Source organism: Tardiphaga sp. vice154 (assembly GCF_007018645.1).
In the GTDB taxonomy this organism is placed as follows: domain Bacteria; phylum Pseudomonadota; class Alphaproteobacteria; order Rhizobiales; family Xanthobacteraceae; genus Tardiphaga.
In genome coordinates this window covers 986,120-1,043,790 of sequence record NZ_CP041399.1, presented here as the reverse complement: position 1 = coordinate 1,043,790, position 57,671 = coordinate 986,120, and the positions used below count along the sequence as shown (strand labels likewise).

General features: G+C 60.2%; 32 protein-coding genes and 10 pseudogenes (2 of these 42 running past the window's edge). 14 read left to right on the top strand and 28 right to left on the bottom strand.

All coding sequences use genetic code 11. The annotated features are described in order from the left end of the window. A protein-coding gene (locus FIU28_RS04870; RefSeq protein WP_143571916.1) for a phospholipase D-like domain-containing protein crosses the window boundary here: on the bottom strand, nt 1–1,400 show its 5' portion. 37 nt of this gene lie to the left of the window's left edge; the window shows 1,400 of its 1,437 coding nt (coding positions 1–1,400); its start codon is at nt 1,398–1,400; its stop codon lies beyond the left edge, outside the window. A gap of 861 nt (nt 1,401–2,261) precedes the next feature. On the opposite strand from FIU28_RS04870, the gene FIU28_RS04865 reads away from it, so the two are divergent. After that, nucleotides 2,262–3,344, top strand: a complete 1,083-nt coding sequence (locus FIU28_RS04865; protein ID WP_143571915.1) for an IS5 family transposase — start codon at nt 2,262–2,264, stop codon at nt 3,342–3,344. A 508-nt stretch (nt 3,345–3,852) separates the two neighbouring features. Here FIU28_RS04865 and FIU28_RS04860 read toward each other — a convergent pair. Both FIU28_RS04860 and FIU28_RS26790 read right to left on the bottom strand, forming a co-directional pair. Then, nucleotides 3,853–5,385 carry a CYTH and CHAD domain-containing protein gene (locus FIU28_RS04860; protein WP_143571914.1) on the bottom strand — a complete coding sequence of 511 codons (1,533 nt, stop codon included), beginning with the start codon at nt 5,383–5,385 and terminating at the stop codon, nt 3,853–3,855. Nucleotides 5,386–5,463: 78 nt separating this feature from the next. Then, nucleotides 5,464–5,568, bottom strand: a pseudogene (locus FIU28_RS26790) (protease); the annotation flags it as partial. 209 nt (nt 5,569–5,777) lie between these two features. Here FIU28_RS26790 and FIU28_RS26785 point away from each other — a divergent pair. The 4 genes and pseudogenes from FIU28_RS26785 to FIU28_RS04835 form a co-directional block, all read left to right on the top strand. Next, nucleotides 5,778–6,054: pseudogene (locus FIU28_RS26785) on the top strand (IS6 family transposase); the annotation flags it as partial. A gap of 82 nt (nt 6,055–6,136) precedes the next feature. Further along, nucleotides 6,137–6,311: pseudogene (locus FIU28_RS27425) on the top strand (IS1380-like element ISCARN79 family transposase); the annotation flags it as partial. 210 nt (nt 6,312–6,521) lie between these two features. Further along, nucleotides 6,522–6,815, top strand: a complete 294-nt coding sequence (locus FIU28_RS27300) for an antibiotic biosynthesis monooxygenase family protein (protein ID WP_368039349.1) — start codon at nt 6,522–6,524, stop codon at nt 6,813–6,815. Between the two features lie 137 nt (nt 6,816–6,952). Further along, entirely contained in the window at nt 6,953–7,384 is a 432-nt protein-coding gene (locus tag FIU28_RS04835; protein WP_143571911.1) for an NAD(P)H-binding protein, read from the top strand. A 216-nt stretch (nt 7,385–7,600) separates the two neighbouring features. Here FIU28_RS04835 and FIU28_RS04825 read toward each other — a convergent pair whose 3' ends face one another. The 3 genes from FIU28_RS04825 to FIU28_RS04815 form a co-directional block, all read right to left on the bottom strand. Next, entirely contained in the window at nt 7,601–8,818 is a 1,218-nt protein-coding gene (locus FIU28_RS04825; protein ID WP_143571910.1) for an MFS transporter, read from the bottom strand. A 404-nt stretch (nt 8,819–9,222) separates the two neighbouring features. Continuing rightward, nucleotides 9,223–9,423 carry a CsbD family protein gene (locus tag FIU28_RS04820; RefSeq protein ID WP_143576035.1) on the bottom strand — a complete coding sequence of 67 codons (201 nt, stop codon included), beginning with the start codon at nt 9,421–9,423 and terminating at the stop codon, nt 9,223–9,225. 88 nt (nt 9,424–9,511) lie between these two features. After that, on the bottom strand, nt 9,512–10,042 hold the full coding sequence (locus tag FIU28_RS04815; protein WP_143571909.1) for a PRC-barrel domain-containing protein: 531 nt from the start codon (nt 10,040–10,042) through the stop codon (nt 9,512–9,514). Between the two features lie 247 nt (nt 10,043–10,289). Between FIU28_RS04815 and FIU28_RS04810 the strand changes: the two are divergent. Continuing rightward, nucleotides 10,290–11,158 (top strand): annotated as a pseudogene (locus FIU28_RS04810) (IS256 family transposase); the annotation flags it as partial. Between the two features lie 382 nt (nt 11,159–11,540). Here the strand turns inward: FIU28_RS04810 and FIU28_RS04800 are convergent. The 3 genes and pseudogenes from FIU28_RS04800 to FIU28_RS27295 all read right to left on the bottom strand — a co-directional run. Continuing rightward, nucleotides 11,541–12,578, bottom strand: a complete 1,038-nt coding sequence (locus FIU28_RS04800; protein ID WP_143576034.1) for a zinc-dependent alcohol dehydrogenase family protein — start codon at nt 12,576–12,578, stop codon at nt 11,541–11,543. A 919-nt stretch (nt 12,579–13,497) separates the two neighbouring features. Continuing rightward, nucleotides 13,498–15,786, bottom strand: coding sequence for a PAS domain S-box protein (locus FIU28_RS04795; RefSeq protein WP_246660969.1), 2,289 nt, complete (start codon nt 15,784–15,786; stop codon nt 13,498–13,500). Between the two features lie 208 nt (nt 15,787–15,994). Then, a pseudogene (locus FIU28_RS27295) lies at nt 15,995–16,138 on the bottom strand (hypothetical protein); the annotation flags it as partial. An 845-nt stretch (nt 16,139–16,983) separates the two neighbouring features. On the opposite strand from FIU28_RS27295, the pseudogene FIU28_RS04780 reads away from it, so the two are divergent. Next, nucleotides 16,984–17,744, top strand: a pseudogene (locus tag FIU28_RS04780) (IS110 family transposase); the annotation flags it as partial. 563 nt (nt 17,745–18,307) lie between these two features. On the opposite strand, the gene FIU28_RS04775 reads toward FIU28_RS04780, so the two are convergent. The 6 genes from FIU28_RS04775 to tnpB (FIU28_RS04750) all read right to left on the bottom strand — a co-directional run bounded on the left by FIU28_RS04775 (nt 18,308) and on the right by tnpB (FIU28_RS04750) (nt 32,839). After that, nucleotides 18,308–26,824, bottom strand: coding sequence for a GH36-type glycosyl hydrolase domain-containing protein (locus FIU28_RS04775; protein ID WP_143571906.1), 8,517 nt, complete (start codon nt 26,822–26,824; stop codon nt 18,308–18,310). Nucleotides 26,825–27,171: 347 nt separating this feature from the next. After that, a complete protein-coding gene (gene tnpC / locus FIU28_RS04770) occupies nt 27,172–28,710 on the bottom strand; it encodes an IS66 family transposase (protein WP_210245512.1) in 1,539 nt (512 codons plus the stop codon). A 121-nt stretch (nt 28,711–28,831) separates the two neighbouring features. Continuing rightward, nucleotides 28,832–29,194 carry an IS66 family insertion sequence element accessory protein TnpB gene (gene tnpB / locus FIU28_RS27290; RefSeq protein ID WP_143571904.1) on the bottom strand — a complete coding sequence of 121 codons (363 nt, stop codon included), beginning with the start codon at nt 29,192–29,194 and terminating at the stop codon, nt 28,832–28,834. Next, nucleotides 29,142–30,698 (bottom strand): ISL3 family transposase, encoded by a 1,557-nt coding sequence (locus FIU28_RS04760; RefSeq protein WP_143571903.1) that lies wholly within the window; start codon nt 30,696–30,698, stop codon nt 29,142–29,144. The genes tnpB (FIU28_RS27290) and FIU28_RS04760 overlap by 53 nt, the downstream gene beginning before the upstream one ends. 151 nt (nt 30,699–30,849) lie before the next feature. Further along, nucleotides 30,850–32,490 (bottom strand): IS66 family transposase, encoded by a 1,641-nt coding sequence (tnpC, locus tag FIU28_RS04755; protein WP_143571902.1) that lies wholly within the window; start codon nt 32,488–32,490, stop codon nt 30,850–30,852. Between the two features lie 67 nt (nt 32,491–32,557). Further along, complete coding sequence (tnpB, locus tag FIU28_RS04750) at nt 32,558–32,839, bottom strand: IS66 family insertion sequence element accessory protein TnpB (RefSeq protein ID WP_143571901.1); 282 nt, start codon at nt 32,837–32,839, stop codon at nt 32,558–32,560. On the opposite strand from tnpB (FIU28_RS04750), the gene tnpB (FIU28_RS04745) reads away from it, so the two are divergent. Next, nucleotides 32,838–33,170, top strand: coding sequence for an IS66 family insertion sequence element accessory protein TnpB (tnpB, locus tag FIU28_RS04745; protein ID WP_143571900.1), 333 nt, complete (start codon nt 32,838–32,840; stop codon nt 33,168–33,170). The genes tnpB (FIU28_RS04750) and tnpB (FIU28_RS04745) overlap by 2 nt on opposite strands. Nucleotides 33,171–33,239: 69 nt before the next feature. Then, nucleotides 33,240–34,773 (top strand): annotated as a pseudogene (tnpC, locus tag FIU28_RS04740) (IS66 family transposase). A 177-nt stretch (nt 34,774–34,950) separates the two neighbouring features. Here tnpC (FIU28_RS04740) and FIU28_RS04735 read toward each other — a convergent pair. From FIU28_RS04735 to FIU28_RS04720, 4 genes are all read right to left on the bottom strand, one after another. Continuing rightward, entirely contained in the window at nt 34,951–35,817 is an 867-nt protein-coding gene (locus FIU28_RS04735) for a thiamine pyrophosphate-dependent enzyme (protein ID WP_143571899.1), read from the bottom strand. Nucleotides 35,818–35,827: 10 nt separating this feature from the next. Then, complete coding sequence (locus tag FIU28_RS04730; protein WP_168204638.1) at nt 35,828–37,540, bottom strand: 2-oxoacid:acceptor oxidoreductase subunit alpha; 1,713 nt, start codon at nt 37,538–37,540, stop codon at nt 35,828–35,830. Continuing rightward, entirely contained in the window at nt 37,533–39,347 is a 1,815-nt protein-coding gene (locus FIU28_RS04725; protein ID WP_143571897.1) for an FAD-dependent oxidoreductase, read from the bottom strand. Before FIU28_RS04725 ends, FIU28_RS04730 begins: the two co-directional genes overlap by 8 nt. A gap of 69 nt (nt 39,348–39,416) precedes the next feature. Beyond that, nucleotides 39,417–40,925 carry a DASS family sodium-coupled anion symporter gene (locus FIU28_RS04720; protein ID WP_143571896.1) on the bottom strand — a complete coding sequence of 503 codons (1,509 nt, stop codon included), beginning with the start codon at nt 40,923–40,925 and terminating at the stop codon, nt 39,417–39,419. Between the two features lie 236 nt (nt 40,926–41,161). On the opposite strand from FIU28_RS04720, the pseudogene FIU28_RS04715 reads away from it, so the two are divergent. After that, nucleotides 41,162–43,014 (top strand): annotated as a pseudogene (locus FIU28_RS04715) (heavy metal translocating P-type ATPase). Between the two features lie 55 nt (nt 43,015–43,069). Here FIU28_RS04715 and FIU28_RS27420 read toward each other — a convergent pair. Both FIU28_RS27420 and FIU28_RS04705 read right to left on the bottom strand, forming a co-directional pair. Then, complete coding sequence (locus tag FIU28_RS27420; protein WP_210247750.1) at nt 43,070–43,390, bottom strand: hypothetical protein; 321 nt, start codon at nt 43,388–43,390, stop codon at nt 43,070–43,072. Nucleotides 43,391–44,017: 627 nt separating this feature from the next. Then, a complete protein-coding gene (locus FIU28_RS04705; RefSeq protein ID WP_143571895.1) occupies nt 44,018–46,636 on the bottom strand; it encodes a cation-translocating P-type ATPase in 2,619 nt (872 codons plus the stop codon). A gap of 636 nt (nt 46,637–47,272) precedes the next feature. Between FIU28_RS04705 and FIU28_RS04700 the strand changes: the two genes are divergently transcribed. Continuing rightward, a complete protein-coding gene (locus FIU28_RS04700; RefSeq protein ID WP_143571894.1) occupies nt 47,273–47,542 on the top strand; it encodes a hypothetical protein in 270 nt (89 codons plus the stop codon). A 192-nt stretch (nt 47,543–47,734) separates the two neighbouring features. Here FIU28_RS04700 and FIU28_RS04695 read toward each other — a convergent pair whose 3' ends face one another. The 3 genes and pseudogenes from FIU28_RS04695 to FIU28_RS04685 form a co-directional block, all read right to left on the bottom strand. Further along, nucleotides 47,735–48,454: an endonuclease/exonuclease/phosphatase family protein gene (locus FIU28_RS04695; protein WP_143576033.1), complete on the bottom strand. Its 720-nt coding sequence runs from the start codon at nt 48,452–48,454 to the stop codon at nt 47,735–47,737. Further along, nucleotides 48,454–50,487, bottom strand: coding sequence for a VTT domain-containing protein (locus tag FIU28_RS04690; protein WP_246660866.1), 2,034 nt, complete (start codon nt 50,485–50,487; stop codon nt 48,454–48,456). The genes FIU28_RS04695 and FIU28_RS04690 overlap by 1 nt, the downstream gene beginning before the upstream one ends. Nucleotides 50,488–51,078: 591 nt before the next feature. Next, nucleotides 51,079–52,165, bottom strand: a pseudogene (locus FIU28_RS04685) (IS3 family transposase). A 256-nt stretch (nt 52,166–52,421) separates the two neighbouring features. On the opposite strand from FIU28_RS04685, the gene FIU28_RS04680 reads away from it, so the two are divergent. Continuing rightward, nucleotides 52,422–52,667 carry a hypothetical protein gene (locus FIU28_RS04680; RefSeq protein WP_143571893.1) on the top strand — a complete coding sequence of 82 codons (246 nt, stop codon included), beginning with the start codon at nt 52,422–52,424 and terminating at the stop codon, nt 52,665–52,667. 657 nt (nt 52,668–53,324) lie between these two features. Here the strand turns inward: FIU28_RS04680 and tnpC (FIU28_RS04670) are convergent. From tnpC (FIU28_RS04670) to tnpA, 3 genes are all read right to left on the bottom strand, one after another. After that, on the bottom strand, nt 53,325–54,848 hold the full coding sequence (gene tnpC / locus FIU28_RS04670) for an IS66 family transposase (protein WP_143576031.1): 1,524 nt from the start codon (nt 54,846–54,848) through the stop codon (nt 53,325–53,327). Nucleotides 54,849–54,925: 77 nt separating this feature from the next. Further along, nucleotides 54,926–55,282: an IS66 family insertion sequence element accessory protein TnpB gene (gene tnpB, locus FIU28_RS04665; protein ID WP_143571891.1), complete on the bottom strand. Its 357-nt coding sequence runs from the start codon at nt 55,280–55,282 to the stop codon at nt 54,926–54,928. Next, on the bottom strand, nt 55,279–55,719 hold the full coding sequence (tnpA, locus tag FIU28_RS04660) for an IS66-like element accessory protein TnpA (protein WP_143571890.1): 441 nt from the start codon (nt 55,717–55,719) through the stop codon (nt 55,279–55,281). Before tnpA ends, tnpB (FIU28_RS04665) begins: the two co-directional genes overlap by 4 nt. A 709-nt stretch (nt 55,720–56,428) precedes the next feature. Here tnpA and FIU28_RS04655 point away from each other — a divergent pair. Next, nucleotides 56,429–56,635 carry a hypothetical protein gene (locus FIU28_RS04655; RefSeq protein WP_143571889.1) on the top strand — a complete coding sequence of 69 codons (207 nt, stop codon included), beginning with the start codon at nt 56,429–56,431 and terminating at the stop codon, nt 56,633–56,635. A gap of 6 nt (nt 56,636–56,641) precedes the next feature. Next, nucleotides 56,642–56,750, top strand: a pseudogene (locus FIU28_RS04650) (rubrerythrin family protein); the annotation flags it as partial. A gap of 116 nt (nt 56,751–56,866) precedes the next feature. Here the strand turns inward: FIU28_RS04650 and FIU28_RS04645 are convergent. Then, the gene (locus FIU28_RS04645; protein ID WP_143571888.1) for an IS3 family transposase occupies nt 56,867–57,671 on the bottom strand (it continues 547 nt past the right edge of the window). Within the gene, nt 56,867–57,671 belong to an annotated coding region that runs on past the window's edge; the region does not span the whole gene.

The following is a 57,671-nucleotide window of genomic DNA, read 5'->3' as shown; positions in this document are numbered from 1 at the left end:
AAGAAAAACGGCCGGGGTGGGTCCAGAAGCCAGGTGCCGAAGACCGGCCGGGTTGGAAGCTTGCCAAAATCAGGAATTAGCCGCAGGCAGCGGCGATTGCAGCCGAGCCGCTCAATAGCACGAAGAAGAGAGCCTTCAGCCGCTACGGTGTCACGCACCGCTTGCGGCGTGGTGTCGAGATGTTCGGCAATCAGCCTTTCACGCAGGCCCGCGATGGTGCGACGTCTTTCGTCATCGGATCCCTCGATGGCGAGATCGCATTCGGTATCGAGCGCAATAGAGCGATTGTTCAGGTTGGACGAGCCGACACGCACGAAATCGTCGTCGACGATGATGATCTTGGAGTGAATGATGACGGGACAATCGCCTGCTGCTCGCAGGACCACCGGATAATAAACTCCGAGACGGCCGTAGCGGTCGGCCCGGCGCAGGCGCTGGACGAGGCGTTTCTGGTTTCCGCCCATCACGAAGCTTTCCATTTTGCCGGTGAAAAGCCGCCGCACTATAATGACGATTTCCGGCCCATGGGGGCGCGCGAGGGATTCCGCGAGCAGCTTCCCGACCCGCGGCGCCGTCAGATACTGCGCCTCGATATAGATCGACCGGTTCGCTGCGCTTAAGGCATCGATGGTAAGCGCCATCCCCTCGGTGACTTCCGGCGCGCCCTTCCAGGAGGCGAAGGTGCGAGCGACAGCAACCGGCGTGTCAGTGAAGTCTGGTTGCAAATCATCCGGCCAGAGGTCAGCCGCACCTGTCACTGGTGGAACATTTTCCCCTATGGCGCGATGCCACCGCTCTCGGGCCACGTCGGAGACGGCGCGTGCCGCCTCTCCTTCGACCGCCATCTGAACATCATGCACGGGAGGATAAGCCACTCCGTCGGGATCCTTGCGCAGCGGATGGTTGGCAAGGTGTTCCGTGGTGTCCCAGCGCCGGATGGTCAGGTCCATGCCGCCCACGAAGGCAACGGTGTCGTCGACGCAGACGATTTTCTGATGATGGGCGCCATAAAGCGGATGCTCGCGGTCGAGCCGGACCTGTGTGCGCGGATGGTCCTCCCACGGGGCGCCGAGCAAAAGCGGCAGCGGCGCGCTGGGCGCGTGCAGGTCCGCCACGCTCCAAACCAGGACGCGGACTTCCAGCAGCGGCCGCTCTTCGACCAGGGAGCGCAGCAGATCGCCAAGCTTTGGATAGTCAGGCTGCTCGGGTAGAAGCTTGATGCTCGCGTCGAAATCCCAGCCAATGATCAGGATGGATTTCTGCGCGCCGCGGATGACCTTGGCGAGCTGCGCGTAGTAATTCGCCCCATCGATCAGCACCGCGGCCCGTTTTGCGGGGGCGATACGCCAACAATTGTGCCCCTTCTTGAGAATGGGACGGTCGGGAGACGGTTTCTGCATCAACCGAGCCGTTCTAATCCAAGACGCGTCAATCTCGCCCGCACACGCCAGCGGTAAAGAACGGGCGAGGGCCACATTAGTTCCGAAGGGTACGAGATTGGGTGTCCATCGCGCCGATCTTGCTTGTTGTCATCGCGATCGCCGGTCTTGTCTTTTGGCGGGCAGACTACGCAACGCGAACCAGAGCTTGATCTAGATCGCGATATTTCCATGCAACAGCGCGAGTTTGTCGCCTGAAGCGAATATCGATTTTTTCGATTTTCGCCTAACTCATTGGGCGTGTCGGCGTCCCTTGAGACGATAAGAGGAGAGTTTGGCCGAATGGTCGCGGCCGCTCCATTCCAAGGCGTCCGGGGTTCAAAGCATTCGACGCTGGCGCTCCGCCTCAAACGATATGATCTCTGCCAAGGGCTTTCTTTTACGCTCGTTTTGTCGATACACGCCTCCAGGGGGCGACGTGTATCACTGTCAGTAGGTATGCTCTTTGCCATCTCGAGTTTCTCAATGAGGCGCATGAAGTCACATAACACCGGGTCGGCATGTCGATCTCGATTGAGAACTTTCTTACTGATACTTTCGCTAACATCCACCAAATGGGTTTCTTCCACCCCATTTTTCGCCCAGGTCCTGATTTCAAATGTAATGACTCTTCTCATTTCGATCTCCCTGCGATGCGAGCCGCACCATGCGACTGGGCACGTCACCGGGCATTTACAAGATTACGGGCTCTGATTGAGGGCTTGGATAGCTTACCTAATGCTGACTCGCACTCGCTGATCGGCACTAGCAGTTTGCTGAAAAATCCGTCGCGGCGGCGTTCATTTCCTGATTCAATTTGGTCGAGAATCGGTGGAGGTCGGCATGCGCGGGACATTCGAGGATCAAGGCGGGCTGTTTTCATATATCTCGCCGGATGCGCGGGTGCCCCAGAACCATCCGCTGAGGAAAGTCCGGGCGCTAGTCCGTGATGTGCTGGGCGAGATGAGCCGCAGCTTTTCCAGCCTCTATGCGAAAGAAGGTCGTCCGTCGATCCCGCCTGAGCAATTGCTCAGCGCGCTGCTGCTGCAGGTGTTCTATGGCATCCGCTCGGAACGCCAACTGATGGAGCAACTGGACTACAATCTATTGTATCGCTGGTTCGTGGGGCTGTCGCCGGACGACCGGGTCTGGAACCCGACCACCTTCACGAAGAACCGCGAGCGACTGCAGAACGGCGACGTGTTCACGAAGTTCATGACCAGGCTTCTGAACCTCGCCGAGGTCAAGGCGCTGTTGTCGGACGAGCATTTCTCGGTGGACGGCACGCTGATCGAAGCCTGGGCTTCCCACAAGAGCTTCCGCCCCAAGGACGGCAGTGACGGCGACGACGGCACCAACTTCCATGGCCAGACCCGCAAGAACGACACCCATGCCTCCACCAGCGATCCCGACAGCCGGCTCTACCGCAAGGCCACCGGCCGCGAGGCCAGGCTCTGCTACATGGGCCATGCCACCATGGAGAACCGCAATGGTCTGGCGGTCGCCGGGATGGTGACGCATGCCAGCGGCACCGCCGAGCGTCGCGCCGCGGAGAAGATGCTCAAGGCCAAGGCCAAACAGGCCGGCCGGCGCATCACCGCCGGCGCGGACAAGGCCTATGACACCGCCGATCATGTCGCCAATCTGCGCGCCATCGAGGTGACGCCGCATGTGACGCAGAACAATACAATCGGCAAGACCGGCCGCAGCCGTCGCAGCGCGATCGACGAGCGAACCACCCGCCACGAGGGCTATGGTATGTCGCAGACACGGCGCCCGATGATCGAATGCATCTTCGGATGGGGCAAGCAACACGGCACGATGCGCAAGACCAAACATCGCGGCATCGGCGCTGTCGCCGCCGACTTCATGCTCAACCTAATCGCCTACAACCTGATCCCCATTCCAAAACTGCTCGCCGCATAGCCTCCACGCCGTCCAGGCGACGACGCGCGACGCCCGATCAGCTAACTACACCAGCATCGCGCCTGTCCGCTGGCAAGAAAATAGTCGGATTTTGGGTTTTTCAGCGGACTGCTAGACACGACAAAGCGATATGCTTGCGCTGGCTCGGGCGACGTTCTTGGCCCTACCAACGCTAATACCACCTTTGAGAACGCTAATGGGCCGATCGGGATGAAGTCTCTATCGGAGTTCATCTCGACCGCGCATGCGCGCAAGCAGTTCTATAGACTGCGGCAACAAGCTTCTTAAAAGCAAAACTCATAACGCAGTTAGATCGCGCTTGCCCGCTACGGCCTATTTGCGAATATGTTCAGCGATTTCAAGCCTCGTGACAGGCTTGCGAGCCAAACAACGCAGATCAGAACGGACTTCGATTGGCCGGGCTGCGAAACATGACGCAACGAGCACTGCGGCATTAACGGTAGCGACTTCGTTCCGCTGGTCACAATTGCTTACCATTTGTAACACCTCATGTCCAGAAGCGCTTTGCATGCGCGAATTTGCGCGCGGCTTTGGCTGCCGCCTTCAGGAGAGGTTCGATTTCAGTTTGTTCGCGACCGAAGGCTGCACCGGCTGAAAGCGTGCGCGCGCGCCGTTTCGTGCGCTCGCTACCGACGGCGATTTTAGGAGCCAATTTCTGACGTACGACGATGTCGTTGAGAACTCCGAGGCAATCCTGCAAGTCTTTAAGGCGATCTTTGAAGCCGGACAGATGCGCGTTCATCTTGCGCCCAGAAAACAGGCTGTAGAAAAAGTCAGTGGAATAGCGCAGCTTCTTGATCGCGATTCGCAGCTTGTGGCGCTGGTGCGGGTCAAGTTGTTCAAACTCATTCGCCTTTTTCATCGCCTTCTTGCTACGTCGTGTGAGGACATCCTTGGCAAACTGCTCAATGCGCGGATGGCCCGACGCGATCGAAGGCTGTTTAGCCCAATCACCAGCCTCAATCCATTGCAATGCATCGAGCAGGAGACAACGGTAACGGGTGGAATTGACGGCATCCTTAGCCTTTGCAAAGGCGTTGGTACGCTGGACCGCGAGTTCGGCTGAGAACTCTTTCAGAGCACGCTTCGCTGGCGCCGCCTTGCGCAACTGTTTGATCTTGGTTCCCATTACATCAAGGTCGCGCGCCGGACCGAGCTTGCCGGTCAGCCATTTGAGCTCGCCTTTAATCCGTTCTGTCTGCTTGTCGCCGAGAAATTCTGAGAACACCGAGATGGCAGCACGAAGCCGGCGTAAGCCGACGCGCATCTGATGCAAGCCTTTGGGATCCGACTCCCTTACTGCTGGCTCGTTTGCGGCCAGTTGCCGCAAGATAGACCGCCCGATGATGCGAAATGCATCGACCGTGCTTATGCCGCGCTGGAGTATAATATTTTGGCCTTGGACAGCCAGTTCGGTTTTGGCCGCAGTGAGATCGTAGCCTCGCTCGGATTTGCTTTTAAGCGCCAATTTGGCAGGCACAAGTCCCCCGATTACTCGGGCCAGCTTGAACAAGTCGGCAGGATTGCCGCCCTTGAGCTCAAGCTCGACTTCGGTGATGGGCGCCCACTTCTGCCCCGCGCGCACTTGACCCTCGTCGAGTGCCATTTCGATGCGGCTCCCGCCTTTGCGGAAAGGCACAGTCCTGCGAAGTATGCGCGTTTCGAAAATTGGCATGAGCTGTCGTTTAAGTCTCTTTGTTAGCATAGGCGCCAGCGCGGTTCCACGCGCAGCGCGAAAATCAAGCTCGTCGCTGTCAATCTTGTGGTTCCACTCGCTACGGCTGAACGGGACATCGGTCGCCGCGGTCTTAATCGTCTGAACACGTTTGTCTCCGCTTTGCCTCACGCGCAGCGAGACGCCCTTTGTTCTGAGCTCGTGCTTGTCGGTGTCGAAGTAGATCGACACGAGATATTCTTCCTTTGCCGGCATGCCATCGCGTCGACGCAGAGTGCGCGCGGTTTTAAGCTTCCTCAAATCGCTTGGAGAAACCTCAAACTTCAATTCAGTTTCGGTTCCCATCGCGCTATCTGAACCATCCGTTTTTGCCGGCAACGAAATTGCGTGGAAGAAAGCATTTTTCGATCAAAACTGAAAACGAACGGTGGCGCCGGCTGCCTTCAACCGATCGCGCGGCCCTTCGAGTTCCGATTGCTCAAAACCGTTAGAGGCGAGTATCGCGATTTTTTTGCCAGAGAGCTGCATAGCTTGCTTCGTGTTCTGAAACACCCTCTCTTGCTAACGGGCGCGGCGCGCGGATGTTCCTAGGCCGTCAAGCTAATGAGCAGAGCGTGCGCCAACGTCGATCGTAGCTTCGCCTTCTAGCGAGGTTGGACTTTCTCGCATCCCTCTACGAGATCAACCATGTGAGCGGCAGCATGAATCGTCAAAGGATGTTGAGTAAAGCCTTGATGCTGCAGACAATCAGTTACAGCGAGCATCGGTTCCCCCTGAGATCGTTCAGCACTCGATCTGGCTCTATCTCCGATTCACCCTGAGTTTTCGCGACGTCGAAGATTTGTTGGCGGAGCGCGGCATCACGGTATCCTACGAGACGATTCAGTGCTGGGTGAACCATTTCGGAGCGATGATCGCAGCGGTTGCGCAAACGCCGGGCCAAGCCTCACACAACCTGGCATCTGGACGAAAGTCTATCTGAAAATCGATGGCCGCATGGTCTACCTTTGGCGACCCGAACAGCACGACCCGCCCGATCCAGGATGCGATGGCGCCCTGCACGGCGGCGTAGGCCTGCGGTCCTGTTGCCGCCGCGGCGGTCAAACAGTGGTCGCTAACGAGCTGGGGAAAACTCGTGAAGATCGGCGCCAAAGTGGTGCGCCATGGCCGCTACGTCATCTCTCAGATGGCCGAGGTGGCGGTGTCGGAGGAATTTCCAGGAAATCTTGCGGCTGATCGCGGGACTGCGACCAAGACCGGCTCCAGCGTAGGGACTGAAGGCGTCGGATGCGTCATCACGACGGGAGGAGTGTGTCTTAATGACGAGGAAAAGAACCAAATCGGCTTCTCGGGAATGGTCCGGGCCGCGGCCACGCCCGAAGCCGTGCGGACGCCGCCTTATGGCTTCTGTGTACCCCAGCAGAATGCTAGACTAGCGTTCGTCAGCATCGGGTGGGGGTTACCTAGCAGTGATACGGTAAATCCTTTGCCAATCAAGTGAGGCCGTCTATGCCACACATCCGAACCGGCAATCAGCCCGTAACTCAGATCACGGTCATCGAGTCCGAGCCGGGGAAGCAGGCGAGGCGCTGTCATTGATGACTGAGCGAGCTCGCTTCATGGCGCGCCAGCCGGGGTTTTTCTCTATCAGCCTACATCGCAGCCTCGACGGGCGCCGCATCGTCAACTACCTCCAATGGCAGAGTCGCGATCTCTTGCAGTCGGCTCACAAATCGCCGGAATTTCGCAAGGAGTGCGTCAGTTCGATCAGGTAGCGGAAGGGATCGATCCCCATCTGTTCGAGGTTGCCCACGTCATGGATAGCGGCGATTAGACATGCCGTTTACGTGACCTGAAACCGTACGGTCGAGACAGCCCCGGCGTGGTTTGACTAATTTGAGGTTCGACGGCCATGAACGATCGCACCGTTACCGTTTTCGGCGGAACCGGGTTTCTCGGCCGCCGCGTCGTTCGGCATCTCCGTAAGCACGGGTTTTCCGCTCAGATTGCATCAAGGCATCCGGATCGAGGGCACAGGCTGTTCGGTCTTGATCCGCAAATTCAATCGGTCGAGGCCAACATTCATGACGAGCGGTCAGTCGCTGATGCACTTGCGGGCGCTTTCGGTGTGGTAAATGCAGTCAGTGTTTACGTCGAGCACGGACATGAGACGTTTCATTCCGTGCATGTCGAATCTGCCGAACGGGTAGCAGCTCAAGCACACCGAGCCGGAGTCGAGCGGCTCGCCCACGTTTCAGGAAACGACAATGCGTTCCGCATTCCTTTTGCCTCGCTCGAAGAGACCAGCCAGCTTAAGCGTGTTTCGAATCACCGAATGGACTGAATACCAATTCTCGATGTGAAAGAAATTGATGCCTTGGCCGAACACTTGCGCTTCGTGGGCAGTCTCGATTCCTAATCGCTGCTTCGCATGCACGCGTCCGAGACGTTGCTCCAGCTTCGCTAGTATGTCCTCATGCATTCAGCAACTTCCTTCGAAATCTGCCCGTCTTCGACAATCGCTTTCTGGCCCAGCGCGGCATTCAAAAAACGGCGCGTCTTAGCTCGCTGGTTTTGGTCCTGCCTTCATGGCAACGATCATGATGAGGATCGCGAAGGCTGAAAAGGCCACGCCGGCGAGAAACGTTGCCGTCGGGCCGAAGGTTTGCCACAGCCAGCCAGCAAGGACGCTCGCGATCAGCAGCCCGCCGGCGGTTACCAGATTAAACAGGCCGAAGGCCGTGCCTCGCAAGTCTTCAGGAGCGGTATCAGCCACGAGTGCCGACAACAGCCCCTGCGACAATCCCAAATAAAGACCCCAGAGGCCAACGCCTGCGAACACGCCCCCGAGCCCGGGAATAAAGGCCAGCGTTAGATCGGCGACGACCAGCGCCACCAGCCCGCAAAGAAGCAGCTTCATCCGTCCCATCTTGTCCGAGAGAATTCCGGCCGGCGTCGCCATCAAAGCGTAGATCAGGTTCATCCATACGAACACCAGCGGGATCAGCGCTAACCCAAGTCCTTCGGCCTGCGCCTTCAGCACGAGAAAGGCTTGGCTGAAGCGCGCCAAAGTGAACGCCAAACCAATTGCAACGACCATCCAAAAGGCCGGGGAAAGGCGCTTGAGTTCGTCCCGGCGGATCGGCCAGCCGCGGGTTGCAGTTCGCTTGACACCATCAGGCTCTTGCACTCCCACCACGACCAGAAGCACAGCAAGAGCCGCCGGCACCACCGCCCACCAGAACACGGCGCGGAAGTCGTTGGCATAGAGCGCCATCAGGGCCATCGCCAGCAACGGACCCACAAGACCTCCGACAGTATCCAACGCCTGACGGATGCCGTAGGCGGCGCCACGGATCTCGATCGGCGTAATGTCGGCCACGAGCGCATCGCGGGGAGCGTCCCGGATGCCCTTGCCGATACGATCGACGAAGCGCGCAGCCAGAACTTCCCATGCCGTTCCCGCGAGCGGGAACACCGGCTTGGTGACGGCAGCCAGTCCGTAGCCGATGCCGACCAGGAGCTTGCGTTTGCCAATTCGGTCGGAAAGGACACCGGAAAAAACCTTGGCAACGGCTGCCGTCGCCTCGGCAGCACCCTCGATCAACCCGACGGTCACCGCGCTGGCACCCATCACCGTCACGAGGAAAACCGGCAGCAAGCTATGAATGAGCTCGGAGGAGACGTCCATTAACAAGGAGACGAAGCCGAGCGCCCAAACGCTCGTCGGCACGTCGCGCCACGTTACAGCCAGAACCCGGCGGATTTCGAAATTCATGAGGAAAACTAGCAGGCTTCCGGATAGCAAACTTGCGCCAAATCAAGCATCGGCTGAATGTCCAATCTTCCTGCGGATTACCGCCCGATAGGGTTCAGAGGTCTTGCCCAACAAAGGCCGATTGTAGACTTATTTCGAATTGATTGTCTATTGTTTGGTGTGACGGAGTGGCCGCGAGGAGAATTGTAAGGCGATTCCGATCGCGGCGGCGGCGCGCTATGGCTCGGTGGCAAGCGTAAGCGCGAGTGCGGCGAGCAAGGGGAAGTTATCGTGAGCGGTCTAAATCCCAACCCCGCAAAACTGGTCACCCACCAATTAGGAGAAAGCCAGCCTTAAGAATTTTGCTCAGGAAGTGCGGTGTTGATGATGGCCGGGGTTCAAATCCCCCGGCCACTATCCTCATATTACTTGAGGGCGGAAAACCAAGTGTCTATGTCTTTGCGTGCTTGATCCTTCGCAAAACCATATCTCTGTTGCAGCCGACCTTCTAGCTGGTCGCGCTTCCCGTTGATTGCGGTGAGATCATCGTCAGTGAGCTTGCCCCACTTTTCCTTCACCTTGCCTTGGAACTCTTTCCAATTTCCTTCCACTCGATTCCAGTCCATCATGGATCTCCCAGATTTGAGATGAAATTATGCCACTTACGAAAGGTCTGCCGGTTATTATCGCGGAGACCACATATGTTTTTTTCGATTAGTTGTATTTAAACTCAGTCATTGCCTTTAGCTGATCCTTGGTGGCGTCGATAACTGCGTGATCCGGGTACCACTGCTCAGTCGCGGTGCGGACGGGGCGCACGTTTGTTGTGGCAGCGCCGGTCGTTGTCCTCGCGTTGTTATCAACATTTGTTGCTGGTGCAGTGGTTGTGGGAGCGTTCGCCGCCGTTGTTGATGGAACGGCTTCATTGACGAATTTGAGCTTGTCAAAGTTTACTGCAACCTTACGTTCTCCCATTCCAAGAAAACCACCAACTCCAAGAATTGCAGCCTGAATCTTTCCGTTCTGATCGGTCAACAATTCCTCGATATCACCCAGCTTCTCATTATTTTGATTATAGACGTCAAGGCCAATCATCTTATAAACCCGCCACTGACCTTTGTAAGCCTGATCCAAGGCGATCGCGTTATTGTCTGCCCTAACAGCCGGCACCGGGGTCTGCGCCAAAGCCGTTCCAGCCATCATAGCGGTCGCGATAACTCCAACGACAAAATATTCCTTAATCATGAGATCGCTCCATTTAGTTGCCTAATCAGAATTCTGAAAAGGGCCAGCTTCAGGCTCGCAAGGGTACATTCCCTCAATCGAGACGGTAGGATCGGGATAAACTGTAAGCTGCTCACCTCCCTACTCGCCCCAGCTGAAATGGTTCCTAGACGAAAGACATAAATATTCTCAAGATCGCCATCGATGCGTCGTCGCCCGTGTATCAATCCCAACGCGAGGCGACGTAACCGGAATTTGACCTGTTTCAAGCTGGCGCTCTGTCGATGATCTGGTCAAGGCGATGGGAATGAGCGGCGTCTCCAAAAGTCAAGTGTCGCGTCTGTGCGAAGAAATCGATGAGCGCGTCAACGCCTTCCTGGAGCGGCCGATCGAAGGCGACTGGCCGTATCTGTGGATCGACGCCAAGTATGTGAAGGTTCGCCAGAACGGCCGCATCGTCCCGGTGGCGGCAATCATTGCAGTCGGCGTCAACAATGACGGGCGGCGCGAGATTCTCGGCATGGACATCGGGCCCTCCGAGGCCGAGACGTTCTGGACCGCGTTCGTGCGCAAGCTCGCCCGCCGCGGATTGCGCGGCGTAAAGCTGGTGATCTCCGACGCCCATGAGGGCATCAAGGCCACGGTCTCGAAGGTGCTGACCGCCAGTTGGCAGCGTTGTCGCGTCCACTTCATGCGCAATGCGCTGGCCCATGCCGGCAAGAGCGGGCGGCGCGTGGTATCCGCCTTCATCGCCACCGCCTTTGCCCAGGACGACGCCGAAGCCGCCCGAGTGCAATGGCGCAAGGTCGCCGATCAATTGCAGCCGACAATCCCGAAGCTGGTCAGGCTGATGCACGAGGCCGAGCCCGACGTGCTGGCCTTCATGAGCTTTCCGGCGACGCATCGCGCCAAGCTGCACTCGACCAATCCGATCGAGCGTCTTAATGGCGAGATCAAGCGCCGCACCGAGGTCGTCGGCATCTTCCCCAATGAGGCCGCCATCCGACGTCTCGTCGGCGCCATCCTGCTCGAACAAAACGACGAATGGGCCGTCCAGCGTGCCGCTACATGACGCTGGAAACTATCGCGCCCATCAGCGATAACCCAATCGTTGGGCTGCCCGCAGTGGCAACCTGACCGGCCCGGCCAAGCCGGCAGTCGTGATGGCCATTAAGAAGCTACACCACGCGTTGGGACACGATCACTGCCGAAGCTGAAGGTCCTGTTCACGACCGGGTTCAGTCGCAACGCGGTCATTCACAACGGCGTGCTGGATCAGGACGTGAGTTTCATATCCAAGCCTTTCACCATCGAGCAGATCGCCTCCAAGGCGCGAGCTGTTCTTGACGGTGCTTAAAGCATTGGCGGCTTGGCCCCGTCGCCTGGATCCATTGCCGCCTGCTTAACTTGTAGCTGCACTGCCGGATGCCCATCGCCCAAGGCATCCGATGGAATAACGGCCTCAGCGTATATCCCTCGCTGAGGTCGTTTCTTTTGGACGATGGCGTCGCGATCAGGCCTAAGTCTCGATGATAACCTTTAGGGCTTTGGTCTTGGCAGCGTTGCCGAAAGTCTCGTATGCGTCGAGAATATTATCGAGCTTGAAACGATGCGTGATGAGACGCTTGGGATCAATCTTGTGAGCGCCAACAGTTTTGAATAGCATCGGTATAGTGACTGTGTCGACCAGCCGTGTCGTGATCGAGATATTGCGGTCCCACAAATCCTCGAGATGGAGATCGACCTTCTTTCCATGCACCCCGATATTGGCGACAGTGCCTCCTGGCGCGACCAGTTTTTGGCAAAGTTCGAAGGTGACCGGAATGCCGACCGCCTCTATGGCGGTATCGACGCCGCGCTTGCCGGTCATCGTCATGACCGCCTCCAATGCCTTCCCATCGGTGCTGTTGATGGTTGCCGTAGCGCCGAAGCGCCTGGCTACTTCAAGGCGGTTGTCGTCAAGATCAATCATAATGATCTCGGCCGGCGAATAGAATTGGGCGGTGAGGAGTGCTGCGAGCCCAATCGGGCCCGCACCGACGATCGCCACGGTATTTCCCGGCGCAACCTTGCCGTTGAGCACGCCGCACTCAAAGCCAGTGGGCAGGATGTCGCTCAGCATCACCAGTGCCTCTTCATCCGCGCTGGCGGGAATCGGATAGAGGCTTGTATCGGCGTAGGGAATGCGGACGAACTCGGCTTGCGTGCCGTCGATGGTGTTGCCGAGGATCCAGCCGCCGGTCGTGCAGTGGGAGTACATCTGCCTGCGGCAATATTCGCACTTACCACAGGCACTGACGCAGGAGATCAGAACGCGATCGCCCACTTTGAATGCTGCCACCGCCGCCCCCACCTGCTCAACGATGCCAACTCCCTCATGGCCGAGAATGCGGCCAGGCTGGCAAGTCGGGACGTCGCCCTTGAGAATATGCAGGTCAGTGCCGCAAATCGTCGTTTTGGTAACCCTGACGATTGCGTCGGTGGACGCGGTGATTTCCGGTTTGGGCCGTTCTTCGAGAGCCTTTTTTCCCGGCCCCAGATAAACGAACGCTTTCATCGTCCCTGTTGTTGGAGTGCGCGTAGCTAGTTTTGGCGGCGTAATGATATTCATGGCCGGGGACCTTTCAGATTGACGGACTCGACCATAGCTACTGGCCGATCTGGCGCAGCAACCCCCGGCCGCCCTCGGCGGAAAATTTCAGAAACTACTGCTAGGGAATCCGAGACCCATTGCAGCTTGTGCATGGCATCCTTCAGCTTTGCAGACAGCGTTTGGACGCCGCCATTGTTTTCCAATGCTTTAGCGTTTTAATAGTTCCATTGCCGGCTCGACCAAGTCTAACGACCGCCGATGTCCGAGAAGGGTCATTCGCGTCGTTTTGAACGTTGCCCGATGACTTCTGGTTTTCCTCCCGAAACGGACATCGTCAGACCGGCCCGGTTGGTCCGTTTAGTGCCAACAACGGAAGTAACCAAATCTCGGGCCGGTCGCACACTCTGGACAACATGAGAGGCCGACATAAGACGAAGCGGCACGAGCGGAATCGTGTAAGTCGAAATACTGCTTTTGATCCAATATCGGTATTTATTTCTCAATTGTTTGTATAGGCCAGATTTGGTTTTGGGATTGAGTGCAGGCTAGACTAGCATAACCGGGAGCCCTCCCGGCTCTGCCGGAGAGGCAGTATAAGTTTGACATTTGCGGCGGTCGCCCATCACCGAACCTCTGATCGTGAGCCACCATGCACACGAAAGGAAGTTTGACGATTGGCAATCGCGAGACCTTAACCCCATCAAATGGCGATGCGATTATCAAGAGGCATCTGTCCTCCGAAGTGGCGCGGAAAAAATTGTAAGTAAGGTCGGGTGGCGCGGGCGGGAGTATTTCGTGCGCCGACCAAATAGATAGAGCTTCGGATCCAGCGTGGCCGCTTCGGCGGCCCAATTCCTAAAGCCCCCGGCTTTGCCGGGGATACTTACTTGGAAATGGTCTCGACACCATCCAGATAGATGGACAATGCACCCACCCACTTGCGCGACGCATCGGAATCGGCGCTCTCGGCTGCCTGTTCAATTGATCTGCCGATGTCGGTAATGGTCTGGAATCCAAACATGCCCCCGGAGCCCATCATCTGGTGTCCCAGAATCGTCACGGTCTCGAAGTCAACGCGATCCAGGGCGTCCAGCATCACGATGACATGCTGCTTGCAGTTCCGCAGATACGCAGGGATCCGGATTGCGGATTTAGATTTAGCACTCAAACGGATCAGGTCCATCCAGTTGCTTTCGTCTTTCGACGACGAAGGTGCGACCAGGGAGTGCTCCCTGATCGCCTGCAGCAGCACTTCTTGTTTGATGGGCTTCGTCAAAAAAGCCGTGCATCCCGCCGCCAAACACATTTCCCGATCGCCCTTCAGGGCAGAGGCCGTCAGTGCAACGATCGGCGTGGGCGGCCGATGGTTCGCCTGCTCCCACGCCTGAATCGTCCGCGTCGCGGTCAAGCCATCCATCACCGGCATTTGCCGGTCCATCAGGATTAGATCGTAGCGTCCGAGTTCAAACATTTTGCAGGCGATGGCACCGGTCTCGGCGATCTCGACATGGTACGGCGTGTCCTCCAGATAGGCCAACGTGATTATGCAGTTGTCGGGAGAGTCCTCCGCCAGGAGAATTCGCAGCGCCGGCAGCGGCTGTTCGGGATCCGCTCCAACCGGAACGGCCGCCGGTCGATTGACCGTAGCGGAGATCTCGAAGGGTACCGCGAAAGCAAACACGCTGCCTTTCCCGACTTCGCTTTCGACCCAGATGTCCTGCTCCGGCGAGAGAGCGGTCTTCGCCAGCAGGTCCGAGATTCCCATGATCGCATTCATCGGCGTTCGGATCTCATGGCTCATGCTCGCCAGAAAATCCGATTTGGTCCGGCTCGCGCTCTCGGCGGCGGCCTTGGCCTGCTGCAATTCCGCCTCCACCCGCTTGCGTTCGGTGACGTCGCGCGCCGCGGCGAAGACGCCCTGCAGGGTGCGGTTCCGATCGTAAAACGTGGTTGCATTGTAGGACACCACCGTCTGCTTGCCGTCACGGGCGCGCGCCGTCAGCTCGTATTCGGTGACCGACTTTTCGCTCAGCACCCGATTGATCGCCGCCTCGGCGCGCTCCGGATCGGTGAAATACCCCTTGAACGGCGCGCCGATCAGCTCGTCGCGCGTGCAGCCGGTAAGCGCCTCCATCTGCTTGTTGACGTCGGTGATGATGCCGGACGGATCGGTGGTCATCAGTGCGTCGATATTGGATTCGATCAGCGAGCGTGTGTAGAATTGCTGGTCGCGCAGGCGTTGATCGGACTTCTTTTGCTCTTCCTCGACCAGTTTGCGCGCGGTGTTGTCGGTGCCGATTAGCAGATACCCAATGATGGTCGCTTGCGCGTCGCGAAGTGCGGTGACCGACACCACGGCCGGGAATCGGCTTCCATCCTTGCGGATATAGGTCAATTCGTAGATGTCCTCGATCCCGCGCGAGGCCTTGAACACCAGGGCCTCGAAGCCCGGCGTGATCGGGGTTGCGAGCTCGACGCTCAGCGCCTTGGCGCGCGCGATCAGTTCCTGCGGATCGGAAATGTCAGCCGGCGTAATCTTGTTCATCACGTCGGCTGCCGCATAACCGAGCATCCGCTCGGCGCCGACATTGAAGATCTGAATGACGCCCTTGGCGTCGGTGGCGATGCTGGAGAAGTTGGCGCTGTTGAAAATAGCGCTCTGCAGGGCTCCCGCCTTGAGTTCGGTGCCGATCAAGAGGTAACCAATGATGACGTCCTGCGCGTCGCGCAGTGCTGTAATGGAAACCACCGCCGGGAATCGGCTGCCATCCTTGCGGATGTAGGTCAGCTCGTAGATATCATCGATCCCGCGCGAGACCTTGAACACCAGGGCCTCGAAGCCCGGCATGATCGGGGTTCCGAGTTCGACGCTCAGCGCCTTGGCGCGGGCGATCAGTTCCTGCGGATCGGAAATGTCGGCCGGCGTGATCTTGTTCATGACCTCGGCGGCGGCATAGCCGAGCATCCGCTCGGCGCCGACGTTGAATATCTGAATGACGCCCTTGGCGTCGGTGGCGATGCTGGAGAAGTTGGCGCTATTGAAGATTGCGCTCTGCAGGGTTCCCGCCTGGAGCAGCGCTTCTTCCGCAAGTTTGCGCGCGATGTTGTCGGTGCCAATGAGCAGATAGCCGATGATAACGTCCTGCGCGTCGCGCAGCGCCGTGACCGACACCACGGCCGGGAATCGGCTTCCATCCTTGCGGATATAGGTCAATTCGTAGATGTCCTCGATCCCGCGCGAGGCCTTGAACACCAGGGGCCTCGAAGCCCGGCGTGATCGGGGTTGCGAGCTCGACGCTGAGCGCCTTGGCGCGGGCGATCAGTTCCTGCGGATCAGAAATGTCGGCCGGCGTAATCTTGTTCATCACGTCGGCGGCGGCATAGCCGAGCATCCGCTCGGCGCCGACGTTGAAGATCTGGATGACGCCCTTGGCGTCGGTGGCGATGCTGGAGAAGTTCGCACTGTTGAAGATCGCGCTCTGCAGCGCGCCAATCCGCGCCGTCTCGTCTTTTCTATTGAACACGGTATCCCCCCAGCGACTCCCGCACTTAGCTGATCGATTGCGCGAGAGCCGCGGATATCGAAGCTCTTCTTCCCGGGGATCACGCCGCTCCGAGCGCTATCCGAGCCAATGCATATTCGCGCCAGGGCGAAAAGTTCCGTCGGTTCTGTAATCTTTTAAGAAAAGTTTTTTTTCGGAAACGCTTGACCCTCCGTGCCAATGATCATGAGACATCTGAGTCCGAAGAGTTTAGCCTCGGGGCGTAGGACAGAGATCACATGGTTATGCCAAGCAAAGACACGAAGTTGGGTGGTGCAGCAGGGTTTGGCGCGGCGGAAGGCCGGAGGCCGACCGCCGTGCCAAACCCTGCGGCGGCAACTCCTGAACTGTTGGATCGGGCGCGCCGTCGAACGTTCACCGGGCAGTACAAGCTGCAGGTTCTGGCGGAGATCGATCGCGCTCCCGCTGGCGGCACCGGCACAATCCTGCGCCGGGAAGGTCTGTACTCGTCAACTTTGAGCGAATGGCGCCGGCTGCGCGACGCTGGCGCGCTCGGTGCAAAGACGTCGATCAAACGAGGACCCAAACCCGCGCTGCGCAATCCGATGGCAGCGGAACTAGCGCAGGCCAAACGGGAGAATGCGCGGCTCTTGCGCAGGCTGGAGCACGCCGAGACGATCATCTCGATCCAAAAAAATAGTGGCAGCCTTGTTGGGCCTCCCGCTGGCGACAGCCGACGACGACGCATCACGATTGATGCCGTCATCGCGCTGGCGCCAACACCTGGTCTCACCGCCAGTGCGTGCGCTGCGCTGAACGTGTCGCGCGCCAGTGTTTATCGTCAGCGCACGCGTTTGGCGGGGCCGCTGAACAAGAGTGATCAAAATGACGCTCGAGGTCTTGCCGAACTGGTACGGGTCGGTTGGTATCGAGAAGTAAAAGTTAAAAGCGAGGAAAGTCAAAGGTCCGCGCGATACTCGTCGCGCGATCCTGACTCGTATGCATGCGCCGGGACATTGAGAACCAAGTCCGCAGTCTGATCAAGGAATATGGATTGCTATTCCCTCGCGCCATCGGCCAACAGTTCCGCAATCAGGTCAGCGAGATACTCGGCAAAGATCACCAGCTTCTCAGCGTGACCGCGCCGCTCCTGTCGATTTATGAGCATATCTGTCACCAGCAGAGCAAGTTTGACGACGAGGTCCGCCGATTGGCGATGTCGGACGAGACGACGCGGCACCTGATGACAGTTCCAGGCGTCGGAGTGGTGACGGCCCTCACGTTCCGCCATACGATCGACGATCCGTCCCGCTTCCGATCGGCCTCTACGGTCGGCGCCTATCTCGGCCTTACGCCTCGGCGCAACCAATCTGGAGAAACCGACACTAGCGGCAAGATATCGCGATGGGGCGACCGTCTTCTCCGATCCTACTTGTTCGAGGCGGCGACCGTTCTGCTCTATCGGACCAAAAAATGGTCCTCCCTCAAAGTCTGGGGAATGAAGCTCGCAAAGCGAATAGGTGTGAAGAAGGCAAAGACCGCCGTTGCCCGAAAGATTGTCGTCATCCTTCACTGCATTTGGGTCGATGGCACCTCGTTCGACTGGGGCCATGCCACACCGGCCTGAACGCATACTGAAGCTTTCCGGTCCGGTCCGCCGGGCTGGCGATGTCCCGCTGGGACGGTGGTCGCGGTGACCTCGGTCAATCGGCTGGTGGCAGCTCGTCCGCACTCCGCTGCACACGTTGAGGCACCCGCCCCGGACATCATCATGAGGCGCTTGGCGACCTCGGAAAGAACCATGACCCTGGCGATGGCATCAAAGCTACCGTGGTAAAATTTCTCCTACGGCAAAAGAAGATCCAACACCTACCGCTGTAGTAACGCCGGCCATTCTTGCCCCGTCTACACGGCCCCATCCAGATTCGACGGGGCGAGCGCTACGGCTTTGCTGAGGGCGGATGAAAGGGTGCTTGACAACAGATCGCAATTAAAGGGCCGATTGACACTCTGACGTTGTTTCAGCAACGCAGGTGGGCCAGAGTATATGCCGTCTGTGCGTCGGGCTTAATTAAATACCATGTCGTTTCGGCAACTCTTGGTGGTCGTTCGAATGATACGGCTTCGTCTCTCGCGGCTGTCGGATTTGGAATAACCATTTTGGATAGAATATTTTCACAAAAAGCGCTCTCAATGCTTTGCTGCGTAAATCTCCAGTTTGTGGGTTTTGCCGTCGAGGGCGACACGGAGCGGTAGTTGGTCAAGCGGACCGATTGTGCCGTCGAGGATGACATTCGGAACACTGTGATCACCGATAAATCGCGTGGAAAAGCGGATTTCGTAGCGCGTCGATCCCACTATTACGATGACTTCAAATCCGGGCCATGCGGCTGGAATGCGGGGCTCGATGACAAGAAACTCACCGTCGCGCCGAATGCCCAGAATGCCGTCGATTCCGGCACGATACATCCACGCGGCAGAACCGGTGTACCAGGTCCAACCCCCGCGTCCCACATGCGGCGCTACTGAATAGACATCGGCAGCGACAACGTAAGGTTCGACCTTGTAGCGTTCGACGTCTTCGGAGGTCTTGGCATGGTTGATCGGATTAAGCAGTGCAAAGAGATCATGTGCTTTGTCGCCCGCGCCCAGTTCCGCAAACGCGAAGATCGCCCACATCGCGGCGTGACTGTACTGGCCGCCGTTTTCGCGTAGGCCGGGAGGGTAACCCTTGATGTAGCCGGGGTCGTGCGATGTGGTATCGAAAGGGGGCGAGAACAGGACAGCTAGACCGTCCTCGTGGCGAATAAGGTGCCCCTCCAGAGATGCCATCGCTTCCGCGGCACGCGCGGGCTCGGCAGCCCGTGACAACACCGCCCACGACTGTGCTATTGAATCGATTTGGCACTCGTCATTATTCCTGGAGCCAAGCCACGTGCCATCATCGTAGGTCGCGCGGCGATACCATTCGCCGTCCCAAGCGTCCTGCTCGATCGCATTCCGCACCAATGCCGCGTGAGCGCGCCAGCGTCTGGCGCGGTCGGCGTCGCGGCTTTCCGCGAGCGGCGCCAACATTTCGATGGTGCGCAGCAGGAGCCAGCCTAGCCAAACGCTTTCGCCTTGACCGCCTTCGCCGACCCGGTTCATACCGTCGTTCCAGTCGCCGGTGCCCATCAGCGGTAAGCCGTGCTTGCCCGTGAGTTCAACGCACTGATCTAGGCCTCGAGCACAGTGCTCGAACAGAGACGCCTTTTCATCCGCAATCATCGGCTGGAAAAACGCGTCGTGTTCACCAAGTTGGAGCTGCGGCCCTTCAAGAAACGGAATTGTTTCATCCAAAACTGCAGAGTCGCCCGACGAAACAACGTAGGTCGCAGTCGCAAACGCGAGCCAGACTCGATCATCCGAGATCCGTGTTCGCACCCCCTGCCCGGAATGCGGCAACCACCAGTGCTGCACGTCGCCTTCTGAGAACTGGCGCGCAGCGGCGCGCAAAAGGTGGCGCCGTGTCTCATCCGGGCTGGCGAAGGTCAGTGCCATACTATCCTGAAGCTGATCGCGGAAACCGAAGGCGCCACTTGCCTGGTAAAAGGCCGAGCGTGCCCAGATACGGCATGCAAGCGTTTGATAGAGCAGCCAGCCGTTCAACATGATATCCATCGTTCGATCCGGCGTCTTGACCTGGACCGCGCCAAGCAACGTCTTCCATTGATCGGTCACCTCTTTGAGTACGGCGTCGAGATCGGCCTCGCGATAGCGGGTGATCAGCGCATGGGCCGCGTCAAGCGTGGTACATTGCCCGAGGAAGGATACCACTTCGATGGTCTCGCCTGCGGCAAGCTCAACGACGCATTGCAAGGCAGCGCAGGGATCGAGTCCGGCACCTGTTGTTTTGGAGAGAGGGACCCTCCCTATCAGCGCCGCGGGCGACTCAGGCCCGCCATTGCGACCAAGAAATTCGGTGCGGTCGGCGGTCCAAGATGTCTGCCGGCCCCTAAGATCGGCAAAAGCGGTGCGGCCGGGGAAGGCCATACCCCAGGGATTGCGGGCCAGCATCGCGCCGGTGGCCCCATCCATTTCTGTTGTGATAAACGGACCCGACGCTCCGCGGGAAGTGCCTAGCACCCATTCCGCGTAAGAGGTGATCGACAGCCTGCGCGGCCGGCCGGAGAGGTTTCGTAGCGTGAGGCAGGAAATCTTGATCGGATCGGCAACCGGAACGTATTGCAGCAATTCCAGCGCAATACCGTTCGCCTCATGCTCGAAGCGGCTGTAGCCAAAGCCGTGGCGCGCAATGTAGGTCCCCCCGTCGCGGATCGGCAGCGCGGTTGGGCTCCAGAGATCAAAGGTCTCTTCGTCACGAATGTAAATCGCTTCGCCCGACGGGTCTCCGACCGGATCGTTCGACCATGGCGTGAGCTGGTTTTCACGACTGTTTTCAGCCCAGATGTAGCCGCTCCCCTCGACCGAGCACTGGAAGCCGAAGGTGGGATTTGCGATCACGTTGATCCAGGGTGCCGGCGTCGTCCGGCCTGCATCAAGGATGGTTACATACTCGCGACCGTCTTTATCAAAACCCCCGAGGCCATTGAAGAACTCAAGGTCGGGCGGCGTCGACGCGGACGCGGGCTCCGGCAATGACACGCCAGGTTTCGGGTGACGGATTGGCGACAAGCCGACTGAATGCGGCAGGCGCGCGAGCTGACTGGCGACGGGCCCGCGGCGCGCCACCAGCACGACGCGGGCGATCGATTGAAGCAAGGACCTTGCATCGACGCTCATCAAGTCGGCGCGAAGTGTATAAACCGATCCCTTCGCAAGTCCATCACTTAAAGGCGGCTGCGATTGACTGCTCCGCACCGCAGTCTCAATAGCGATCTGAAGATCCTGGATATAGGAAGAAGCACGCTCATTAACGATGACAAGATCGACGCCGAGACCTTTTAAGCGCCAATATTCGTGAGCGCGGAGTAGCTGTCGCACTTGGGCGATGTCCTCTGTATCGTCAATGCGCAGAAGCACGATCGGCAGGTCGCCCGAAATACTAAGCGGCCATAGGCCCGACTGTGCCGCCGCTCCGCGAATGATCGCTTCTGATTGTGCGCGAAAGCGCGGGTCGGCGTAAAGGATGGGCGCAGCCAAACGTTGAAAATCCGCGGCCTCCTCAGCCTCGACGCCGAGATGACGGAGCTGAACCTGAGCTTGCGTCCACGCGAGAGTCTTCACCCGATCGAATGCGCTGCTATCATGATGTTTGTCGATTAGATCCAGAAGCTCGGCTCGCGTTGCAGCGACAAGGGTCCAAAAGGCGACCCGGGCGACCTTGCGAGGCGGGATACGAATTTTCAATCTGAGCGAAAAAATCGGATCCAGAACGGTCCCGACCGTGTTCGAAAGAGGTTGGTGGTGCTCGATTGCCGCAGCCGATTCGACGGTACGACATCGACCGACAAACCGGGCCCGATCAGATTCATATTGCAAATCGCCGACGATTTCGCCTTCCACCACCGCGAAATGCGCGGCCCAGATTCGAGGCTCGTCAGGTGCGCGTGGACGGCGCGTCGCAATGAGCGCACCACATTCGGCCAGATATTCGGTCTGAACAAACATCTTTGCAAAAGCCGGATGCGCGTTATCGGTTGCTGGCGCAGTCAGAACCAACTCTGCATAGGATGTGATCTCAATCTCACGCGGGCGCCGTCGGCTATTGTTCAAGGATATGCGGCGGACTTCACAGTCGTCCTCGCCGGAAACCATAATGTCCATGGTCGTTGTCAGCGTGCCGTCACGCCGGACGAATTGCGCATGATCTTCGCCGAAGAACACCTCGTTCTCATTCGTATCGCTACGTATCGGCTGAGCCGCGGGCCAGACGGTTTCGGTCTGCATATCGCGCAGAAAAATAAAAGAGCCTTGGTCATCGCGAGTTGTATCCTCGCGCCATCGAGTGACGGCCAACTCGCGCCATCGGCTATAACCTCCCCCCGTCGCGGTCAACATCACCGCGTAGCGCCCGTTCGAAAGCAAATGAGTAACCGGCGGACCCGCGAGCGAATCCTGCGTCAGCCGGCGTACGCCCGAGGCATCGACCGTGGCTTCGACTGCGGAAGCCTTCACCTCTTCGGCCCGCGGATGGGCAATGGCGACGTCGCGCGGCGTTCTTTCCTGTAGCAGAAGCTCACACGACTGAATGATGGGTTCTCGATGGAAGCGGGCGCGCATCTGGCCGTCTTGCAGGGTGTTGGCGATGGCGACGATGGTCATGCCCTGATGATGGGCCATGAAACTGCGAATGATTGCCATATCCTCGTCGTCAGGCAGCCGCGAGCGGGTAAAATCCACCGCCTCGTAGAAGCCATAGCGGCCGCGCAGACCGATCGCTACAAGACTCTCGAAATTTAACTGCGCGCCGTGCGGGTCCACCATGGTCGCAAGGCCCGTTGCATAAGGCGCGATCACGACATTTTCCGAAAGACCGCGCTTCAAGCCGAGACCGGGAACGCCGAAGTTGGAATACTGGTAGGTGAATTCAATGTCGCGGGCATTGTAAGCGGATTCCGAGATGCCCCAGGGAATGCCGAGTGACCGCCCGTAAGACCCCTGCCTTGCAACCACCCTGCGATTAGTCTGCTCAAGCAGGCTGCCCGCGGGTGCCCGCATCACCAAAGACGGCATCAGATATTCGAACATCGACCCTGACCACGAAATCAGCGCCGAACCACCGTCAAGTGGCGTCGCGGTCCGTCCAAGACGGAACCAGTGTTTCGTAGGAACGTCTCCTTTTGCTATCGCAAACAGACTGGCCAGGCGAGCTTCCGAGGCCAGCAGATCATAGCAATTTGTGTCGAGGCGCATGTCAGCGACGGAATAGCCGATCGATAGAAGTTTACGCTCGGGATCGACCAGGAACTTGAAATCCATCGCAAGCGCCAGGTCACGCGCGATATCGGCCAAAGCAAGCAGGCGGTCCTTGAGGACGCGCGGCGTACTGGCAATCTCCTTGTCTCGGACATGTTCGGCCAGCGACGTTTCTAGCGCCTCGGTCCAGAAAACCAGATCTTGAGAGGGGTCATCCGCGAATTCTGCAATAATGCTGCGAGCCGCTTTCGCGGCACGTTCGGCAAGCCGATCCAATGCAGGGGATAATGCCTCAAACGTCTGTTCTTTCTCTAACTGGGCGGCGATTTCTGCGAGGACGCTTGCGAGCAGTACGCCAGCGTCGCCGCTCTGAGCGCGAAATCTATCGAGCGCCTCACGCGCCAGCCGAAGATTGTCCATCATACCGCGCCGTGCATCCGACGCGACTAAAGCGTCCGTCCACTCTTCGCACGCATTGGCGACAACAATGAGATGACCCGCGAGATTTCCGCTATCGACGGACGAGACATAGGCTGGATTGAGAGTTTGCAGGTCCAACGTCCCGTACCAGTTGAAGAAGTGTCCTTTAAAGCGCGGAAGCTTTTGCATGGTGTTGAGCGTCTTTTCAAGCCGCTCAACGGTCTGCGTCGTTCCGGCCCAACCAAAGTCGCGCGCAGCAATGGCAGAGAGCAAATAGAGGCCCATATTGGTGGGCGAGGTCCGATGTGCGATGACGGGTTTCGGATCTTCCTGGAAATTATCTGGCGGCAGCATGTTGTCCGAGATCGTTACAAAGGTCTCGAAGAAGCGCCATGTACGACGCGCGGTGAGGCGAAGCTCCCGCGCGTCCAGATCAGATACGGCGAGTTGCCGTGTCACGGAGGGCGATCCACTGGCCCACAACGCAAGTCCCGGCGCCGCCATCCATAGCAGCGCAAAGGGCAGCACGAGAGGCCAGGACGAGGGTGCGAAAGCCACGGTGGCGACAGCCAGGACGATCGCCAGCAACGTGCCACCCGCCATCTCGCTATAAAAGCCGCCAAGAGCGAGCCTTGGATTTCGCATCGACTGAGCGGCTGTGGTCCATTCCAGTAGGTGGCGTCGGGTCAGCAATACTCGCACCAGCGTTCGCGCGATGGCATCGCCCATGCACGAGGCTTGATCTGCAAGAAAAGCAACTGACAAGAAGACTTGTGTCGCCGCAGTGCGGAAATCACCAGTGATTCGGTCGATGTGGCTCCGAAAAAGGATGCCGGCGCGACGCGGCAGCAGGGTGAGCAAGGCGGGGAGGAACGCCGGGATTGCTATCGTAGCGAGGACCATAAGGGCCGCAGGTATGGCTGAACGCAACGGTAGCAACCAGCATGTGAACAAAGCGATCAACGTCAGCGGTCCAAGCAGCGACCGCCTCAAATTGTCCAACATTTTCCATCTGCCGACCGGCGGAACCAACCAGCGTCCTGAATGATGCCCGAATATCCAGGGAAGGAGCTGCCAGTCGCCTCGAGTCCAGCGGTGCTGCCGTTTGGCAGCGACATCGTAGCGCGATGGGAATTCTTCGACAACTTCGACGTCGGAGGCAAGGCCGGCGCGGGCGAAAACGCCCTCAAACAGATCGTGGCTGAGCAGGGCATTTTCTGGAATGCGGCCGGAGAGAGCGGCTTCGAACGCATCAACGTCGTAGATGCCTTTGCCGGTATAGGAGCCTTCGCCAAAGAGATCCTGGTATACGTCGGAGACCGCGGCCGCATAGGGATCGATGCCGCCAGGGCCGGAGAAGATCTTTTGGTAAAGCGAGCCCTCGCGACCCACCGGCAGCGATGGCATAACGCGGGGCTGGAGAATCGCATAGCCGTGAACGATACGCTGCTCGGTTGCATTGAATTTCGGGCGGTTCAGAGGATGGGCCATTTTGCCGATCAGCCGCACTGCGGCATCTCGCGGCAATCTCGTATCGGCATCAAGAGTAATGACGTAGCGAACGTCGGGGGGCACCTGCGGCGCGCTGCCTTCGACGGACATAAATGTCGTATCGACGGCCCCGCGGAGCAGCCGGTTGAGTTCATGCAGCTTGCCCCTTTTGCGCTCCCAACCCATCCATTTGTTTTCGCCGGCGTTGAACACGCGGCGGCGATGCAGCAGCAGGAAGCGTTTGCCGCCGGGCCCCGGCGGATAACGGTGGTTGAGCTGCTCGATCGCCTCGGCGGCGACGGCGAGCAGACTCCCATCGCCTTCCACAATCTCCTGGTCCGCATCGACTCCATCGGAAAGGAGGACGAATGTGAGATCGCCGCCGGCCCCAGCGAGGTGGTGGACTTCCAATCGTTCGATTTGCTCCAAAAGATCGGCTTCGCTGGTCAGCAATGTAGGTACCGCGACCAGCGTCCGCAGCGACTGCGGAACACCCGCTGTAAGCTCAAGCCCCGGCAAGATGACGGCGCCGAAACTCAACATGATTGCACGATTGATGAATGCGGTCGCAACCTCGGATGCCGGCAGCAAGCCGACCAGCGCCAAGAGAATGAGCCATCCGGTAGCGAGCTCGGGTATAGCCAGCGCCCAAAGTGCGAGCGACAGCAGAAGCGCGGTCGCGATCAGGATTGATCCTACATAGCCGGCAATTCCGAGGCGAATGTTGAACCGGCTGAGCCGCAGGCCTAGCGCGGGCCGAAATCCGATCATCTCCTCGAATGCCGGTCGACCCTCCGCAATCAGATGATATCCGGGGTCTCCGGTGCGTTCGGCTTCCTCGGCTGTTACTGCCGTCGCCTGCGCGGCGCGCGCCGCGTCTAGCGCAAGGCCAGCAACCTCAAGTTCAGACGGCGTCGATCGCCAGGCCAACTGCTCGATCGCGCTCCGGTACAAATTGCGTGTCGAAAAATCCATCCCGGCAAAGGCGCTCGCCCCGCGTAGCCGCTCGTCGACCAGGCTCACGCTCTCGAATAGCTCGGCCCAATCGACGTCCGAAATCAACCGCATGCTGGTGATGACATTGCGTACGGTGACGTTAGAAGCGGCCAACCTTTGCAGGGCGTGCTGGACAACCTCATCCATTGATAAACCCTGAAGTCGCAGTTTTCCCTCCAACCATCCCAATGCGGGCGTCGTTTTCGGGTCCCGATCCCTTAGTTGCTTGGCAAGCTGCGCTGCAAAAACCTCCGACAAGGGCTCTGCGGGGCGGGCGCCGACTTCGAGCGCGGACTTGAAACCGCCCGGCGCAAGAAGGCGGCTGGCCAGCGCGTCAGCATCCGCGCGGGAGCGTTGTCCGGCCGTAATCTGGTCGGCCAACCGCCGCAGGTTCTCGATCAGCACAATGCGCAAAGTGATCGCGACCGCCCACAGCTCGCCAATCAGGAGTGGCTGAACCTGCTGATATGCCGCGATGAAACGGCGCAAGGTCTGGGGATCGAAGTGGCTATCGGTGTGAGCCACGAAGGCCCAGGCCAAGCCGAATACCCTTGGATAGCCGGCGAACGGTCCTTCGGCTAACTTCGGAAGTTGGCGGTAGTAACCGGACGGAAGATCGACCCGAATTTCGCGGATCTGCTCCTCCACAAGATGATAATTGTCGAGCAACCATTCCGCGGCCGGAACCACGCTGCGACCGCCCTCCAGTTCCGCAGCGCTCGCCCGGTAGGCTTTCAGTAAAATGGCAGCGTTGTCGCTGAGCCGCGTGGGCAAGGACAAAACACGGGCTGGTCTTGTCGTAACCAGCTGCGCTGCAGCCAGGCTTTTCGCATGTTGCTCAAGTCGTTCAACACCGAATAGTTCTTCCCTTACCGGCGACGGATCATTCCAAGGCGGTAATCGTGAACGGCGTTCGCGAAAGCTTTGAAAGATCCATTTCATACGCGGATTTCCGGTCATCGCTCGCTTATTTTCGTTGCGACAGAGGCTCTAAAACAGCGCTTCGAGGCGGGGGCACTGCCGGTAGCATTATTGTCGACAAAACGGCCCCAGCGGGGGGAACCACCGAGGCCGTTCAAGTTATCCATTTTGCGTCGTCCGACGGGATTGAGCAACGCCTGACGACGGAATCATAAAGCCGTCTAAGCGAAAAAGTTCCTCGACGAATCAGTTTTTGAAAAATCGATCGCCGTAAAGTCTTAAGCCAGCGTCCTGAGTGAACAAAATTGCTCGTACCGTAAGCATCCGGCAAAGACCCTGGCCTTAGCGATAACCGGATGAGCGGGCGCTTAGGCTGCGGCGGCGGTCTTTGGCCGCTGGGTTGTTTTCCAGGTCCAGGGAAGCAGCTCGGCGACCCTGGTGGCGGGATGATCTGGAAGCCGCGCCAATACGTCAGCAAGCCAGGCTTGCGGATCGACGTCGTTCATCTTGCAGGTTTCGATCAACGTGTAGATGGCGGCTGCGCGCTGACCGCCAGCGTCTGAGCCTGCGAAGGTCCAATTCTTTCTTCCAATTGCGATGCCGCCCAAGGCCCGTTCGGCGGCATTGTTGGACAGGCAGACGCGGCCGTCGTCGAGGAAGCGGGTGAACGATGGCCAGCGGTTAAGGCTGTAGTTGATCGCCTTGGCGGTGTCGTTCTTCGTGGAGAGCAATGCCCGCTGCTGCCGCATCCAGATTTCAAGCTCGGCGATGAGCGGCTGCGATCGTTCACGGCGCACGACAAGCCGCTGCTCCGGCGTTTTTCCGTTAATGCTGCGCTCGATCTCGAAGAGCATATCGATACGACGCACAGCCTCGCTGGCTATCGGCGCCTCTCCCTGTTTCACCAGATCGACGAACTTCCTGCGGCCGTGGCTCCAGCAAGCCGCTTCAAGGATCGGAGCTGGCTTCCTTTGAGCCTTGTAGAGCTGATTGTATCCATCAAAGGCATCGGCCTGCATCAGGCCCACATAGCCGGCAAGATGGCCTTGCGGATGCTCCCCGGCACGACTGCGCGAGTAATGGAACGACGCCGCCGGTGGGTCTTTGCCGCCAAACGGACGGTCATCGCGAACATAGGTCCAGATCCGGCCGACGACAGTCTTCAGTTTCGCCAGCACAGGCACGGTCGTGTCGTCGGCGTGGATGCGCTCGGCGCTCAGCACATGCGCCCGGATCGCCTGGACCAGCGGATCGAGCGCTACCACGCAGGCCCCGACCCGATCCGCCAGCGTCGAGACATCGATCTCGATTCCCTCGCGAGCAAAGGTCTTGCTCTGCCGGTTCAGCGGCTGATGCAGCAGGAACTTGTTGACCAGCACCATCGCCAGCAGGCTCGGCCCGGCGAAGCCGCGCGGGATCGGATGGGAGGGTGCCGGCGCCTCGGTGATCGCCTCGCAGTCCCGACAAGAGAACTTCTCACGGATGTGCTCGATAATCTTCCAGCGCCTTGGTTCGCATTCAAGGGTCTTCGATATCACCTCGCCAAGTTTGTGAAGCCGTTGACTGCCGCATTTGCCGCAGGCACACGGCGCAGGTTCGACGATACGCTCGACCGGGAGGTTGTCCGGCAGGGGACGTCGCGGCGGCCGTGGATTTTGCGCACGCTTCTGCTTGGCGGCTTCTGGTGCCGCGGTCTCGGCCTCTGTTTCCTGTTCGGCCTGGGTTTCTTCAAGATCCTCAATTGCCAGCTCAAGTTGCTCGACCAGCAGCCTGCCGCGTTCAGAGGATTGCCCGTACTGCTCGCGCCGCGCCTTGGCCAGCATCAGCTTCAGCCGTTCGATTTCCAGACGACCGACGGTCACTTCGCTGGTTGCCAGCGTCAGCAATTCGCGCTGCGCCAGGATCATCGCGTGCGCGGCGGAAAGTTCGGCGGGAAGCGGATCAGAGGGGCTCGTCACGATGACGAATCAATCATATTCGTCGCAAAAAATCGTGCGCGATCTTCGTCGTAAGACAAAAAATATCAGCTTATCCGGAAGCCTGTGGACGCCAGGTTGCCTGCGGCATGCGCCAGTCAATTCCGGACAGAAGATAGGATAATTGCGCAACGCTGATCGTGACAACGCCGTCCGCAAGGGATGGCCACAGGAAGCGGCCGCGCTCCAGTCGCTTCGTGAACAGGCACGCGCCTTGACTATCATGCCAAATAATCTTGATCAGGTCGCCGCGACGGCCCCTAAAAACGTAGAGATCACCAATATGTGAATAGGCGCGCCGTTTGACCCCCGATCGGCTTCCGCAGTTGGCTCTGACGCATGTTTGATGACGGCATCGCAGATCATGCTGCACCGAGCAATCGTGCTTCGAGAAGGTCAATTTTTGCGCGCCCATACATTTGTCGTTTGACAAGTTTAAGCTTCGTAATCTGTCCTTCGACTTGGCCGTTTGACCAAGGGTGCGTGATTGCAGCGCGCACGGCAGCGATATCCTTGAGGACTCCCGTGGCGAAGGATGAGACGAGGCTTGCTTTTGCGTTCGCGATCCAGGCATCGAGTTTGGCCTCGTCCTTTTTTCGGATCATATCGTGGAACTGGTCGATGAGCGTGCGGGCCTCGACAAGGGACGGCACGCCAGCCTCGATGGCGGCAATGACCAGGGCATCAGCCTTGGTCATGCAATCTCGCTTAATCGTCATAAGACGGGCGATAGTTCTGGCGGAGGGCACCCTTTGCAGCTGTTGTTTGCTGACCGCTTCCGAACGACGTCGACGTGTTGTCCACTCGCCAACCGTACGGAGGGATCCCCGGAACCCTTGCATTTGCAAGCGACGCCAGAGTTCGGCGCCGTTGCGACAGCCACTGCTCCACAGGCCCTCAAGGAACAGATAATACGCGTCGAGCGAACGCTCCCGTGTTTGGAACACGTCGGCTCGCCCACCCCGCAACGTCTGGCGAACGAGATTGCGACTATGACCCAGGCGGCGGACAATCTGCATGATCGAAACGCCGTCCCTGGCGAGCGCCATGATCGCCGCATTTGTATCCTCGCGCCGCAGATAGCTCTCGTATCGTAGTTTTTCTGCCGAGGTGAGCAACTCTGGGGTAATTGTCGTCGAGCCAATGGCGCTGCGGATTGCGCGCATGGACTTGCGCACCGCGTCGAGGAAGGCCGCGCTGGCGTTCTCCATCAGGTGCCAACGGTCAGCGACCTGTATCGCGTCAGGGAGCGCCTTTGCCGAGGCTTCGCCGTAACCGCCGCCACGGTCGCGCGATACGACACTGATCTCCGGATGATCAGCGAGCCACGCTCGAACTGTGGCGACCTCGCGATCTGGAAGCAGGGTTACAATCCGCCGCCGCTCGAGATCGCAGACGATCGTTCCGTAACGGCGATTGCGTCGAAAGGCCCAATCGTCGACGCCGACGACGGTCAGAGGATGGGTTCGTCGGGCTGCCCGCCGTCGTACAACCCGAAGCAACGTATCGTTGCTGACCGGCATCATCAGCCGCCTGGCAAAGCTCGCTGCTGGTCTGCCGCCGAGTGCCAATCCTAAATGGTGGACGATGCATTCCAGCCGTGCCGTCTGGCGCGACCGGGTGGGGAGAACATTGTCCCCGAACCGTTCAGCGAAAATCCGCCGCCGACAATGAGGTACCTCGCAAACAAACCGCCGCGTGATCACGCGGAGGCGTATTTGCTTACCGGCACAGGGCAAATCCGAGACTTGCCTGTCGTATCGGCTATGGATTCGTCGCGATCTCGATCCGCACACTGGGCACTCGGCCATTCCGGCTTCGGATCGGACGGCCAAAATAATTGAGTCAGATGAATCACTTACACTCTCAATAACCAGCCCACTCGGCACAAGCGACGAAATTCGAACTTCGGCTCGCATGGCGTTGATTCCCCGTTGGAGAACCGCAAGCTCGGCAAAAAAATCATCAGATGTGAGTCAGACCCCGCAGTTGACCCCACCCGTGCCGCTCAATGCCCCTGATAGTGCGATGGAAATCGTTAGCATCCGGTGAGGACCGCGTCGCGGTCACTCACGCTGCCTGATCGACCTGCTGGCTGCTGTCGCGCCAATTCCACGGTAGCAGTTCGTCGAGCCTGTGGGCGGGATGCTCGGCGATGCGCGCCAGGACGTCGGCGAGCCAGGCCTGCGGATCCACATCGTTCATCTTGGCAGTGACGATCACACTGTACATCAGTGCGGCGCGGTCGCCGCCACGATCGGAGCCGCAGAACAGCCAGGACTTGCGGCCCAAAGCGATACCGCGCACGGCACGTTCGGCGGCGTTGTTCGACAGGCAAACGCGGCCATCTTCGAGGAAGCGGGTGAACGAGCTCCAGCGCTTCAGCATGTAATCCATTGCCTTGGCGACGTCGTTGCTACGCGAGAGTTTAGCGCGTTGCTCCCGCATCCAGACTTCCAAGTCGCCGACCAAGGGTGCGCTCAATTCCTGACGCACGGCTCGTCGCCGTTCTGGCGTTTCGCCATTAATGCCACGCTCGATCTCGAACAGAGCGTCGATGCGGCGGACGGCTTCCAGCGCCAGCGGCGAGATCACCACGGGCTTCTTGCCTTGCACCTTGCGGCGCGCGTTCTCCGCCAGATCGGCCATCACGAAGAATGGCCGTCGAGCGTGGACCCAGCACGCGGCTTCCAAAATCGGGCCTGCGTTGCGGCCGGCGCTGTAAAGCTTTCCATAGCCGCCATAGGCATCGGCCTGGAACAGTCCGCTGTAGCCGGCCAGATGCGCCTGTGGATGCTCACCTGCGCGATCGCGTGAGTAATAAAATACGGCACCTGGCGGTGCTGGTCCGCCGAACGGCTTGTCATCCCGGACATAGACCCAGATCCGGCCTGTCGAGGTCTTGCCCTTCGCCAGAACCGGCACCGTGGTGTCGTCGCCGTGCAACCGCTCGGCGCTGAGCACATGGGCCTCAAGGCGCTGGAACAGCGGCATCAGCGCGACTGCGCAGCCGCCGACCTGGTCCGCCAGCGTCGACAGGCTGATCGGCACGCCCTCTTTGGCATAACGCTCGGCTTGCCGGTTCAGCGGCTGGTGCTGGCCGAACTTCTCAAACAGCACCATCGCCAACAGGCTCGGGCCCGCCCAGCCGCGGGCGATGACGTGGAACGGCGCCGGCGCTTGGGAGATCTTCTCACAATCCCGGCAGCTGAACTTTTCCCTAACGTGCTGGATCACCTTCCAGGATTTCGGGATCACCTCCAGCGTCTCTGTGATGTCTTCGCCGAGTTTCGACAACCGGGCACCGCCGCAGCACGCGCACGACACCGGCCCAGGCACGATCACGCGCTCGCGAGGCAGATGCTCGGGTAACGGCTTGCGGGACGGCCGGCGGCGGGAGAACGACGCCACGGTAGTGGTTGCGCTCGTGACCTTGGCCGCGGCCATTTCCGCCGCCAGTTCGTCCTCGGTCGCCTTGGCCTCGAGCTCCTCCAGCGTCAGTTCGAGCTGATCCAGAAGGCGCGCGGACCGCTCCGAGCGCGGCCCGTAACGATCGCGGTTCAGCTTTTCGATCTGTAGCTTCAGATGTGCGATCAGCGCCTGATCGTCGGACTGCTGGGCACGGACGATGGCGAGTTCGGCGCGCGTCGCAAGCAACGTTGCGTGCAGCGCCTCAATGTCTTCCGGAAGCTTTTCAGGGCCGGTTTCCATGCTCTGATGGAATCATAAAAGTCGCGATTTGGCGCGGACTTTTTACGATTCACGAGACCTTTCGCAGCTATCCCGCGCTCTGCGGCCGCCAGCTGTGTTGCGGATTACGCCAGTCGATCGCCTCCAGCAAATAGCCCATCTGGCCGGCGGTCAGCGCCACGACACCGTCCACCGTGGACGGCCAGATGAAGCGCCCACGGTCGAGCCGCTTGGCATAAAGCGACAGGCCGATCCCGTCATGCCAGAGCGCCTTGATGAGCGTGCCAGCACGGCCGCGGAACACGAACACGTCGCCGGCAAAGGGATCGCGCCCGAGGCCTTCCTGAACCAACAACGCCAGACCCTGCATGCCTTTGCGGTTATGCGGAGCTCCGCATAACCGCAAGGGCGCCGAGGGTCTGGCGGCGCTGGTGCGCGAGACGATGAAGGCCGATCCGTTCTCGGGTGCCGTCTATGTGTTCCGGGCGAAACGGGCCGACCGCGTGAAGCTGATCTATTGGGACGGCACGGGAGTGTGCCTGTTTGCCAAACGGCTCGAGGATGGCAAGTTCCGCTGGCCGAACGTGCAGGATAGTGTGATGCTGCTGTCGGCAGCTGAGTTCTCGGCATTATTGGAAGGGCTCGATTGGCGACGGGTTCACACCGCGCGCGAGACCCCGGCACCGGTGCAGCCAGGCTGATCTGCGACAGAGTAAATCAGTCCGATCGAAATGCTCGCAGGGCGCTGCGGCACATGGTGTAATCGCGCCATGACGGCGACGACGGACACGCTTCCCGACGATCCCGGCACGCTCAAGGCGATGCTGCTGGCGGAACGTGCGCGCGCCGAGCGGCTGGAGCAAATCATAAAAGAGTTGCAGCGTCACCGCTTCGGCCGACGGGCCGAGGCGCTGCCAGAAGATCAATTACTGCTCGGCCTCGAAGAAGTCGAGCAGACGGCGGCGAGCACTGAAGCGGAGAACGAAGCGGCGGCGCCAGCCGAGCTGGCAAGCGACGCCGCCAAGCGCCGCATCAACCGTGGATCGCTGCCAGCGCATCTGCCGCGCATCGAGATGGTGGTCGACATCGACGATCATGCCTGCCCGTGTTGCCAGGGCGCGCTGCATCGGATTGGCGAGGACGTCAGCGAACGCCTCGACATCGTCCCGGCGCAGTTCCGCGTGCTGGTTGTGCGTCGGCCCAAATATGCCTACCGAGCCTGCGAAAACGGGGTGGTGCAGGCGGCCGCGCCGGCGCGGCTGATTGAGGGTGGGTTGCCGACCGAGGCGACGGTGGCGCAGGTTCTCGTCTCCAAATACGCCGACCATCTGCCGTTGTATCGGCAGGCTCAGATCTATGCCCGGCAGGGCATCACGCTCGATCGCTCGACCCTGGCTGACAGGGTCGGCCGTGCCGCCTTCTTACTGCGCCCGGTGCACGAGCGCCTGCTCGTCAGGCTCAAGGGCTCGGCCAAGCTGTTTGCTGACGAGACGACGGCGCCGGTGCTTGATCCCGGCCGCGGGAAGACCAAGAGCGGCCAACTGTGGGGCCTATGCGCGTGACGATCGTCCCTGGTGAGGCTCCGACCCGCCCGGCGTGGCGTACGTCTATGCCCCCGATCGCAAGGCGGAGCGACCGATCGCTCATCTCGCCGGGTTCACGGGCACCCTTCAGGTCGATGGCTACGCCGGCTATCGCGTGCTCGCCGAGCGCGGTGACGTGCAACTAGCCTTCTGTTGGGCCAATGTGCGCCGACGCTTCTACGAACTCGCCGCGGCCGGCCCGGCGCCGCTCGCCAGCGAGTTGCTCGAACGCATCGCCGGACTCTATGCCGTCGAGGGCGATATCCGCGGCCGCAGCGCAGAGAAAAGGCGCGAAGCCAGGCTGCGGAGGAGCCGGCCGATCATCGATGAACTTGAACCCTGGCTGCGCGCCAAGCTCGCTCTGATCAGTCAGAAGACGAAACTCGCCGAAGCGATCCGCTATGCGCTTTCGCGGTGGGAAGGATTGACCCGCTTCCTCCACGACGGTCGCATCGAGGTCGACTCCAACGTCGTCGAACGGGCGATCCGGCCGATCGCCCTGAACCGTAAAAACGCACTCTTTGCGGGCTCAGATGGCGGCGGGGAGCATTGGGCCGTCATCGCCTCACTAATCGAGACCTGCAAGCTCATCGGCATCGAACCGCACGCTTACCTCGCCGACGTCATCACGAAGATCGTCAACGGTCACCCGAACAGCCAAATCGACGATCTTCTGCCATGGGCCGATCCCGTGGCCCCGGCGCTCCGGGACGTGGCCTGAGAACAGCGCTTACGATGAAGGGGTGTCGCGGCCAGATTGTTCATCGCAGTCGAGCCCACCGGATTCGACAAGCGATCCCGATAATGCCGACACCGACGAGTTCGGCTTAAACGACTGGCTGTAATCCGCCTACCCCGCCAATGTCCAAGGAGTCATAATCACTGCAGCGAGCTACTACTAGCCTTGGTGCCGCGCCGGGCAGCAAACCCAGAATTGCGCCTCCACCTCTGCCAGCGAGGCCAGCGGCGCGGTCTGTCGCGGCAGCGACGGTCGGTGATCCTTGAACAGCAGGCCCAAGCTGTAGCCTTCGTCGGCCAGCGTGGCAGCCTGAGCTGCTGCGCGATCGTCGACGATGGACAGTGACGTCGGATGCACGCTCTCCTTCCAGCCGAAAGCCTCGGAGCGGAACGCCATGCATGGGCTGAGCACTTCGATGAACGCAAAGCCCGGCCAGCGAATGCCTTCGACAATCAGATTGGCGAGTTCTTCCGACCGGCCGGCAAAGCCGCGGGCCACAAAATTGGCGCCGGCGGCCAGCGCCAGCGAGATCGGATTGAACGGACGCAGACCGAGTCCGCCCGGGGCGATGTCGCTGTCCCAGTCGGCTTCGGTGGTCGGCGAGGGCTGGCCCTTTGTCATGCCATAGACCCGGTTGTCCATCACCAGATAGAGCATGTCGATATTGCGCCGGCAGGCATGGATGAAGTGGTTGCCGCCGATCGAATAGCCGTCGCCGTCGCCACCCACCGCGATCACTTCGAGATCCGGGCGCGCCAGCTTGACGCCGGAAGCGAACGGCAGCGCGCGGCCATGCACGCCGTGGAAACCGTAGCAGCTGGTATAGGCCGGCAACCGCGACGAGCAGCCAATGCCCGATACCATGACGACCTCGTGCGGAGGCCTACCGTGTTTGGCCAGCGCATGTTCCAGCGCTGACAGCACGCCATAGTCGCCGCAGCCCGGACACCAGATCGGCGTGGCGCCGGAATGGAAATTATGCGCGGTGAGTGCGGCGGCGGGAGCAGTGATGTCGGTGATGCTCATGATGTCTCCGTCACGCCAGATGCGCGGTGATTTCAGCGGGCCGGAACGGCAGCGGGCCGGGACGGGCGAGGCTTTCCGCCGTCGGTGGAATGGCCTTGTAAGCGAGCAGGTGATGATAGAGCTGTGCGCCAAAATTCTGCTCCATCACCACGATGCGGCTGGTACCCTCCAGGGCCTCGGCCAGAGACTTGAGCGGCAATGGCGACAGCACGCGCAGGGCGACGACGCGGATCTTCTTGCCGGCGGCTTCGAGCCTCCGTGCGGCTTCCTGGGCCGGGCCGATGCTCGAGCCGAATACCAGCAGCGCGGTGTCGCCGTCGCCGGTGACGCTTCCCCAGGCCGCACCGGGATCGAACTGCTCGAGTTTTCGCGCACGCTTCTTGATCTGCGCCAGATGGGCGGCGGCGCCGCCCACGGGAATGCCGATCTCGTTGTGGGTGAGGCCTTCGCCGACCCACTGGCCATCCGGCGTTCCCGGCCGCGGCATCGCGCTGACCGGATCTTCGCCGATGGCGTAGCGCTTGAATGGACCGTCGGGCATATCGACCTTGCGCGCGAGCGGCTGCGGTCGGTCCGGCTTCGGATCGATCACCGTATTGGCCTGGCCGAGCGCCATGTCGGACAGCACGATCACCGGGGTCTGCAGCGATTCCGCGAGATAGACCGCCCACTCGCCGGTGTACATGCAGTCGCGCACCGAGGTCGGCGCCAGCACGATGCGCGGCGCGTCGCCATGGCCGCCATAGATGGCGATATTGACGTCGCTCTGTTCGGTCTTGGAGGGAATGCCGGTGGATGGGCCGCCGCGCATCACGTTGACGATCACCACGGGCACTTCGGCGGCGATGCCGAGGCCGATGGATTCGATCATCAGCGACAGGCCGGGACCGGACGTGACGGTCATCGACGGCACGCCGCCGAACGAGCCGCCGAGCACCATGTTGATGGAGGACAGTTCGTCCTCCGCCATCACCAGCCGGCCGCCGACTCGCTGCAGCTGCGGCGATATCCATTCCACGAGGTCGGTGGCCGGGGTGATCGGATAGCAGCCGACGAAGCGCACGCCACCGCGCAGTGCGCCCATGGCAACGGCCTGGTTGCCGGTCAGCAGCCAGCGCGGTGCCGGGTGCGGCGGGTCGAGCCGGACGTCGAGATCGAGCCCCGCCGCGGCGGCGATGCCGGCCTGGAGCGAAGCCGTGTTGGTGCGGGTGACGTCCGCGCTCTTGTCCCCGAGCACTGTCGTGAGCGCCGCCTGCAAATGATCGACTGGCAGCCCGGCCATGGCCGCCACCACGCCGGCCACGAACACATTGGTGTGCTTGCCGTGCAACGCGCGTTCCAGCGGTGTCGCATCGGCCGGGCCGAGTGTGAGAGCAATGGTCTTGCCCTTGCACCTGGCGATGCTCGCCGGCACCGGGCCCGAGCGGGGATCGGAAATGATGATGCTTCGCGCGTCGAGCGGAATCTCGCCGGCGAACTGGTCGACATTGGCCCAGTCGAGAGCAACGAACAGGTCGAAGCGGTCAGGCTGGCAGGACACCGGCGCGGTGGAGATCTGCACCAGCGCCGCGGCTTCGCCGCCGCGCACCTGGGCGCCGAACAGCTTGCTCATCATGCCGTAATAGCCGGCCTGCGCCGCGGCGTTGAGCAGCAGTTCGCCCGCGCTCATGGCGCCGGCGCCGCCGCTTCCTGAAAACACCACCGCAAGGGAAGTCCTAGGCATTGATCGTTCCTTCGATCGGTCCTTGCGACATTGCAACGAGCGCAGATCCGCCGGCGCGTGGAGTGAGCAGCAGCATGGCATCCATGTGCCAGGCGCCGGTCGGGCAATTCTCCGCGCACAGCCCGCAATGCAGGCAGAGGTCTTCGTTCTTCACCATGATCCTGTGGCTGACCAGGCCGCCGGCGACGTAAAGCTCCTGCGACAGATTGGTCGCCGGCGACTTCAGCCGGCTGCGCAGGTCGGCCTCATCGCCGTCTTTCGTGAAGGTGATGCAGTCGGTCGGGCAGACGGTCTCGCAGGCCTTGCACTCGACGCACAAAGGCGGGCTGAACACCGTCTCCAGTTCGCAATGCAGGCAGCGCGCGGCTTCGGCGATGGCATGCTCGATGTCGAAGCCGAGTTCGACCTCCTGGTGGATATCGGACAGCGATGTGGCCAGCGACTGCAGTGGCACGGCATGGCGGACATTGACCGACACCGTCGGGATGTGGCGCGGCGGCAGCGGCGTCCGCTCGGTCACGAAGGTAGCGGAGGGCAGCGGGCGAACGCCTGGATCGGCACCGCTGAGCAAAAAGTCGATGGTCACCGCCGCCTGATGGCCGTGCGCCACTGCGGTGATGATGTTCTTGGGTCCGTACGCCGCGTCGCCGCCGAACAGCACGTGGGGAAGCGTCGACTGCAACGTCGCCGGATCGAGCTTCGGCATGTCGCGCTCGCCGAAGGCAATGCCGAGATCGCGCTCGATCCAGCTGAAGGCGGATTCTTGGCCGACCGCGATCACCACGTCATCGCAGGGGAAATGTTGCAACGGACCGGCCGAGACCAGCGTGCGCTTGCCCTCCTTGAAGACGCTGGTCACCGGCTCGAATGTCACGCCGGTGAGACGGCCGTTCTCATGGGTGATCTCCCTCGGCACCATGTCGTTGAGGATCACGACGCCTTCGCGTTGGACGTCGTACTTCTCCCAGGATAGCGCCTTCATGTCCTCGAAGCGCGACCGAACTACCATTTTGACGTCTTCGCCGCCGAGGCGGCGCGCGCTGCGGGCGCAGTCGATGGCGGTGTTGCCGCCACCGATCACCACCACGCGCCTGCCGATGCTCTTGATGTGCTGGAACCAGATACTGGCCAGCCATTCGACGCCGATATGGATATTGGTGGCAGCTTCCTGTCGGCCGGGGATCGCGAGATCCTGGCCGCGCGGCGCGCCGGTGCCGACGAATACGGAGTCCCAGCCTTCGGCCAGCAGCCCCTTCATACTGTCGATGCGGTTGCCGCCGCGGAATTCGACGCCGAGGCCGAGCACATAGCCGGTCTCCTCGTCGACCACATGTTCGGGCACGCGAAAATGCGGAATGCGCGTGCGCATCATGCCGCCCGCCTTGGGATCCCCGTCGAAGATGGTGCATTGATAGCCGAGCGGCGCCAGATCGCGCGCCACGGTCAGCGATGCCGGTCCGCCGCCGATCAGCGCAATGCGTTTGCCATTGGTCTTCGTCGCGGGCTCGGGAAGATAGGCCGCAATGTCGCCCTTGTGGTCGGCGGCGACGCGCTTTAGCCGGCAGATCGCCACCGGCTCCTTCTCGACGCGGGCGCGGCGGCAGGCCGGCTCGCACGGCCGGTCGCAGGTGCGGCCGAGGATGCCGGGAAACACGTTGGCGTCCCAGTTGACCATATAGGCTTCGGCATAACGACCTTCGGCGACAAGGCCGATATATTGCGGCACCGGCGTGTGTGCCGGGCAGGCCCACTGGCAATCCACTACCCGATGGAAATGGTCGGGCGTCGAGATATCGGTAGGCGTCATGACGGTGTGCCGGTTGAAGGCGGCGCTGCCGCCATGGATTGGCTTGATCGTATGAGGCTGGTTGCGGTGCTAAACATATCCCAGCCAGCGCCAGTAGGTGGCGCCGAGCAGCATGACCAAAGCGAAGGCAATCACCGTCAGCACCAGCCCGGTGCGGATGAAGTCCCGCGTACTGAACGTCTCGGTGCCATAGGCCACCATGTTTTGCGGCGAGTTGACCACCAGGATGAAGCCGAAGCTGACCACGAACTGCAGCAGCATGGTCAAGCCGACCACGTTGATGCCGGGCGTGGCGACGCTCTGCAGCACCGCGATCACGATGGGGATCATGGCCGACGCCAGTGCCGTGGCGCTGGCGAAGCCGAGATGGATGACGATCAGGAACAGGCTGAGCACGCCGAGAATGAACATTGCGGTGGCATTGCGCAGGCCGAAGTCGGCGACCACGAGATCGGCGACCCAGATCGCGCCCTTGGTCTGCAGCAGGGCGGTGCCGAGGCTGATGCCGATGCCGAACAGCACCACGGTGCCCCAAGGAATCCGCGGCTGGGCTTCCTTCCAGGTCAGGATCCCGATGCCCGGCAGGAACATGATGGCGACCGCCGCGATGGTAGTCGATGAGGTGTCGAAGCGGTGCAGGATGCCTTCGGTGGACCAGAAGCCGAGCAGGGCGATGGAGATGATCAAAAGCTTGATCTCCGACATCTTGATCGGGCCGAGATCCGCCAGCGACTCGCGGATACCTTGGCGCCCGCCCGGCGCATCGGTGATCTCCAGCGGCATCATCCGGGTCATGACGAAATACAGCGCGATTGACATCAGCAGGCTGAACGGGCCGGCGGCGATCAGCCAGTCCAGCCAGGTGATGGTCTTCTGCAGCATCTTCTCGATGAAGCCGATCGCCACCATATTCTGCGCCGCGGCGGTCTTGATGCCCACGTTCCAGATGCTCGCGGTCTGCACCGTGGTGATCATCAGCATGCCGGCGAAAGCGCTTTTCTTCGTGACGCCGTAGGCGGAGATGATGCCCATCGTGATCGGCACCAGACAGGCGACGCGCGCGGTGGTGGACGGGACGAGGAACGCGATCACGAAACCGACGATGATCGTGCCAACCACCACATGGTGAGCTTCGGTACCGACGCGCGACAGGATGACCAGGGCAATGCGCTTGTCGAGCCCGGTCACGGTCATGGCCACGGCGAGGAACAGCGCCGCGGCCACCAGCACCAGTGCGGTGTTGGCGAAGCCGCTGAAGGCGAGGCCGAGGCCGGCGCTGGTGCCGAGCAATGCGTTTGGATTGGCAGGGTTCGGCGAAAGGCCGAGCAGGAACGCCATGAGGGCGGCGATCACCAGGGCGGATACCGCATAGTCGAGCGCCTCGGTCATCCAAACGTTGACGGCGAACAGCAGCACGGCCAGCATGCGCTGGCCTGCGACCGACAGGCCGTCTGGCGTCGGCAGCAGGATCGCCACCCCCAGCGCTGCGATCGCGAGCAGCAGACCCCAGTTAGCGCGCAGCCACGATGGATGAATGGGCGCGACGACCGCAACAGGTGCAGATTCGACAATGGACATGGAATCTTCCCCGGATGCTTCGTTGGTGAAGCGTTGCAGCTTTTTCTCGATGTCGTATTGAGCAGGATCAATCACGGACCGCGCAGATGCAGCATTCCTTGCATAGAGCTGTCATCGATCATCGCTGCTTGCCCGATATGTTGCCGACGCCGGCTTTGTCACTTGATTTGCATCAAGGGGAGATCCGAGGCGGGGCGCATTCAGGTGAATTGCCGCAACACCATCGATGGATCGCAATGCCTTCAGACTTTTCCATTCGCCCCTGGCTAATCGCCTGTCCTGCCGCCGGAATTGTCGCGGGCTTTGTCCTGCGTTGGTGGAGGCCGGAGTCCTGGGTGACCATTGTATGGGCGGCGTCGACCGTGCCGGTTCTGCTGACGCTGCTGTTCGACATTGTTGTCAGCCTGCGCCGCGGCGAGGTCGGCCTCGATATCGTTGCTGCGCTGTCGATAACAGCGGCGTTGCTATTTGGCGAAGAACTTGCTGCAGCCGTCGTCGCGCTGATGTATGCTCGCGGTCAGTATCTCGAAGGTTTTGCCGAGCGTCATGCCCGCCGTGAAATGACTGCGCTGCTGGCGAGGGTGCCGCGCACCACCATGCGGCATCGCGATGACCGGCTGGAAGAAATCCCTATCGAGTTGGTGGAGCCCGGCAATCGCCTGCTGATCCGCCAGGGCGACGTCATTCCGGTGGACGGAACGGTGGCGCTGGGTACGGCCGCGCTCGACCAGTCGGCGCTGACCGGCGAGGCCATGCCGGTGCAGCGCACGGCCGGCGAATCCGTGATGAGCGGATCGACAAATGTCGGCGAGGCGTTCGATCTCGTTGCCCTGCGTCGCGCGGCGGAGAGCACCTACGCCGGGATCGTGAGGCTGGTGGAGGGCGCGCAGCGCTCGAAGGCGCCGATGTCGCGGCTGGCCGACCGCTTCGCCATGGTGTTTCTCGGCGTCACGGTGGCGATCGCCGGCGGCGCCTGGCTGTGGACCGGCGATCCCATTCGCGCCGTGGCGGTGCTGGTGGTCGCCACACCGTGTCCGCTGATTCTGGCGGTGCCGGGCCATCGTCTCCGGCCTGTCGCGCGCGGCCAAGCAGGGCATTCTGATCAAGGGCGGCAAGGCGCTGGAGATGCTGGCGCGGATTCGCTCTTTGGTGATCGACAAGACGGGTACGCTCACCGATGGCCGGGCTCGGGTCGTAAAGGTGCAAGAGATGCCGGGCTTTTCTGCTGACGAGATCATCCGTATCGGGGCGTCGCTGGATCAGGTGTCCCAGCACATCATCGCTCAGACCATCGTTGCTGAGGCGCAGGCGCGCAATCTGCGGATGTCAGTGCCAACCGGCACGCTGGAGATAGCGGGTGAAGGTGTCGCGGGCAATGTTGATGGCCGTCCGGCGTTGATCGGCGGCGTCGCATTTGTCGCCTCGCGTATCACCGCTGGCAGCGGCGCGGCTCCGAAACGCAAGACAGCGCCGGGCGCGGTACGTGTGGCGGTGGCAATCGACGGCGAACTAGCCGGGGAAATTGTTCTCGCCGACGAATTGCGCGAAGGCCCCGAAGGGCTTCTCGCCGCGTTGCGCAAGCTTGGCATCGCCAGGATCGTGCTGGCCACTGGGGACCGCCGCGCCGTGGCCGACGCTATCGCGGCCGGGCTGTCCATCGATTCCGTGCGTTCGGAGCTTACGCCGGACCAAAAGGGTCTGGTGGTGCTGTCGGAGCGCAAGAACGGGCCGGTAATGATGGTCGGCGACGGCGTCAATGACGCCCCCCGCTTTGGCGGCTGCTGATATTGGCCTCGCCATGGGCGCGCGCGGCGCGCGCGGCGCGGCCGCTTCCGCGGAGGCGGCCGATGTGGTGCTGTTGGTCGATCAGCTTGACCGCCTAGTGCCCGCGATTCGGATTGCGCGGCGCGCCCGGTTTATCGCGCTGGAAGGCGTCTATGCCGGTATTGGATTATCGGTCGCCGGCATGATCGCGGCGGCATTCGGCTATCTCACTCCGGTGCAGGGCGCTTTGCTGCAGGAAGCCATCGATGTCGCGGTGATCCTCAATGCGCTGAGGGTGTTAGGCAACGAAGGCGACCGTGGCTGAATGCCCTCCCGTTGGCGCAAGTCGCAATCATGCTACCGAGTAGCGACCGCAAGCATCAGTATCCACACGCATCCGGCGCTGTGGCTGGTACGTTGCTTGGCGTCGACGCACCGCTGTTGGTGGCCATCGGCTTCCGGGCCGGCAAGGAAGGGCTGACGTTCTTGCCTCGAAGCTCGGCGTCGCCATGATCATCGCGACGGCGGGCGTCTCGAGTTCCGATCCAGCTGCCCTCCAGCACCAGCCCCGGGCATTCGCTTGCCGTGTTCGATGCTTCGTCGAGCCGGGCAACGCTGCGCAACATGTTGATCGCAACGGCGATCTTCCTGCCTCTCAGGGCGAGCCCGCTCTGATTTGCAAGGGCCCGCTTGTTGAGCACGGTGCTGAGCCGCGACTATTGATCAAGGAGGGCGACGGCACCTGATATGCGCTCGCCGGCGCTGCGGCGTCGGACAAGGTCGGAAAATGGACACGGACGCGTTGGAACGCTGCTCGCAAGAGCTGGTCCGATAAGAACGCGAAATTTTACGCATGCAGCGCAGAGTGGCGCAAAAGTAATAGTGGTCGAAAGTACGCGTTCCACGACCAGAGAGAGTCTATCTTTCGATGCATGAACGACAAACAGGGCTAACCATCGATCCATGAAAGTGCGACCCGAAGTCGTAAATCAGACGTTGTTACCTCCAACAAAAAGCGTTACACGCTTGTCCTCAATGGACGAGCGTGTGACGCTTTTCTGTTAAGTCGATCGACAAAAAAGCACGGCCAGCTTCACATCGCCGTCTTATCGTCGCCGTGCCTCGGAGTTTGTGTCTTTGGCCGGTCGGGCTGCAAGCGGACCAAATCTTCTTACATTTAACTTCGACTGCCGACCGGCATCTTTCATGTGCGTCAAACCGGCGGGTAAAGACGCGCAGCGCCTTTTCAACGCGCAATGTGCGCCGCCAGTCATTTCTGGGACCGCGAGCGATCCCGTCAATTGCGGCTTCAACGGCACGGGCCCGCTCTAGCGGCTAACGTGCCTGATCGCCGGCCCTGCGAGCAGCGGAATGGCGCTCATGAACATGATGACGCCCCACATTCTGAGATTCGGCGCAGCCAGCTGCAGCATGGAGGACAAGAATGGGAGATAGGCGGCGGCCATCAGAATGGCAGTGCAGAACGCTAGTGCTGCCCATATCCAAGGATTGCGGCTGATCTCGTTGTTGAAAATCCGAGACGAACGGTGGCGCATGTTGAAGACGTGCCAAAGTTGGCTGAACGCCAGGGTCAAGAATGTCACCGTCACGATCTCGCGGTCATTCGCCGCCAGGCCAAAACGCGCCAGGGCAAGCGCTCCAAAGGTCGATGCCATGAAGGTGGCTCCATAGAGCACTATGACGACCCATTGAGAACGGCCAAGAATGGATTCGGCCGGAGCACGCGGAGGGCGCTTGAGAATGTCTCTCTCGCCTTCCCCCATTGCGAGCGCAAAAGCGGGAAAAACGTCCGTGACGAGGTTGAGAAAAAGGATCTGCAGAGGCAGAAGCGGCAACGGAAGTCCGGCAATCATCGCAACGCCTACCACCAGAACTTCACCCAGATTGCATGACAGAAGGTAGGTCGCAAAACGCCGGATATTGCCGAAAATGACGCGGCCGCCGCGGACGGCTTCCACAATCGTAGGGAACGCGTCGTCCAGCAAGATCATCGCTGCCGCCTCGCGCGCCACATCGGTTCCGCGAAGACCCATGGCCACGCCGATGTCCGCTTGCCGCAGCGCCGGCGCATCGTTGACCCCGTCGCCAGTCATCGCAACGATCTCACCCGCAGCTTGATAGGAGCGTACTAGTTCAAGCTTCTCTGTTGGACTGACACGCGCGAATATGTCTGCTTGCAGAAATCGGCTGTCTACCTTTCCGTCTATGCTATCGAGTTCTTCGCCCTCGACGATAAGGGGGTTAGCTCCGCCTAGTCCCACCATTCCAGCGATGCTACGGGCAGTAACGGTATGGTCGCCGGTCATCATCACGATCCGTATACCTGCCGCGCGGCATGCTGCGATCGCCTCGGGCACATCTTGCCTTGGCGGATCCTCCAGACCGACGAGGCCGAGAAAAGTGAGTCCCACGAACGCCGGATCGCTAGACGACTGACTTTCCCGCGTTCCGAGAGCCAAGACACGAAGACCGATAGCCCCAAGGGTGGCGACGCGTGTGGCCCACTCTACGCGTGCAGCTTCATCGAGGTTAGAGCTCTCCAGAACCATCTCTGGCGCGCCTTTTATAGCATAGACGTAGCTATTGCCAATCCGATGCACCGTCGCCATCATTCTTCGAGAGGCATCAAAAGCGTGCTCGAGTACTTCAGGTTTCGCTTGCAGCAGCTGGGAACGATCGATTCCGGCAATCCGACCGGCCCGCAATAGAGCGAGCTCCATCGGGTCGCCGCTGTCGTTGGCGGCGACCGGTCCGAGCGTCGCGTTGTTACACAACGTTGCGATCTCCAGCAGACTGCGAAACTCCGCGCAAATCGCCGAAGTAGGCGCCCTGCTATGGATGTCACTGGTTCCGAGGTTTTCCAGATCCAATCGGCCGGCCGGAAGCCATGCTTTGGTGACGGTCATGCGGTTTTCCGTCAGGGTTCCGGTCTTGTCGGTCAAAATCAAGGTGGTCGCCCCGAGCGTCTCCACGGCCGACAGCCGTTCGATAAGAGCGTTTTTGCGCGCCATCCGCCACATCCCACGTGCCAGGGCGAGCGTGGCCACGATCGGTAGTCCTTCCGGTATCGCCGCAACGGCAAGCGCAATCGCCGCCTCGACCATCAAGAGAGCGTCTTGACCTTGAAGCAAACCAATGCCGCAAATGAGTGCCGTCAACGCAAGCGTGAGCCAGACAAGCTGTCCAGACAGCGACGCGAGCTTCTTCTCGAGAGGCGAGGAATTTGGATCCGCCTCGCTCACCAGCTTTGAGATCTTTCCGAGCTCGGTGTCTAGGCCGGTGGCGACGACGATGCCGGCACCGCTTCCGCTCGTAATGCTTGTGCCTTTGAACAGCATCGATGTTCGATCTGCAACACGCGCATTCGCAGCAACCGGGTCGATCGACTTCCTGACTCGCGCCGATTCTCCTGTCAGCGTCGATTCATCGGCGTCGAGATCGGCCGCTTCCGCCAGACGGAGATCCGCCGAGACCACTTCTCCCGCATCGATCAATACAACATCGCCAACCACAAGGCTTTCTGCCGGAATGGTGCATGTATCGCCCCCTCGCAGTACCCTCGCCAACCGTGTTCCAAGCGCGCGTATTGCCTCGATGGATCGAACGGCCTTGACTTCCGTCACGAAGCCGATCGCAGCATTGAGAAAAAGAACACCGACGATCGCGATGCCTTCCTCCCACTCGCCGAAATAAAACGCGACCGCGGCCGCAACGGCCAGCAGTCCGACGACGAGACTGGAGAACTGATGGACGAGAATGGAAAACATCCCGGCCTTTTGCCCAGACGGAATGGCATTCGGGCCGTCTTTCAGAAGGCGTTTCCCGGCCTCGGACGGCGACAGGCCTTGAGCAGGTATAACGTCACAGGATGAAGCCACATCGTGGTAGTTTAAGCTATGTGGCAAATCGATCGTTATTTTGTTCATCGGCGGCGTTCCTGATCGCGTTGCAGAGACTGCGATGTTGCCATTTTCATATAGCGAAACCCGCCTTTCGCCTTGACGTATCGCAAGGGCGCGCAGATGCGGTTCGCGTCGCCAGCCGCCGCGGCTATGCGGACCCGGCTTTCATTTCTAAAAACGATGACGCTGGGATGAGTGCTATCAGGCGAGATATACTGCCTTTGGTCAACGGTGTTCGACAATGCATACGTGACTTTGACCTGCCGCAAGTTCGATGAGAATCTCTGAGATATTCGAGTGGAGAACTTATTTAATGGGGATCTATGCTCATGCCTGCAGATTTAATTTCGACGAAAAGTGCTGCGAAGCGGTTGGGATTTGACTGCGATCACGGGCCCGATGGCGCGCGGTGCGCCTTTGATCTGCCATTGTGCAGGGGGTGCGACAAGTCCTTCCCCAAGGCAAAGCCCGAAACGAGCGATCCCATTGCGTCAGCCATTTGGAGGAGTTGGATCGACGGCGTCGTCGGTCTGACGACTTATCCGCTGCATATGCGATCCTGTGCATTTGGCGGCCCGGGAGGAAGATGATCTGGCCTCGCCGATCACCGAAGGAAATTGCGACCAGTCAAGAGCATCAACCAAATCTAGGAGCAATGATATGGCACATGGCGATCACATACTCGCTCACGATGTCCTGCGAGTGCTGAACGGGGCGCGATCTCTGCCGCCGCAAGACGCGATCAACGCGCTCTGCCCGTTCTTGCGGAAAACCAGCGGCCGAATTGCCGGTAGCGATCGGTTTGCTGACGCTTCTAGGGCAGCAATCCAGAACCCAATTGACGTCCTTGCTGAAAAGCAGGTGGCGACGGACGACGACTGGCAAGAAGCCATCGAAACCACGTTCAGCATGGTGAATGCCGCCGACTGACCGATCCGCGTATCAGTTTCTGCCTTGTATTCTGATACCGGCTCTCATTCGGACGCTTTTACCGTCGTCCAATAAGGTAAGAGGTCGCGCAGCACCTTGCAGCGGGAGCACTCGATTTGCAGCCACAGGTGGCTGCCATTGATTAGCCGATTGTCGGCACGGATCGATAGGCTCGCCAGCGGTGGCGGTTAATTACACGCGCACCTCTTGAAAATCACTCGCCGCCATCGGCGCATCTTCAAAGGCAATATCCGCAAGCACTGGCAGATGGTCCGAATATGCCCGAGCGTCGCGGTCGGTCCACGCCTTCACGATCGTTCCGTTTCGCGTTGAGTAGATGCGGTCAAGCCGAAGGATGGGAAAGCGCGACGGGAACGTCCGCAACCGCGTTCGCACCGGGCAGCGGGAAGCCAGCCCCCGCCCGACGGACTTGACCCAAAACCAGTCATTAAAGTCGCCGATCACGAGGGTACGCGGCGCAACGACCAGCGCCGCAAGCGCCTGCGCTTGCGCGTAGCGTTCATGGATGCTGAGGCCAAGATGAGTCGCCACTACCGTCACATCGCCGATCGGGAACCGTATCGTGGCTGCAATGGCGCGGCGCGGTTCTCTTTCCTGATAAGATACGTCGGTCACTTCCGGCGCGCCCGCGAACGGCCAACGACTAAGCAGCACCTGCCCGTAGTCGCCGTCTTCCGTCTGGATTGATCGAGCTTCGACGCGATGTTCGCCGACCGCGTCCGCCAGCCGGGCGAACACATTGTCCTTGCGTCCGCGCGAGTCAATTTCCTGCAGGGCGACCACATCGGGCGACCACTTTTGAATTATTGAGCAGACGCCTTCCAGGTCGAAATCCGGATTGAGATTGAACGTGCCGTGCACGTTCCACGTCATGATGCGGATGGTCTTCATCACGTTCGGCGTCCGCTCCACCATGTCACTATGAACTGAACCGCGAGACAGATCGCAATCCACAGCAGAACGATGAGGCCGAGCGGCACCGCGGTCGACCATGAGCTGTTTTTGGCAAAATCAGCAATCTGGGCACCAAGTGCTGCCATGGTGACGATGCCGGGCGCCATGCCAAGCACCGTTCCGAGTAGAAAATCTGATAGACGCAACTGGCTTGCGCCAGCCAGCATGTTGACAAGCGAGAACGGCGCCACCGGCACCATCCGGATCATCGCCACGGCAACGACGCCCTTGCCGGTGATGCGGTCTTGGACGCGCAGGGCGCGCGCGCCGAGCAGCGATTGTAGCCGCCGATGGCCGAGAAAACGGCCGATTAGGAACAGCACAAGCGCGCTTGCCAGGACGCCAGCCGTAGCGCTGATCGCGCCCATCCAGGGGCCTAGCGCCACCGCCGTCGCGGCAACAATGACGATCACCGGAAATACGATCAGCCCTCCCAGCACGAAGACCATGACCGCCAACAGCGGCGCCCATGCCGAATGCGAATGTTGTGAGATGAACGACGCAACGTAGCCAATATCCGTGTAATCGCTCAGTGAGGTCATGCGCCACGCCAAGGCGAGGCCAGCCAGCGCAACAACAGTCCCGCAGACCGCTAGAAGTGTCCGACCATTCCACATCCGCCGCGCCGCGCGCTCCAGATCAAGCGGCTGTTTCGGATCGGCGATCGGCTGGATGATCCCGGTCACTGCCCCCGCAGGCGTCCTCTCGCAATCGATCGGCAGCAACGCCCGGCCCGCGCCGTTCTGCGCATGGAAATCGACGAAGCCAAGCAGATCGTCTTCATGGCCTGCTAATTCGACCTCAGTCACCCCGCAGAAATGTCCGATCAGCCGGCGCCGCAAGCTGGAAATGAAGTTCCGGTGTTCGACCGTGGTGGCCTCAAACGCCAGGTCGCATTCGGTATCCGCGCCCATCGACCGATTGTTGAGGTTGGCGGAGCCGATCCGCAAAAATCGGTCATCGACGATCATGACCTTGCTGTGAACCATCACCGCGGCCGACAATCCATGGTCATGCACCGAAGGATAGAGAATGCGCAGTCGACCAGCGACGCCGGCCGTAACGAACGGGCCGATGAAGCCGCCTCGGCCGCCCTGCATCGCACGTGACTCCAGCCATGATAGATGTGCCTTCGGCGTTACGATGAGCACGTGCAGTGACGGCACGTCGACCATCCGCTGCGCCAGCGCCTCCGCGATCTTGGTAGCGCTGATAAATTGGTTCTCGATATAGATAAAGCGGCTTGCCGAGCCGATTGACGCCTCGAAGAGTCGAGCCACTTCATCGATCCCGCCTTGCGATGCCGTTCTCAATTCAGTCCGTGCGATACCGGTCTGTACCTGCCTTGCCCCTGCTAACACGGATGCAGGCCAGCGTTCGCACTCGACAGTTTCGCAACCTTTCGAAGCGCGACCGGCCGTTGCCCATCGCGCTGTCGCTATCTCGCCGAGCGCCGCTGCGGCCTCGCCCTCTACCATGCATTGCACGTCATGAAACGGTGGGTAGGCTTTGCCGTCAGGGTCGTGACGAAGCGGATGCGCGGCGAGATGTTCACTGGTGTCCCAGCGTCGGATTGTCAGGTCGAGCCCGCCAACAAAGGCAACTACGTGGTCGATCACCACGATCTTTTGATGTTCGGACGATCCGAGCGGGAGGCTGGCGTCCATGCAAAATTGGATTCGATCGTCACTTTCTACCGTAAACTTGTCGGCGGAATGCCATTCTCGTTCGACTGCATATAATGCCGCAAAATCCCAGATCAGAATATTAATCCGGAGCATCGGTTTGACCTTGAGCAATTCAGACAGGAAAGCGCCAAGCTCGATCGGCAACCCGTCGGCCGCCCGGCCGGATGGTCCGACCAGCCGCGTTTTACTGTGGATGTCCCAACCGATGATATATACCTGCCACTCGGCAAGCAGCAGCGTATCTCTCAAAGCGCCGAAGTATTCGGCAGCGTCGTTGAGCACCGCGAGCCTAGATGTTTCGCAGCGCCTCCAAACAGTCTGACCGGGTATTAGAAAGGATGAAGTTTGCAGCACTGGTCACCTTCGACTTTGGTTAAACGATCAATGATCGACAGTGCTGGACCTTACAACCCCTGGCCGCACAGGTTCCCGGCGACCGACTATGCACCCGTTCTATCTTATCCCAAGTGACGGAACTACCTGCCATTTCAGTTCAACTCGCAATCGGCCGGCGGCTTTTAATGCCGATACTGCGAGCTACGCGCCTGTCGCCTTCTTCCTGGCCAAAGCCAAGGCGTGTGCGCGGCGGAGAAGCTAGGGAATGGCGGAGACATGGTTTAGACTACGACTGGGTGCCGTGAGGCTAGAGGAAAGAGGTTCCCGTCCCAGAGGAGACTAAAAGATTGAGGCTCCACCAATCGTACTCGGCCGGAGAACGCTATAGCATCTGCCGCCTTTCCATTCCTGCTAAACCTTAGCGATCCCAGATTTCAACCGACCGGGGCGAAGGGCCAAAGCCAGAACGCTTGTGCCATTTTTGTGTGAGCCGGCACAGACAAGCACGATCTGTTCCGGTCGAACGCTTCGTTTCGATCAATCCGGTGCGCACGAGCGCGTGGTGAGCAACGTGCGATCGGCGGAGCTGGTCGGGTTGCGCAGTCGATCGCACGTTGCGGTGAGGGTCGCGGCGTAGGCCGCGGGTGTCAGGTAGCCCAGCGAGGAATGCAGGCGTTTGCTGTTGTAGTCGTTGGCCCAGAGCGCAATCTTGGCTCGACGTGGTCAAGGCTGAAGAACAGGGTTTCGTTGAGAAGCTCGTCACGCATCCGGCCGTTTAAGCTTTTACACGAACAGTTCTGCATCGGCTTGCCCGTCGGGATGAGGTGCCAGGCGATCTGGTGGTCCTCCGACTAGGTCAGTATCGCGTTGCAGGTGAACGTTATCGTTGTCTGAGACAATTAGGCGCGGCTTTCCGCGGCGAGCGATCAGCGCCGTCAGTGCACGGGCCACCCGCAGCTCGGGGATCGAGGTGTCTGGATCGCCGCCAAGCATTCCCGGGGCACGTCATCGACGATATTCAGGATCCGGGCGCGGCGACCATTGGCGCGCTGATCATGGATACGATCCAGCGACCAGCGGGCATTCGACCGCGCCTGGACCAAGATTGGCGCCCTCGTGCCAACAGCGAGGCGGCGGGCCCGGCGCTTGCGCACGCTAAGGCCTTACTGCCGATAGATCCGGTTCAGCCCGGATGGCTCACCCTGTTTCCGCAGCAGCAGGAACAGCCGCCGATAGCCGAAGCGTCGGTGGTCGTTGGCGAGCTCTCGCAGTTGCTCGCGCAGTTCAGTCGCTGACGATGGAGCAGGCCCGCCGTTCTGACAGGCCCAGTTCTGCCTGCAGATGCGCGACTGCCTAGCTCTGGGCGACGGGCCCTACCATTTTTTGACAGGAGCTCGCGCAACGGCGCCGCATCCAGCATCTGCTCGGCCAGCAGCTTCTTCAGCTTGGCGTTCTTATACTCGAGTTGCCGCAGCCGCTTCGCTTCCGAGACATCCATGCCGCCAAATTTAGACGCCTTACTCTCGCGGATACCCACGCAAGCTCCCTCCGGACCGAACACCATCTGCCCGCGTGCGGAAGCGCTAAGTTCGCCTTCGGTCGGGCGTGTTCCGCGCCGCGCCACATCTCCGGGGGAGGGAATGCACCACTGCAAATAACCCTTATAGAATGGGGGTAACTTGCATCGATGCTGGCGATACCCCGTCCAATACCCCAAACTTTTATAGTTACAGCCGACAACAAGGGTGGTCGAATGGGGGCAGGTGCCATGCAAAATGTACGGAACCGAACTCACCGGCATCAGTTCGTCCACACCCGGACTGTCGAAAGCCTCGCGCTAGACGCGCGTTGCATCAGCCCATGACCCTATCGGAGGTTCAATGGAGCATTTCATCAACACGGCGAATATCAAAAATTACCGTCAGCAGCTCAGCGATCCAGCAGTCGATCAGGACCCGGTCCGCCGCGTCATGCTGGTGCGCCTGCTGGCTGGTGAGCTGGCCAAGGATGCTGACTCGAAGCCGACCGCGCAGGTGGCGGACCATCGCGAGGCCGATCTACTGGCGCGCCGGCAGGAGTTGTCGGGCGTCGAGTATTGGGCTGAAATGCACCGGTCAGCCAAATAACGTTTGCAACTTCGCCGCTCGGCGACAATATTTTTTTGAAGTTTCTAACCGGCCAATGTCGAACGGAAGGTACCTCCCCGCGTCATATCGAGCGGAGAGGTGTTTATGAACGCGACGCAAATCATAGCGGAAATCCGCGCAAAAATTGCCAAATACCGCGATCTGGCTCGAATGATCACCGATCCGGAGACTGAAGCGAATTCGCGACCTGACAAATACAGAGCAGCAGGCCAGAGACATGGAAAGAGAAAAGTAAAAGGCTCGTGTGCAATTTAGAGATCGCGAAGACTCTTTTTCATAAGCTCGTAACCGTGCAGCAAGGATGCCCATGGAGCCTAACTTCCCGCATCTTCATCTGAGTATGTCCGGTGCGTCCGCGCCCACCCTGCCCAAAGTGTCACGCAACGTCGATGCTGGCTAGGATCATGCCATTGACGAAAGACACTGTCGCGGAAAGTTTCGAATGTCCCGAATGTGATTACAGTTGGACTGTGTCCGCGCCTGACCCGATCCGCAAAGCTTCAGGTTGGATCGAAGCGCTAAAGCCCCCGAATTGATGCGTCGTCTCAGAGTTCGGCCTTGGACTCCACAGGATGTCGCAAAGCTGGAAAAGTTACTCGATCTCGGAGCATCCGCAGTGAGAGGTAAGCGTCGTCCTCAGGCCACGGCTCTGAGTTCTTGCGTTCGGTAAGCCCACGGCAATAGCGCGTCGATATCGCGGTTGGGGTGACCGTTGGCGATCCTTGCTAGAACATCTGTGAGATAACCGAGCGGATCGACCTCGTTGAGTTTGCAAGTCTCAATCAGCGAGGCGATTGTGGCCCAGTGCTCGGCTCCGCCGTCGGAGCCCGCGAACAAAGCGTTTTTCCGGTTCAGCGTGATCGGGCGGATGGAACGCTCGACGGTGTTGTTGTCGAGCTCGATGTGGCCGTCGTCGAGGAAGCGGGTCAAACCTTCCCAGCGCGACAAAGAGTAGTTGATTGCTTCGGGGAGTTTGCCCTTTTGGCTGATCAGACCGAGTTTTGCGCGCAGCCAAGCTTCCAGTGCGTCGACCAGCGGGCGGCTTTTCTGCTGCCGAACCAGGCGACGTTCATCGGCACTGCGGCCGCGGATGTCCTTCTCGATCGCATACAGCGCAGCGATGCGCTGGAGTGCTTCGCTGGCGATCGGCGCAGGCCCGGGAGTGGCAAGCCTGTAGAAGTTGCGCCGTACATGGACCCAGCAGAACGCCAGTTGCACGTCGCCGCGCTCGGCCAGGTTGCGGTAGCCGGCATAGCCGTCCACCTGCAAGATGCCTTTGAAGCCTTCGAGATGAGTGATCGGCCGCTCGGACTTGCGGTCCGGGGCATAGACATAGGCCACGCCCGGCGGATCGGATCCGCCCCATGGCCGGTCATCGGCGGCATAGGCCCATAACTGTCCGGTCTTCGTACGACCGCGACCCGGGTCCAGCACCGGCAACGTCGTCTCGTCGGCAAACAGTTTTGGCCGCTCCTTGAGCTTGTCGAGCAGGCGTTGGTGCAGCGGACGTAAATGCCAGGCGGCATGCCCGACCCAGTCCGCCAGCGTGGATCGGTCAAGGTTGACGCTCTGCCGGGCGTAAATCTGGGCCTGGCGATAAAGCGGCAGATGATCCGCATATTTGGAGACGAGCACCTGGGCGATAGTGGCTTCGGTCGGCAGCCCACCCTCGATCAGCCGCGCCGGCGCCGGTGCCTGCACGACGCCATCCTCACATTGGCGACAAGCGTATTTCGGCCGGATCGTGACCAGCACCCGGAACTGCGCCGGCACGATATCCAGCCGTTCGCTCTTGTCCTCACCGATCCGGTGCAATGCGCCCTGGCAGCAGCGGCAGGTCTTGTCGTCGATGTCGACGGTGGTCTCAATCCGCGGCAGATGCGCCGGCAGCGTGCCGCGATTGGCCCGCCGCTTCGCGGCGCCGGCCTGTCTTGCGGCCGGTGTCGCCTGCGCAGTTTTTGCGGCGTCATACGCCGCCGACTGCTCGACATCTTCCAGGCCCAGCAGCATCTGGTCCTCAGGCAGCGTCTCCGCCCGGCGGCCGAACTGATGTCGCTGCAGGTCTTTGATGATCTGACGCAGCCGATCGTTCTGCACCCGCTCGGCGAGCAGCATCGCTTTCAGCGTCTCGGAATCATCGGGCAATGCGTCGCGCGGCATGATCAAAGAAGATCATATTTACCGGCATTTTGCGACGCGCTCGATGCGGCTGATTCACTTTGCCACAGTAACAGGCATCAGCCAGGCTGCGCCGGCGTCACCGTCTCGCGCGCCGTGTGGACACGCCGCCAATCCAGCCCTTCGAGCAGCGCCGACAATTGCGCGGCCGACAAATGGATCACGCCGTCTTCGATCTTCGGCCAGCGGAAGATGCCATCCTCCAGCCGCTTGGCGAACAGGCACAGACCCGTGCCGTCCCAATACACCAGCTTGATCCGATCCGCGCGCTTGGCGCGGAACACGTAGACCGCGCCGGAGAACGGATCCGCCGCCATGCTCTCGCGCACCAGTGCCGCCAATCCATCGGCGCCCTTGCGGAAGTCCACAGGCCTGGTCGCTACCATGACGCGGACCGCGCCGGTCGGGCCGATCACGCGCCAGCTTTCAGCGCCCGCAACACCGCGGCGATCGTGTCCGCCGGGGCGCCCGCGCCGATGCGCACCGTCACGCCGTCGATCGCAACCTCGATCGTTCCTGCAAGTGGTTCGTCCCAATGTCGACGCTTGGTCTTGCGCTGCCGACGGCCCGCCGTGTCGGACGGTGCCGCATCAACCACCGCCGGGACAAACCGCGGTTCATCATCCTGGGAAACGACCGCCTGAGCTTCTCTGACTTGCCGGCGCAAGCCGAACAATTGCTGCGGCGACAATCCATGCCGCCGAGCCACGCCGGAAACAGAATCGCCACTGGTCTCGATCTCCGCGACCACCCGCGTCTTGTCCTCGTCGCTCCACGTCCGCCGGCGACCCGCGCCGGTGAACACCTCAAGCCGGCGAACCGGCTTGGTGATAGCACTATCCACTGTGTCCATTCTAAGCCTAGCGGTTCGAGTGAACCAAAAGGTCGCAGATCAGGACATCTGCCGAAAGGTGGGGGCGGGACGACGCTTACAGTGAGAGCGGCGGCGGCGTTGAACAGGTCCATCATTCGGTGCAGTCGAGGGCGCGCGAGATCCGCAGACCGTTCGCACACGTTCGAGCTGTAAAGCGGGCGCGCCTGGCGAAAAAAACCCAAGCGCTATCCTGACCGAGGCCCCATTTGGTGCCCCTAACGCTTCCGGAATGGTCTCATTCCAAAGCCACGGACCTACGTAGTGATACGGAGGTCCGTAGTCAGCATAAAATTAGCCGGTAGCTCTCTGTTTGGCGTACGACTTAGTCCTCCGCGCCTAGGTAGGATTGGAGAGAACTGTAGAGTCTCAGTGTCCTTGAATCAGCACCCGCGTGGACTTCTCGAAAGTAAGGCCGGGGCTAAAAAACTCAAAGCGTCGACGGGCAATAGCCCGATGAAAAAGTCGAAATGCAAGGCGTGCAGTTCCGATATGCACGAGATCGACGTTTACCCCGCTCGCCCAGGGCACGATGTGCACGTGATCAGATGCACCAAGTGCAGCAACGTGGAGCACGTCGTTCGCGACAATAGGTTCGGGACAACAGCTTAATGCAATTTTATTAGCGTCTTCGTCATTGGCAACAAGGCGGATTGTTACTATTTCGATTCATACGTGCGAGGAACGTTCAATGGAACAGCCATCTGCACCCTTCGCATGCCGGATTAAGTCCGTCGTTGGAGAATGTCTGCCCGGCGAGGAATTTTGTGCTTTTGAGTTTCCCTGGTGCGAAGGCTGCCCCAAATCCTTGGTCGAAAAAGTCCGCGCTTTAGAAGACCCGATTAAATCGGGGATCTGGCACGGCTGGATCAATGGAATCTCGACGATTAAGAAGTGAGGTAGCATGTTGCTGAGTTTACCGTCTCGGCGCCGCTTTTCCGATCTGTCTGAATCTGAAGTGCTGGCCCTAGCAATCTCGTCTGAGGAGGACGACGCTCGGATCTACGCCACCCATGCCGAGCAGCGCGCGACGCCTATCCCGCAACGGCGACAATTGTTCGTCGTCAGGCAATTTGAGACTGATCAGGTGTTTCGAGAAGAGAGGCTCTGGCTCATCAGTGGTTAGAGTTTAAGCGGCTTGCAGTCGGTGCTGCAAGCGACGGTTTGCGATGGTGGCAAGTTTGATGCGTCTGCGTTCTGCGATTATCGCCTCCGCTCTGCCGTAGTAGACGTCCGCTGGCGTGACGTTGTTGATGCTCTCATGATAGCGGGCGTGATTGTAATGCTCGACGAAGGCTCCGATCTGTCGTTCGAGATCTCCGGGTAAATAATAGTTTTCCAGCAGAATGCGGTTCTTCAGGGTCTGGTGCCAGCGCTCGATCTTGCCCTGGGTCTGGGGGTGATACGGTGCTCCCCGCACGTGCTGCATGCCCTTGTCTTCGAGCCAGTCAGCAAGATCGCCCGCAACATAAGACGCGCCATTGTCGCTGAGCAGCCTTGGCCGCTGCACGACGGTGGCACTATCGAGGCCTGACGCGGCTAGTGCCTGGTCCAGCGTGGTCGTGACGTCGGAAGCGCACATGGTGGGCCCGAGCCTCCAGGCCACGATGTAGCGCGAGAAGTCGTCCAAAATCGTCGACAGGTAATACCAGCCCCAGCCGGTGATCTTGAGGTAGGTGAAGTCCGTCTGCCAGAGCTGGTTGATGGCAGTAGTCTTGTCCTTGAACTCGTTCGCCGCCTTGATCACCACATAGGCCGGGCTGGTGATCAGGTCATGCGCCTTCAACAGCCGATAGACCGAAGCCTCGGAGACGAAGTACTTTCTCTCGTCAGTGAATCGCACGGCCAACTCCCGCGGAGACAGTTCGGGAACCTGCAGCGCCAGATCGATGATCTGCCCGCGGACGTCGTTTGGGATACGATTCCAAACGCGA

Coding starts and splice junctions, on each gene's coding strand:
- tnpA (WP_143571890.1), bottom strand. CDS start 55,719: ATGGACACAGTGGATAGTGCTATCACCAAGCCGGTTCGCCGGCTTGAG.
- FIU28_RS04730 (WP_168204638.1), bottom strand. CDS start 37,540: ATGCCTAGGACTTCCCTTGCGGTGGTGTTTTCAGGAAGCGGCGGCGCC.
- FIU28_RS04825 (WP_143571910.1), bottom strand. CDS start 8,818: ATGAATTTCGAAATCCGCCGGGTTCTGGCTGTAACGTGGCGCGACGTG.
- FIU28_RS04655 (WP_143571889.1), top strand. CDS start 56,429: ATGGAACAGCCATCTGCACCCTTCGCATGCCGGATTAAGTCCGTCGTT.
- FIU28_RS04695 (WP_143576033.1), bottom strand. CDS start 48,454: ATGAAGACCATCCGCATCATGACGTGGAACGTGCACGGCACGTTCAAT.
- tnpC (WP_143576031.1), bottom strand. CDS start 54,848: ATGCCGCGCGACGCATTGCCCGATGATTCCGAGACGCTGAAAGCGATG.
- FIU28_RS04720 (WP_143571896.1), bottom strand. CDS start 40,925: ATGTCCATTGTCGAATCTGCACCTGTTGCGGTCGTCGCGCCCATTCAT.
- FIU28_RS04820 (WP_143576035.1), bottom strand. CDS start 9,423: ATGGACTGGAATCGAGTGGAAGGAAATTGGAAAGAGTTCCAAGGCAAG.
- FIU28_RS04760 (WP_143571903.1), bottom strand. CDS start 30,698: ATGCGAGCCGAAGTTCGAATTTCGTCGCTTGTGCCGAGTGGGCTGGTT.
- FIU28_RS04725 (WP_143571897.1), bottom strand. CDS start 39,347: ATGACGCCTACCGATATCTCGACGCCCGACCATTTCCATCGGGTAGTG.
- FIU28_RS04705 (WP_143571895.1), bottom strand. CDS start 46,636: ATGAACAAAATAACGATCGATTTGCCACATAGCTTAAACTACCACGAT.
- tnpB (WP_143571900.1), top strand. CDS start 32,838: ATGCCTTTGCGGTTATGCGGAGCTCCGCATAACCGCAAGGGCGCCGAG.
- tnpC (WP_210245512.1), bottom strand. CDS start 28,710: ATGATCCTGGCGCAGCGCGAATTGCTGACGCTGGCAACCAGCGAAGTG.
- FIU28_RS04860 (WP_143571914.1), bottom strand. CDS start 5,385: ATGGGAACCGAAACTGAATTGAAGTTTGAGGTTTCTCCAAGCGATTTG.
- FIU28_RS04735 (WP_143571899.1), bottom strand. CDS start 35,817: ATGAGCATCACCGACATCACTGCTCCCGCCGCCGCACTCACCGCGCAT.
- tnpB (WP_143571904.1), bottom strand. CDS start 29,194: ATGGGCGCGCAAAAATTGACCTTCTCGAAGCACGATTGCTCGGTGCAG.
- FIU28_RS04835 (WP_143571911.1), top strand. CDS start 6,953: ATGAACGATCGCACCGTTACCGTTTTCGGCGGAACCGGGTTTCTCGGC.
- FIU28_RS04700 (WP_143571894.1), top strand. CDS start 47,273: ATGGCACATGGCGATCACATACTCGCTCACGATGTCCTGCGAGTGCTG.
- FIU28_RS04680 (WP_143571893.1), top strand. CDS start 52,422: ATGGAGCATTTCATCAACACGGCGAATATCAAAAATTACCGTCAGCAG.
- FIU28_RS04800 (WP_143576034.1), bottom strand. CDS start 12,578: ATGAAAGCGTTCGTTTATCTGGGGCCGGGAAAAAAGGCTCTCGAAGAA.
- FIU28_RS04815 (WP_143571909.1), bottom strand. CDS start 10,042: ATGATTAAGGAATATTTTGTCGTTGGAGTTATCGCGACCGCTATGATG.
- tnpC (WP_143571902.1), bottom strand. CDS start 32,490: ATGGAAACCGGCCCTGAAAAGCTTCCGGAAGACATTGAGGCGCTGCAC.
- FIU28_RS04865 (WP_143571915.1), top strand. CDS start 2,262: ATGCGCGGGACATTCGAGGATCAAGGCGGGCTGTTTTCATATATCTCG.
- tnpB (WP_143571901.1), bottom strand. CDS start 32,839: ATGCAGGGTCTGGCGTTGTTGGTTCAGGAAGGCCTCGGGCGCGATCCC.
- FIU28_RS04775 (WP_143571906.1), bottom strand. CDS start 26,824: ATGAAATGGATCTTTCAAAGCTTTCGCGAACGCCGTTCACGATTACCG.